We start from the raw sequence: 57,671 nt of genomic DNA, 5'->3' as shown, positions 1-57,671 counted from the left end.
TCTACCGCAGAGCATCGACTCCACAATCACCCGCCCGAAAGGTTCAGCTGCGATCGAGGTATGCGCTACGACATCACACAGTTTCATCAGTGGAATCACATCCTCGCGAAACCCCAAAAACTTCACGCGATCGCGCAGTCCTAGCTGCTGAACCTGCTGCTGTAGCTGCTGAACATAGGCTTGCTCTCCGAACAGTGCATCTCCAACAAAGACTGCACTAACGGTTTCGTCACAATATTGCAATGCTTCGATGAGAACGTGCTGTCCTTTCCAGGGCGATAGGCGGCTGAAGTGACCCACGATAAATCGTCCTGTCAAGCCGAGCGACGATCGCAACTCATTTGTCTCTACTTCAACTGCGTAGGCTTCCGGCTCAAATCCGTTGTAAACCACTTCGACTAACGCTGGATTGCCGCCTGCTTCAATAAATGCGGCTCGACTTGCCTTGGAATTTGCAATCACCAATCTGGCTTGATTTGCCATCCATACCGCGATGCGTCGATTGGCGCGGCTGAAGTGAGCGGGCGAAAGAATGTCATGTAAATGATAAATCAAGGGTCGGCGAGACAGCGTACTCGCAATCGCGCCCACGACTAACGCTTTCTGTGTATTGCCGTAGATTGCATCGTATTCACGACTCAAGCCTGCAACGCGGTGGATTAACGGAAGCAATTGACCCAGACTCAATAAGCCCGCGATCGCTCCGCTCGACTTGCGAACCGCGATCGCTTTTTCAGCTAAAACCTGGACTGGAATTTTTCGTTGTTCTAATCGCTGCCGAAAGTCCCCATCTTCAAATAGACCGACTAGGCAGGAGTTCTGGTAAGCAGTTGCAATATCAAGCAAGCAGAGTTCTGCACCACCAGATTTGCCCGTCTGGTCTAGAAATAGAAGTTTCACTCCACCAACCCTCAAGCGTTAACGATCAGACCATTAGGGGAAGTTCTTTGATCGTAGAAGAATTTAGCGATCGGAGGATTCTAACCAGCTATAGATTCTGTCAAGCTGTTCTATTGTAACTAATCCATACTGCCAGAGAATCATCGGCAAGGGGCCAGGGTTCTGTTCTCGATATCGTAATGCGAGGGCGATCGAAGACGTTGAAAGTGAAAGCTCTTCCTGGAGAAAGCGAATAAATTTAGAGTGAGTAGCAGACAACATTCGGATAGCACCTCTGGAGCAATAAGGATTAGATTTTGCCCAATAATGGGCAAGTTAGATGGGAGTGGGCTTCATAGCCTACGTTTACCTGCTATAAAGCTAAAACTTGTTGTAACGAAACGAGTAGAGAATGTAAGTCAAAGGATACAAGTCGTTTGAATCCACTCTGGTATCGGCCGAGGAGCGCAACAGCTAGACTAATTCACAATCCGTTCACTCTGTTCTCAAAGCTTGTAGCTTAATGATTGCAGCTAGTTGCGAGACCCCAAGTGTAAAGATTGCCTTTTTAAACCGTCTCTATCTACGGAGTGATTGTGTCGTGTCATAGAACTTCAGAACTATTGTTTTAATGCAACATTTTATGACAAATGTTGATAAACATAGAGTGTAAGCGACGATACAAGTATATGGGAATTTTTTCCGAAAAAGTTAAGAATTAGAAGCTGAGTCTATTTCCTGAAAAATTATTATTTGTATTATTTAATTGTCTGAATCGTGATGCGATCGCCCGCTTTTAGGTTAAGTTCTGCGGCTCTACCTGCTCTCAGTTCGATTACTTGATCAATTTCTTCGGTGGGAGAACCGTAAGTTGGGCAGGGATTTGCTTGGCAAGGTGGTACGTTTGCAGAGATCGATCGAATAATTCCGTTCCGTAAAAACAGCATATCTAGAGGAATCAGCGTGTTCTTCATCCAAAACTGGGTGGGACGGGGTGGATTGAACGGAAAGAGCATTCCTCGATCGTCTGCCAAGCTTGTACGATACATCAAGCCTGCTGCTTGCTCGTCTGGAGTTCTTGCCACTTCTAACTTGATTACTTGATCTGCAACTTTAAACGATGCTGAAAGCGGCAGAATTTGACCCATTGATGAGTTGGAAACTATGGGGGCTGTGGGAGAAGGTGCAGGTTTTTCCCCAGTTACGATTCCATCAGGTACCGACGGCATCGTAGAGCAACTGACTAATAGCAATCCCAAACTCGCGCAGATCATTTGATGCGTTGATTTCATGACTCTCTTAAAACGTAACCAACACCGCGTACCGTTTGAATCAGGCGCTTTTCGCCCTCGTCTTCAATCTTTAAGCGGAGGTATCGAATATAAACTTCAATCACATTCGACTCCCCAACAAAATCATATCCCCAGACATTCTCTAGAATTTGCTCTCGTGTCAGCACCTCGCGGGGATGCTCCATCAGGTATTTGAGCAATTCAAACTCCTTCATCGTGAGATCGATCGCTCGACCATTGCGAAACGCCTGACGAGTTGCCAAATCTAGCACCAAGTCCCCGAACCGCAATTGTTCAGAAACCGAAATGTCCGGCTTGAGATACAACCGGACAAGCTTGAGAAATTCCTCACTGCGGTAAGGCTTGAGGAAATAATCATCCGCTCCCGCTTCGATACAGGCAACTCGATCGTCCACCGTATCCCGCGCCATCAGGAGTAACACGGGGGTTCGAGTTCCGGTTGTGCGAAGATCGTGGCAGAACGTCAGACCGGAATCTCCATCTAATAAACGATCAACCACGATGAGAGCCGGATGTTTCTCGATCGCCTGTCGCAATCCAGCACGGGCATCATGGACAACGATCGTGTCATACCCCGATTCTTGCAAATCAATGCTAACGTGATGGGCTAATGCTGGATCAGTTTCGATAATCAGGACACAGGGGGGAGCATCTGCAAGACTCATACTCGACTCGCTTACAATTCACGCCGCCATTTTAACCATAGACGCAGTAATCTGCGAAAGTGCCTCAATTACACCTCAATTACACAAAGTTGTCAGCATTGTCCAGACGAAGGTTTAGCCACATGCGGTAAGCCCCAGCCTAACTTCTCTCTGAGAACATGAAAAAATTCGGGTGGGCGTAATCGCACAAATCGAGCCGGATACGGCGCTTTTTGCACACAGACTCGATCGTTTGGCAAGACATAGCAGCCCGCATTGCCATCAGCCGTCAACACTAGCCGATTCGGATTAGCGGGGTAAATCGTGACCGGTTCGCTATTGGTAAACACCAGCGCTCGTGAGGCTAATGAGTGCGGACAAATAGGCACTAAAATCATCACCGGAACCCCCGGAACGATCACAGGGCCACCTGCGGATAAAGAATAGGCAGTTGAACCTGTCGGAGTCGAGACGATAATTCCATCCGCAGCAATATCGACGCGGGTATGCCGTCCGACCTCAATCTCAAAATGACACATGCTGGTGAGTGGTTCTCGATAGAGCACCATTTCGTTGAGGCAGAGCGCCTCCCACAGCATGACATCCTCGCGAACAATCTGCACCCGCAGCATTGTGCGTTCTTCGATCTCGTACTCATCTGCCAAGATGGCTTCGATCGCATTTGGCAATTGGTCGAGGAGGATTTCAGTCAAGAAGCCCAAATGACCCGTATTTACGGCGAGCAAAGGAATATGACAAGGGGCAACCTGGCGGAATGCAGAAAGAACGGTGCCATCGCCGCCAAGCACGATCGCAAATTTCATCTCTGCATCAAACCCTGGTGGAACTAATCGATCGATCGGCGTATGGCAGATCGGACTTTCCGGCGAGGCATAGCCCAAAATTCCACCCGCACCGGGTGCAAGTGCCACTTCCCAGCCCAGCGAAATCAGCTTGTCTTTGAGTTGCGTAGCAACCTGACAAGCAATTTCTTTGCCATCGTTGTAGATAATGCCAGCTTTCGGCACAAGCAAAAACCTATCCTAAACAATCAGGAAACATCTAATTCTAAAATCGAGGATACGCTTTCTTGGTGCGTTCTTTCTTTTTCTTGGCTTGCTCTTGGGCATATTCGACTTCCTTGAGCTTCTTCAGGATGCGGCTGAAATACTCCTGCATATAGGATTCCAGCGTTGTCATCTCTTGCGGATTGAGATTCAAGATTTGATAAGTTTCATCCATCGGAGCCACGAGCGGTCTTCCGGTTGCGACCACTTCAGTAAATGCCAGCCGATCGGCAATATTCCAAGTCCACTGGAAGAATTGAGCAATGCGACGGGTGGCTCTAACGACTCCAATCGGCGTTTTTGTCACTCGCGCTTCTTTACCGGAGAGACGTTCACAAAGCTTAATAATTTCGTCGGCGCTCCAAGCTTTTGAACCAACGACGGGAAGAGTTTTGCTGATCGACTCCGGCACTTTGAGGCATTGCACAGCGAATTTGGCAATATCGATCGTGTCCATGTAAGCAGTTGGGGCGGTACTGCCCATGACCCAAACGCCTTGCCCTTCTAGAATTGGGATGGCGTATTGTCCGATTAATCCCTGTAAGAATCCACAAGGGCGCAAAATTGTATAGTCTAATCCTGACTCTGCTAAAAACTTTTCAGTGCAGGTCTTAATTTCCATTAAGGGAACGTTGGGAAATTTTTCAGCATCCAAAATAGAAAGAAAAATATAGCGATCGACCCCTGCTGCTTTCGTCGCTTGAATTAAGTTAACTTTGCCTATCCAGTCGATTTGCCTGATGCTAAGCGAATCGGTTGCGCGAGCCGTTGCAGCATCAATCACTGCTGTCACTCCTTCTAGCGCCGCAGGTAAGGTTTCTGGATAGCACAAGTTCCCGGTGACAAGCTCGGCTCCCCATTCCTTGAGAAAGGCCGCTCTTCTGGAACTACGGACGAGACAGCGTACCTTATATCCCTCATCCAAGGCGCGGCGAGTAATCTGTCTTCCCAAGGTACCCGTGGCACCTACAATCAATACGCTCATGAGGAGTTTGTGACAAAATGTTAACTTTTCGATAAATTCTATCAGAAATCTCGCATTGAAAGCACGATAAGGGCGATCGAGTTTTGAGATCCAGAATCGAGCATTCCTTATCGTAGCGTAGGTAAAGGAATGTATCGGTTTTCTTTGAGCGGGTTAAAACTCTCATTTATTCTAGAGAGCTAAGTACGCTACTCTGAAAGTATCTACGATCGTAGCAGGCTACGTTCTCGAATTTCTATGGCAAATCCTAATCTTGTGACACCGGATGCTGACCAATGCAGTGATCAGCATCCGGTGAACTTAGACCATATTCGCTCTCTGCACCGCGACCTTCTGAGTGTGGAAAAGTCTCAGCGAATGGCAGAATTCTTTAGCTTACTGGGGGATGCCAATCGATTGAGGATTCTCTCAGCGCTATCCATTCAAGAAATTTGCGTCTGTGATCTTGCTGCTGCGGTGAAGATGTCAGAATCTGCGGTTTCGCATCAATTAAGGGCGTTACGATCGATGCGGTTAGTGGGATATCGGAAACAGGGTCGTAATGTCTATTACTCGCTCAAAGATCATCATGTGTTTAATCTTTACCGCGAGGTTGCCGAGCATTTAGATGAAGAAGAGTGAGGGAAACGGCTCCATCACTCTCGCTTCGTGTGATTACTCTTCGCCGCCCTGAAGTCTGAGAAGCAAAAAGCCCAGCGACAACCCAACCAAAATCAGGGTAAACGCCAGGATTGCGGTGTTAAAAATCTCTCCAGCCATTGTGTCAATTCTCCTGTTAAACAGCGATCGAGTTCGGTTGTCGAAGTTCGTTTTTGAAATTTGAAACCGTTCATAAGTATTGTAAAGCAGTTCAGTCACGGGTTTTTCATCACGTTTTCTATGACTCGTTTAATTATTCCAATCGGCGACCCTGCGGGAATCGGTGCAGAAGTTATTCTTAAGGCACTGGCTGATCCGACGATCGCTGAAAGTGCCGATCTTACCATCGTTGGAAATCGCAATTATCTCCATGAAATCCACGATTGCCTCAGTACCTTATGTTCTGACTTAACGAACCCAAAAGACCTCAAAATTCTGCACCTTGATAGTCTAGGAACGATCACACTCGGCACAGGGGATGCCTATAGTGGCGAAGCCAGTTTTCGGTGTTTAGAAACCGCAATTGATCGAACCTTGGCGGGTGAGTTTGACGGCATCGTTACGGCTCCGATCGCCAAATCTGCCTGGAAAGCCGCAGGTCACGTTTACCCCGGACAGACCGAACTTTTAGCCGAAAAAGCAGGAGTCGATCGCTACGGCATGATGTTTGTGGCTCGATCTCCTTACACCGATTGGACATTACGTACTCTTTTGGCAACCACGCACATTCCACTGCGGCAGGTTGCGGATGCCCTTACACCGAATGGATTAACGCGCAAATTGGAACTTTTGATCGAATGTCTTGAACACGCATTTGGAATTGCCCAGCCGCGAATTGCGATCGCTGGACTAAATCCCCACAGTGGCGAACAAGGACAACTTGGACGCGAAGAAATCGATTGGATCTTGACTTGGCTGGACGAGATGCGCGATCGATTTCCTCACGTTCAACTGGATGGATTGCTGCCGCCGGATACGATGTGGGTCAAACCGGGTCAGGCTTGGTTTGGGAGCGCTCCGGTGACAGCTCATGATGCGTATCTGGCGCTGTATCACGATCAAGGCTTAATTCCCGTGAAGTTAATGGCGTTCGATCGTGCCGTCAACACGTCGATTGGATTGCCGTTTGTACGAACTTCACCCGATCATGGGACTGCGTTTGATATTGCGGGTAAAGGAATTGCTGATGCAACTAGCATGAAAGCCGCAATCAAACTTGCGGTTGAACTGGTGCAGCGTCGAGCATATTTCACTTCAGCCGAAATAATATAATCTATGAATGATTTTCAATCTATGAATGATTTTCATAGGTTGTAAGCACTCAGGTCTGGCTGAAAAGCCGGGTTTTCGTTTCAAAGAGCAGATTTAGTGCAGAAGCAAATGTCATAAATTGCTGACATTAGTAACAGTTCTTACATTTTTGACTCAGAAATGAGGTAGAAAATAATTCAGTATATCTCACTACAAAGTACGCTGTTTGAAGGAGACAGATAGCGCTAAACTTTGGATATCTTTTTAGTTAGTCCCTATACGCTAGTTAGGTTGATATCTTCGACACCCAGATTTCTCAGGAAGGTAGACCCATGCTTCAGACCGTACAGTATTCGCTTGAAATGATTCAAGACGAAGTACGCCAATTGATCGATCGCGGCGTTATTAGCAAACAACAGCCGATTTACACCCTTTGTAAGCATATTCCAGCTCGTGAGTGGATGCGCTTTGAAGCCGAGTTAGAGCGTTATGATTTTCTGCTGCGCGATCGCATTAGCGATCTAATCTGTCAGGAATGCTGGGATAACGATTAGGAAGAGCGGGGAGAAAATTCGTTCAGCCTTCTCCCCACTCTCCGCTCCCTACTGCCGGATTCCAGTAAAGACCTTCTCAGCGCTGCCCGTCATATACAGCCTGTTATCGACTGCCCACTCAATTTGCAAACAACCACCGGGCAACTCAATCGTGACGCGACGATCGCATTTTTGATTCAGTACAGCCGCAACCAGCGAGGCACAAGCTCCGGTTCCGCAAGCTAAGGTAATTCCGGCTCCGCGCTCCCAGACTCGCATTTTAAGGTAGTCCGATCGCACCACTTCAATAAACTCGGTATTGGTACGCTGCGGGAAAACAGGATGGTTTTCAAACAGGGTGCCAATTTTTTCAAGCTCGAGCGCGGCAACATCGTCCACGAATGTAATGCAGTGGGGGTTTCCCATACTGACACAAGTGACATTCCAAACTTGCCCTGCCACTTCGAGCGGCTGATTAATTACTTTTTGATCTGGAGCCGCGATCGTCGTCGGAATTTCTCCTGCCAATAAACGCGGTTCTCCCATATCCACCGTAACTTGACCATCGGCTTCAAACTTCGGGGTCATTACCCCTGCTAAAGTGTGAATGCGGTATTTGGGTTGAGATTTTCCGGTTTCTGCAACTTCCAAATCTGCCAGGAACCGCCCCAAACAGCGGATGCCATTTCCACACATCTCTGGCTCTGAACCATCGGAATTAAAGATTCGCATTGTGTAATCGGTGCCATCTTGACCCGGAAGCGCGAAAATCACGCCGTCTGCTCCGATGCCAAAATGTCGATCGCACCACCTTACCGCATCTTCAGGAGTCAGTTTCGGCTGATCGGACGTGCGATTGTCGATCAAAATAAAATCGTTGCCCAGCCCGTGATATTTCGTAAATTCAATCGTCATGATGATCGGTTACAAGAATGTGTAGGATTTGGTGAATTAAGGCACTCTAGTAGGTTAGAACGGTTTCGATCGAGGACTTCCCCCAATGAGTATTGAACTAGATACCGGATTGCCAAGCACTCGTCAGATTCAGACGATTATCCGCGAAGAAAAAGAGATCGAAATGAAACTTTCGACTGGAGATTTGCTTACCGGAAAGGTACGTTGGCAAGACCCCCATTGTATCTGCATCATCGATCACTATGATCAGCCGACAATCGTCTGGAGACAGTCGATCGTGTTTATCAAGCCTAAACTCTAAAAATCACGCCGAGCCAGGGGCAATCCGGCTCCTGGTTTTTGCTTAGAATCTGCGTTTTCGCGATCGATATTTCTCAAGAAACGACAGAATTCCTGCTGCTAACTGCTCCGGATATTCTTCATGCAGCCCAAGCGATCCGGGCATTCGATACACTTGCACCCCAGAGAAATGCGCCAATATCTCAACCTCTTGCCGGGATTTTGGGGGCATCTCTTCACCGACCACCATCATCGCGGGCACCGGAAGCGGCTGAAACCAATTCAACCAATCTTGGCGCGATCGTACTCGATCCAGTCCCCCCGTCACGAATGCAGCAGAGGCAAACCGCGCTCCTTTTTGCTGGGTCGTCTTCCACTTGCGATCGATCAAGTCAGGGGTGATATTTTCCTTCTTTGCGAAAACGTGCCGCCCATACATCCAGCTTAAAAGGCCGCGAGTCGTATTTAAAGAATAAAGAAATTGCCCAATCAGCGGCAATCCGATCAGCCGTTGCAGCAGGCGATACGCCCAACGGTGCTCTCCCATCGCAGTCGGTAAAGGGCCGCGCCAAGTCGGACAGACCAACACAACCCATTCCCAAGGCGGCTGCCGCTGGGCTAACTCCATCACATATCCCGCTGCATGTCCCGCTGCGATCACAACCACAGGCTCGGAAAACATCGTCTGCACAAAACTCCGCAAACAGGTTTCATACAAAGCAGGGGTGTATTGCATTGCAGGACGCGACGAATCGCCAAATCCGATCCAATCGATCGCATACACCTGATATTCGTCTGCCAACTGCTTTGCTAAACCCCGCATTTCCGATCGACTAGACACTGAACTCAGCGCCGGAAGTAATAAGATCGGCTTACCTTCCCCCAGCACTTCGTACACCAGCGTCAGCGGCTTGCCTTTCCAACTCCATTTATGTTCTCGAATCGTACCGCCAATTCCGTCTAGCGGCTCGATCGTAGAAATAGGAGAATCTTGGCTCATGTGAACTTCCTCGGCCTGGGCATCAGTTTTATCCAGTCCCTCATTGTGCAACAAAACCTTATCCTGCAACAAAAAAGGTAGTCTATGGTATCCGCGAACTACGGATTTTACGGTCAGGAATACGGAGCATGACGGCAAATGAAATATGAACACGAATCTAAAGTTGCGATCGCTGCTGCAAAACAAGCTGCTGTTCTTTGTGAGTCAGTCCGCCGATCAGTGAATTTTGTAAGTCTAGATAAGCCGGATCGCTCTCCGGTAACGATCGCGGATTTTGCGGCTCAAGCAATTATTTGCCACCAACTTCATCAAGCCTTTCCACAAGACCCGATCGTTGCAGAAGAGAGCGCTGCGCTTCTCTACCAATCAGCCTCACAGTTAACAAAGGTGACTGAAGCTGTGCAAGCGTTAATTCCAGATGCAATGCCTGAGCAGGTTGCAGCCTGGATTGACTTAGGTCAAGGAAAAGTCGGAGAACGATTTTGGACGCTTGACCCGATCGATGGCACGAAAGGGTTTCTCAGAGGAGCTCAGTATGCGATTGCGATCGCGCTAATTGAATCTGGAGAAGTGAAACTGGGCGCGATCGCTTGTCCTGCTTTTGAAGAAGGCTGCATCTTTACAGCAATCCGGGGGCAAGGAGCACAAAGACTTTCACTCCAGACTAGACAGTCACAAGCGCTCAAGGTTTTGAACGATCAAACCTCTTTCCAATTTCGTTTAGCCGAAAGTGTAGAAACGAGTCACGGCGATCCAGAACGGCAGCGATCGATTGCTCAAGCTGTCGGGCTAACTGCATCTTCTTTGCAAATGGACAGTCAAGCCAAATATGGTGCGATCGCTTCGGGTCATGCCGCACTTTATTTACGATTGCCTTGGTCACAAAATCCAGACTATCGCGAAAACATTTGGGATCATGCAGCAGGCGCAATCATTGTAGAAGAAGCAGGGGGGCGCGTCAGTAATATGCACGGTAAACCGTTGAATTTTTCAACCAATGCTCAGTTGATTGAGAATCGTGGCATCGTGGCGAGTCAAGGAGAAATTCATGATGCGGTGTTGGCAGCGATCGCAGCAAATGCCGCAGCAGATATATAGCTCACATTATGATTATGAATTGCTAAGACCAAGAAATAATATGTTGATGAAAGGTGGTTAATCAGTAATATTCAATTTCTATAAGTATAGAGATCCGATCAATATTTCCGTAAAATTTTCAACCGCCAAACAGCAATTTTTGCATCTCTATTTTGTTTAAGTAAAGATGCTGAGGTTTCGATAAAGATTAGGTGGAAACACTGGAAAATTATGCAGAGATGGTAGAGACTTGTCTCAGCTAACTTTCAGAAGAGACTTGATATGAGCTAGGAGTGATGTCAGTCTCCGATCGTAGCTGTTCTCTAACTAGAAACCTGATTTAAAGCTTGCCGTGCTGTTGTTGTAGCGCCCTAATGCTGTGAGGTGCATGATTTTATGAGTAGTTCAAATTGTCGGTTTTGTGGCTCTGCGCTGCATCACACGTTCGTCGATTTGGGAATGTCACCGCTCTGTCAAACCCATATCACTCCAGAGCAATTAAACGAGATGGAACCCTTCTATCCACTGCATACTTATGTTTGTGACAATTGCTTTCTGGTTCAACTACAAGAGTTTGTCAGCCCCCAAGACATCTTTACTGAGTACGCTTATTTCTCATCCTATGTTGATGCGCTGTTAAAAAACGCCAGCAATTACAGCGATTTAATGGTAGAGCGGTTTGGCTTAAATTCCCAAAGTAAAGTGGTTGAAATCGCCAGCAACGATGGTTATCTCCTGCAATACTTTGTGAAAAAGGGCATCCCAGTGTTGGGAGTTGAGCCTGCGGTGAATGTCTCCCAAGTTGCAAAAGACAAGGGAATTCCGGTTGTTAACAAGTTCTTTGGAGTACAAACTGCAACCGAGCTTGCAGCCGATGGTAAAGCAGATTTGCTGTTGGGTAACAATGTTTTAGCGCACGTTCCCGACATCAATGATTTTGTGGGCGGGATGAAGCTCATGCTGAAGCCCGACGGTGTGATCACGATGGAGTTTCCCCATCTGATGCGCCTGATGGAAGAGAACCAGTTTGATACAATCTATCACGAACATTTCTCGTATCTATCGTTCATGGCAGTGCAGCGCATTTTTGCCCATCACGGTCTGACATTGTTCGATGTGCAGGAGATTCCGATTCACGGTGGATCTCTCCGGATTTACGCTCGTCATACAGAGGACACCTCGAAGCCTGTGGGCGATCGCGTCATCGAACTGCTAGAGCGGGAGAAAGCAGCAGGATTTGACAAGCTTGAGACCTATGCTCACTTCACAGAGCAAGTCAAAGAAACCAAGCGGAGGCTGCTAGAGTTCCTGATTACGGCAAAGCAAAAAGGGAAAACGATCGCAGGCTACGGTGCGCCCGGAAAAGGCAACACCTTGCTCAACTACTGTGGCATTCGCACCGATTTTCTCGATTACACAGTCGATCGCAATCCTTACAAGCAGAACAAGTTCACTCCTGGAACTCACATTCCTATCTACTCTCCAGAGAAGATTCGAGAAACCAAGCCAGACTATCTGTTGATTCTGCCTTGGAACGTCAAAGACGAGATTATGGAGCAAGTCTCCTACATTCGTGAATGGGGCGGTCAGTTCGTGGTTCCTATCCCTGAAGTTAAAATCTACGCCTAGTCATGGCGCTGCCAGTCTTGTGTTCTCGATGATGTAACTTGCTGCTAATGTTGCGGAGACTGATGTATGAGTGGAATAAGTAGTGTAGGCGCGAGCCTTAATCAAGAGCGATTAATGAGTAATCAAACTAAGATCCAGCCCAAAACTCAACTTCGAGCAAAAGACATCATTGCTGAAGACCTAGACTATATCTGTGGCAACCTTACTGAAGAGTTTGGCACGATGGCAGGCAAAAACTTGCTGATCACAGGCGGTGCGGGTTTTCTAGGCTATTACTTTGTGCAATCGGTTCTGCACTGGAATCAAAAGCACGAGCCAGACCAACAGATTCCTTTGACCGTTTATGACAACTATTCGCGAGGCGTACCTGCTTGGCTAACGGATCTCAAAGATGATCCAACTCTAACGCTGCTCAAGCACGATATGACGCAGCCATTACCCTCGGATATGGGTGATTTTCAATACATTATTCATGCGGCTTCGATCGCATCTCCTACGTTCTACCGTAGAGACCCGATCGGCACAATGGATGCCAATGTGAATGGACTCCGCAACCTGCTGGAATACTTTAAAAATCAACGAGATCAAGGCAAAGAAGTCGGTGGCTTTTTGTTCTTCTCTAGTAGCGAGATCTACGGCGATCCCACACCAGAGAACATTCCCACACCCGAAGACTATCGCGGCAATGTGTCCTGTACTGGGCCTCGCGCCTGCTATGACGAGGCGAAGCGCTACGGTGAAACGCTGTGTGTGAACTTCGCTCAGCAATATAATCTACCGATTAAATCAGCCCGCCCATTTAACAACTACGGCCCTGGATTAAAGATTACCGATCGTCGCTTGCTCCCCGACTTTGCGCGTGACATCTTCAGCGGTCGGGACATTACAATGCTGTCTGATGGTTCACCAAAGCGCACATTCTGCTATTCTGCAGACTCGATCACAGGCTACTACAAGGTCTTAGTCAAAGGTCATGCGGGTGAAGCGTATAACATCGGAATCGAAACGCCTGAGATTTCTGTTGCAGAACTTGCAGAAAAAGTGGTTGCAATCTCCAAAGAATTGTTTGGGTACGAAGGTAAAGTCGTTCGTAAGATTAGTGAAGACAAAGACTATTTGGTAGACAATCCGAATCGTCGCTGTCCGGTGGTTGAAAAAGCTCGAACTCATCTGGGTTACAATCCGACCATTTCGATCGATGAAGGACTTCGACGATCGCTGATCTGGTATCAAGACAACCAAGAAGCGGAGGACGCATAATGCAAGTTTCGATCATTGGAACGGGTTATGTTGGCTTGGTTTCGGGCGTTTGCTTTGCTGAGAAAGGGCATCAAGTGTACTGTGTTGATGTGGATCAATCCAAGGTTGATTTGATTAATCAGGGCATTTCTCCTTTCTATGAGCCTGGACTGAACGAACTGTTAGAGCGCAACATTAACACTCGCCTCAAAGCAACCACTGATTTTCGGCAAGCGATTCTTGAAACGGAGCTTTCTTTGATCGCAGTTGGAACTCCTTTCGACGGCAAAGAAGTTGATCTCACTTACGTAAAGCAAGTCGCACAGCAGATTGGTGAAGCGCTGAAAGAGAAGTCTTCCTATCATTTAGTTGTGGTTAAAAGCACGGTTGTTCCAGGAACGACTGATCAAGTGGTGCTACCAATTCTCGAAGCGGCTTCGGGTAAGAAAGCAGGTGTGGATTTTGGAGTGGGGATGAATCCAGAATTTCTCACCGAAGGAGAAGCGATCGATGACTTTATGTATCCCGATCGCATTGTTCTGGGTGGGATTGATGAGCGCAGCATCGATCAATTAGATGCTCTCTACACCGGATTTGAAGGAGTCGATCGCTTACGCACGAACAATTCAACCGCTGAGATGATCAAGTACACCTCCAACTCATTGTTGGCACTGCTAATTTCATTCTCAAACGAGGTTGGCAATCTCTGTTCTGCGATCGGCAACACTGATATTGTAGAGGTGATGAAGGGTGTACATAACAGTCGCTACTTGACCACGGTACTCCCGAACGGAGAGCGAATTGTTCCACCGATTACCAGCTTTCTCGCCGCAGGTTGCGGATTTGGTGGAAGCTGCCTACCCAAAGATGTTAAGGCTTTGATTGCTCATGGCGAGAAATATCAAAGTCCAATGCCCTTGTTAGACGCTGTTATTCAGATCAATCAGGCGCAACCTCAGCAAGTGATCGCGAGACTCAACAAACATTTCCCGTCACTTGATGGCGTGAAAATTGCAATCTTGGGACTCTCCTTCAGACCCAATACGAATGACATGCGCGAAACGCCAGCAATCCCATTGATCAAGGCACTCAAAGCGCAAAATGCAGCACTCAAAGCCTACGACCCGGTTGCAATTCCCGAAGCTGCAAAACTACTCAAACCAGAGGATGTAGAACTCTGTGATAGCTTACCGTCGGTGCTTGAAGGCGTTGACGCGATCGTGCTAGTCACACGCTGGGATGAATTCCGCGCTGTTCCTGAACTGATTGCTGAATTCGACCCGCAGCCTGTCTTTGTGGATGGTCGTCGGATGTTAGACAAGCACTCGATTCAGCGCTACGAAGGCATTGGGCTTTAAGCAATGAACATTACTGATCTCAAAACAGTTCTCGACTCTCAGGCGATCGGTGAAGATCTCCATCGCTTTGCTGCTGAATTGTACCCCATTTGTCGCAGCATCACAGGCGACGGCTTTCGGGAAACCCTGCGTCAAATCGAACGCTTTATCCCCCTAAAGCGATTTGAAATCCCAACCGGGACACAGGTCTTTGATTGGACAGTTCCACGGGAATGGAATATTCGCGATGCTTATGTGAAAAACTCACGCGGCGATCGCGTCATCGATTTCCAACAGTGCAATCTACATGTGGTTAACTACAGCATTCCAGTGCATCAAACAATGTCATTGGAAGAACTAAAGCCGCATCTGTTCAGCCTGCCCGATCGCCCGGATTGGATTCCCTATCGCACGTCTTACTACAAAGATACCTGGGGGTTCTGCCTCACTCACAAGCAGTTACTTGAACTACCAGAGGATCAGTATGAAGTTTTCATTGATTCGACCCTAGAAGCGGGAAATTTGACTTATGGTGAGTATTATCTACCTGGGGAAATTGAAGATGAAGTTCTGATTTCCTGTCATGTTTGCCATCCGTCCTTGGCAAATGACAATCTATCGGGAATTGCAATCGCCGTCCATCTTGCAAAGTCCCTAAGTGAGATTAGGCATCGCTATTCCTACCGCTTCATCTTCATTCCAGCGACGATCGGATCAATCACCTGGCTCAGTCAAAACGAAGACCAGGTGCAGCGGATCAAACATGGTTTAGTTTTAAGCTGTTTGGGCGATCCGGGTAAGTCAACCTACAAGAAAAGTCGGCGGGGAGATGCAGAAATCGATCGCATTGTCAGTCATGTTTTGAAGCATTCTGAGCAAGACTACAACATGATTGACTTCTTCCCCTACGGCTATGATGAGCGGCAGTTTTGCTCACCCGGGTTTAACTTACCTGTTGGATGCTTGATGCGATCGCCAAATAGTAAGTTCCCTGAATATCACACCTCGGCTGACAACCTCGACTTCATTCGACCTGAATCTCTCACTGATTCTTTTTTGAAATGTTTGAGTGTGTTGAGTGTGTTGGAGCATAACAAGGTCTATCTCAACCAGAATCCGAAGTGTGAACCACAGCTAGGGCGACGAGGATTGTATCGATCGATCGGCGGCGCTTCTGGAACAGGACTGAATGAGCTTGCCCTGTTATGGACATTGAATCTATCTGATGGACAGCATTCATTGTTAGACATTGCAGAGCGATCGGGCTATGAGTTTGACACCATTAGGCAGGTTGCAGAGGCATTGATTGAAACCGAGCTGTTGAAAGAAGTGGCTATCTGACGGGATTGATTTGTAAAAGCAAAAATAGAGAGGGAAATCTGCATGAAAGTTGTTTTGTTTTGTGGCGGTCTAGGCACTCGACTGAGAGACTACTCGGAAAAGATTCCGAAACCCATGGTCAACATTGGGTATCGTCCGATTCTGTGGCACTTGATGAAGTATTACGCTCACTATGGTCACAAAGATTTCATCCTCTGTCTTGGCTACAAAGCAGACTACATCAAAGAGTATTTCCTGAACTATAACGAATGCCTCTCGAATGACTTTGTTCTGTCGGCGGGGGGTAAGCAAGTTCAGATGATCGGCAGCGACATTCACGATTGGAGAATCACCTTCGTTGACACCGGACTCAATTCCAACATCGGACAGCGTCTCAAAGCAGTTGAGAAGTACCTAGAAGGCGAAGAAATGTTTCTGGCGAACTACAGCGACGGTTTAAGTAACCTGCCGCTCGATGACTTTGTTAACCATTTCATGCGCCATGACAAAGTTGCAAGCTTTCTATCAGTAAAGCCGACTCAGACCTTCCATGTGGTTTCAACAGAAGAAGATGGATTGGTAAAAAGCATTGAGCATGTGAACAACGCAGATTTACGAATCAATGGTGGCTTCTTTGCGCTTAAAACTGAGATTTTCAGATATATGCAACCCGGTGAAGAATTGGTGATTGAACCCTTCCAACGCCTGATTGAAAAAGAACAATTGGTCGCCTACAAGTACGATGGCTTCTGGACTTGCATGGACACCTTCCGCGACAAGCAGAATCTTGATGACTTATACACTCAGGGCAATCCACCTTGGGAAGTTTGGAAGACTCGTAAAGTGATGTAGTCATTAATCTGGGAAGATGAAAATGCTGAAACTGATGTTCGATCGCGGCAAAGATGCTGAATACCGTATTCTTTGTCTTGGCGCTCATTGTGATGATATTGAGATCGGCTGTGGAGGAACTATTCTGAAGCTGATCGAAGAGTATCCAAATGCTGTGTTCTACTGGGTTGTGTTTAGCTCTAGTGAGATTCGATCGAAAGAAGCATTTGCGAGTGCCGATCGATTTCTAGCAGGTGCGAAAGTTGAGAACATTGTGGTGAAAAACTTCCGCAACAGCTTCTTTCCCTATGTGGGAACCGAAATCAAAGACTACTTCAACGAACTCAGCCAAGCATTTTCACCGGATCTAATTCTGACGCACTACAAGCATGATGCTCACCAGGATCATCGGGTCATTTCGGATTTAACCTGGAATAGCTATCGGAATCACCTAGTCCTGGAGTACGAAATTCCGAAATACGATGGCGACATTGGTAATCCAAATTTCTATGTTCCCTTGAGCGAAGCAGTTTGCCAGCGTAAAATTCAAACGCTGATGGAGGTGTTTGAAACTCAAAAACAGCGACAGTGGTTTACTGAAGATACGTTCCAAGCAATCTTACGGTTGCGAGGTATTGAAGCCAATTCCTCCAGTAAGTTTGCGGAAGCGTTTTATAGCCGAAAGTTAGTGTTTTAAACATTCTTGTTTTGAGAGATAGAGGCGATCGTGAGTAAACTCGATCGCCTCTATATAATTTATGCACTCACCTGCAACACAGGCGTAAGCTTCACACCATATTCCGTCTCAAAGCTTCCCTTCTTGCCTGCTAAGCTCCAAAGTTCCAACTCACAAGGATCATCGAAATTCGATGGTTTAACTAACAATCGCATTTCTCTTTGGTCTAAATTGAACTGGCATTGAATGGATTGAATTGCTCCAATTTGACGACGATCGAGCGCCACCGCCAATCGTAACAGTGGATATAACTGCTCGACAACGCGCCGATGTCGCTTACTGGTGAGATTGCGATAAGTTTCGTGACGTTTTTTCGGGCTATTTTTGCGGTGGTAGCGAGCGAGATTCGCGATCGTTTCGATCTCCATCTCTGTAAATCCTAGCAACTCCGCATGGCGAATTAGATAATAAGAATGCTTGTGATGCGAAGAATGCGAGATGTGATGCCCACAGTTATGTAAGATCGCCGCCGCCCAAAGCAGCATTCGCTCCTCATCCCCCCAAAAATGCAGTTTCTCCTGCGTTTGATCAAACAGACTCAGCGCAAATTCTGCGACTCGCTGACTATGCTCTAGGTTGACTTGATATTTCTGAGTTGCTTTGAAGATACTGCGCTCGCGGACAGATCCCTGATAGCGCAAACGATCTTCAATCAGCCCATGCGCGACCATCCAATCGACGATGACTCCTTCTCGTAGCGATCGCTCACAAATGACGATCGATTCTGCTTTCAACTGAGTCATTACTTCCTGCAAAATCATCGCTCCAGGCAGGATAATTTCAGAGCGTCGCTCTGATAATCCTGGAATTGCCAAGCGCTCTGCCAAGGTCATTTTTCGCAAGCGGTTGATCCAATCTTTCAAATCTTTCAGCGATAATTCACAACCATTGAGCGGCACTGGAACCGCGCCAAACTTCTCGCGAGCATTTAACGCCACCAGTGTCTCGATCGTTCCCGATGTCCCCACAAGGCGCGGACGTTCTCCAGGATTGAGATGCGCTTGTAGATCTTCAATCGATCGTTCCAGCATTCCGCGAATATAAGCTTGCAGCCCAGCAAACTCAGTCACACTGATCGGGTCAGTTTTAACCTGCTCAGCCGTAAGCCGAACCGCGCCAACCTTGGTACTACTAAGCGTTCTTGGCTCATGGCCATCGCCCAAAATTAACTCAGTCGAACCGCCGCCGATGTCCACAATCACGTGCGGCTGATTGTTGAAACTCATCGCTGACAGCACACCGAGATAGATTCGCCGCGCTTCCTCGGCTCCGGAGATTAAATTAATCCACAGCCCTAGCTCGTTCTCGATGCGCTGTAAAAATTCTTGTCCATTTGGCGCTTCTCGTACCGCACTGGTCGCCACTGCAATCACCTGCTCAGCGTTCAAGCTCTTCGCAACTTCCTGACAGCGCTTCAGCGCAACAAACGCCCGATCCATCGCTTCGGCTGACAGTTCGCCCGTTTTCTTACAAAAATCGCCCAGACGCACCGTCGCCTTTTCCCGACCTACGATCGTAAAGGTCGGAATGTCTGACTGAATCCGGGCAATTACCATGTGAATTGAATTCGTTCCGACATCAATTGCTGCCAGAACGCGATCGCGATCCGATGGAACTGTAGGCAGTGTCACCGGATTCTCTTGAGGAGGGTTCGAGATGGAATTAACCATGAGCATTAAAGCGTACTGCGACCTAATGTTTCTACGAGCGAGAGCACCGAATATTCAAACCGCGATCAGACAAGTCAAACCATTTCTCAGATTAAGGTTTTATCGCAACTCCTAAGTCAGTCAACCGATTTTTTAGGCAAAAACCACGCTAAGGTCTTTTTATAGACTTGCGATCGAACTTTATGTGGACTCAGCCAAAACCCTCTTCAGAACCAACCTGGCTCACCATTGCACGACTCCTGCGCTGGCACAAACCCGAAGGGCGTTTGATCTTAATGATTCCGGCACTGTGGGCGGTGTTTCTCGCAGGACGAGGAACGCCACCCTGGTTATTAGTAGTCATCATTATTTTAGGCACTTTGGCAACCAGTGCGGCAGGTTGTGTGGCAAATGATCTCTGGGATCGCAATATTGATCCACACGTTGAACGCACCCGCGATCGTCCCTTGGCTTCACGAGCGCTCTCCGTAAAAGTCGGGATCGTCGTCGGCTTGATTTCGCTGCTGTGTGCCGCAGGATTAGCGCTATTTCTCAACCCGCTCACATTCTGGCTTTGTGTCGCTGCCGTTCCCGTGATTCTCCTTTACCCTGCTGCTAAGCGAGTGTTTCCTGTGCCGCAACTGGTGTTATCGATCGCGTGGGGCTTTGCCGTTTTGATTAGCTGGAGTGCGGTGAGTTGTAGCGCGACTTCAAACACGGCTTGCCTCACCCAATCGATGTGGTTACTCTGGGGCGCAACGGTGCTTTGGACGTTGGGATTTGATACGGTGTACGCCATGTCCGACCGCGAGGACGATCGCCGCATCGGAGTCAAGTCCAGCGCTTTATTTTTTGGACGGTATGCTCCTTATGCGATCGCCGCTTTCTACACGGGAACAGTGGTCATTTTGGCAAAACTGGGAGCCGTGATGCAGTTGAATCCCTGGTATTGGAGCGCATTAGGACTCAGCACGATCGCGTGGGCATGGCAATCGCACAAACTGATCCAACTCTCAATTCCCCATTCATTCTATGCGTTTAGCTTCAAGCAAAATGTTTGGATTGGTTTTCTCTTATTAGCTGGAATGATTGCTGGAAGTTAATCGATCCACTCTGTCCGAACAAAATGAGCGGGGCGACCCCAACCATCTTGAACGACAGAGACTTCGCGCACTCTCAGGTTAAACGGAATTGCAGTGGTAACATACTGCTGCACAAACCGCCCTAATTCCGGTGCAATCTGCGAAGCGGTTGTTGCTGCGACTCCTAAGCCCAATAGCTGCTCGATCGGGTTGCGCGGTAAGAGCAAGTGAATTCCGAGCGCGATCGAGGCGGTGAGCAGCATTCCCACTGAAAGATTTGTCCCACAACGCGGGTGAACCGCCAAGTTCCATTCCCCATGGGTAATACGCTCTAGGGCTTGATTCACCGATCGTTTAACCTCAACCGTATCCGCCTGACCATATAAATAAAATCCTTCCTCAGTCGATAATCCGCCTAGCCCACTATTATCTGTCCAGTCAGGTGGCGCAATTCGCCGATCGGGCAAACCACTTAAAATCCAGACCGTTGCGTGTTCAAGCGCATGAACCTGCCGCACCATCAGCGTTTCTCGCAGTCCAGGAATAAATCCAATCTGCTGAAGCAACTCCGTATCTTGAGACGCTTGGGGAGTTGGGAGCAACGAACTCAAAAATTGATCCAATTCAGAAACATGTGCAGTCATAACCCAACAACTTCGGAAGCCCGCGCTAGAGAATCAGTGCTTCAACTCTAGCGCTTGTCTCCCGAAGTTGACTGCAAGCTGTTGCAAATTGTAGCGAGTCACTGCTAAATAATTAACCAAACAATCGAACAGTCAGCAAGGCCGCAGTGGGTTGAGTCCCAGAACCCCCAACAGAGCGCGCCACCTCGACACCATTTTGCTCCAGAATCACAATGGGTTCAGATCCGCTATTCATTTCGACCCGCTTGATCAAGACCTGCCCATTTGCAATGCGCTGTCCCACTTGAACATAGCGACTGGTTGCTTCATTCGGAGCCTGCACGATCACCTGCGGTACACCACCAACGACCACGACACCCGTAATTTGCACTCCCTTTGCTAAGCTCGAATCAGGCAGCGGCGGAAGCGGACGAATCGGCGATTGCGGCTCTGGTTTCGGTAAAGTCACAGTTGGTCGATTCCTTGGCTCGGATTTCACTGGCGGCTGTGGAGTGGGAGTAGATCCCGTTGGCTGTGCTGTAGATGGCGGTGCCACCGGAACCTTGAACGAAACAAGGGGCGGGACACTCGAAAACGGATCTTTCCCGCTACTGATGCCGCGCTGAACTTGTTTCGCTCGCTCTAATGGATCAGTCGATTGCAGTAGACCCGCAATTTTGTTTCCTGATTGTGCACCTTCCAATTTTGCTGCGTCTTTAGCAGGGACGGTTGGCTTGGCAAACGCCTGAGCAGGCGTGGATGGGTTAGCTGCGGGCGAAGGATTAACCGTCGCAGTTTCCTCGCCCGTCGTGCAGCCGCTCAGCCAAAGCGTAAACGCACCCACACAAAGAATCAGCATTCTGCTTGGAAGATTCCCCGTAACTTGCTTTGTGAACCGCTTGCTCATGATCACTCCCAAAATTCGACTTAGAATTAGCCTCGATCACGGTTCACAGCCCAAACTTAAATGACCCGCAATGGAGAACGATTCGTGTGATGACAGTGTGCCCCGATTTCGCTCAAGAGCCGACTCGCTAAAAAAAATTGCGTGAATTTTCGTAGCTTTCTTGCTTAAGCCTCAGTACAAACCATGATGGCTTGTAACTTTTGTAGCCCTTTTTTCACTTGGCGAGAGACGGTGACGGCGCTAATTCCCAGGCGTTCTGCGGTTTCTTTCTGAGTTAAATCGTAGAGAAAAACGAACTCCAAAACTTCACGGGTTCGCTGTTCTAACTGCACCAAGGCTTGCTGAAGCCGAAGGCGGTCTTCCTGAACGAGTTGAAAACTGCGATAACGGGTATCGGGAACCAGATCTCCTAGGGATGCAGTCCCCTCTTCGTCACCGATGGGGGTATCTAGGCTAAGCAGGGCGCGATTTTGACCCGCTAATCGAATTTCCTGCCACTCTTCGATCGCAATATCCAACGCCGCCGCGATTTCAGTATCAGTCGGGGGTCTGCGATGTTGTGCCTGAAATTCTCGAATGATCCAGACCGCTTGGCGTTGCAGCGCTTGCCAACGGCGCGGAATTCGCACCGAGGGGCTTTTGTCGCGCAAATAATGTTGAATCTCGCCCCGGATGTAGGGAATTGCAAACGAGCTAAAAGCGTGTCCTTTCGACATATCAAATCGCTCGATCGCCCGAATTAATCCAATCGATCCAACCTGAAGCAGATCGTCGTAGCTTTCCGTACACTGATTCACCCAATGGTGCGCTTCTTTCCTCACCAGCCCAATATTCAGTTCAACTAGTTGATTGCGGATAGAAGCCGATGCCGACTTCTGATACTCACGGAGCAGTTGTAACGTTTCGTTTCTTAAATCGGTAGAGACAAGATTAGGCATGACGAATTTCAGTGATGAGCTTACGCTTAAGAAGGTGTCAAACCCGATTTTTTGCTGCTTCTGCTGAGAGCTGTGATGGTAGAAATCACACCCAGAATGCGATCGGAGAGATGAGAACAAAAGCTTTAAGCAAGTCGTTGAAACTGCTAGATTTTTGCTCTTCTCTTGGTGACAAATCAAACTTATTTCTTTGATCGAATTGCGTACAACTGCATTTCCACGGAACGTTAGCCCACGGTGATTTGAATCACTTTATGAATAGATTCTGAACAAACGTGAGAATTGGATTTTACAAAATTAAAATACGCAAAAAAATGGGGCAGCTTGCCCCAAGACGTGAATGGCTCTGAAAAAGAGCGCGTTAAATTGGCAATTCCTAGACTAGCGGGAATCTAAGCAGCAGGCGCAACTCGTGCGTAGAACAAGCCGCGAATCTTCACTTCGCTGGCTTCACGGGATCCCATGTCGGTCTCAGATGGCTGTTCACTCTCGAACGTTCCGGCAATCTCGCCAGTTGCGCTGTCGATTTTTGCCACTTGTAGCGAAATTGCACCCTTGTCAAGCTGGAAGCGTTTGACGTTCTCTTTTCTCAACTCTTCTGAGTCTGCTGAAGCTGGAAGCGCAACTGCATTATCGTAACCGGTGGTCAAACCGCGACCTTTCGGGTCGAGGAAGTTAGAAGTCCGGTAAGACGGAACGCGGAAGTTTCCAGTAAAGTCGGTTGAAGTGTTGATCGTGGACGAACCCGGCGCAGTCGTTGCCACCAATCCTTTAATGGTGAACAAGAAGGGAACCCGTTCGCCACCTGGTAGCTGAACAGTAATCGCCTGAAAGTCTAGACCATCTTCTTCTACAAAAGTCAAGCTACCATCTGTGTTTGCCGTCAATGTTCCTGACACCGCATCGATCGACGAGGTGTAGCGGGTCATCACTTTCGCGGGAACAAACTCAGCTTCACGGCGCTTGTTGCCCAACTCTTCTTTGACAAAGTAAGTGGTGGGCTGGAGGCACAATCCGGTGATGCTGTAGGATTTGCCGTTTTCGATCGCGATCGAGCCGCGGGATGTTTCCTCAATTTGGGGGCAGCTATTGGCTAAGCCTGTGCCGCGAATTTGCTCGTAGGTCAATCCTTCCGTACTGGTAGCAGTAGCGTCACTACAAGCCGTTAGAACACTCAGGCAGAATGCCAGCAGTGTCACAATCAATGCGCGATACCTCATGGTCAACCTCAAAGTAATGTAAAAATTCTGTCAGGGTGTTTTGGCACTGCTGTCAGATCTCATCGAGTTTCTATAAATTCTGGTGTGGTTCAATCGAACCTCTCATAGCATTTTACAGATATTCGTAAACATTTTAAGAATCGAAGACGATCGCAGATTGCACGGAAGGAATTACAGTGCTGGGGGCAGCAGTCTCGATCGCCAAAAAGCGGTACGGTATTAATGCCTTTTTCCGGTTATCAGGTTATCAGTAGACGCGCCTGAGGAGCGACCCGTATGGATCACGATGCGATGATGAGAGATTACGCCAAGAGTAAAGCTGATGAGATTACTGCGAGGTCGTTAGAACTTGACGAGCTAGCGCGGACGGTTCGCTCGATCTCGGAGCGTTCAGCCGGAGACGGACTCGCGCTTCTCGCTTTGCTGAGGGTGCTTGAAATCCTCCATCGCGAAATCCGAGAAGGCTTGTTTCAGGAGGCACTGCCTAGTAATCGTCAGGCACTCTATAGTTTATTGAAAGATATTGAAGCGACGGGGGGATGGCCCTATATCAATCGCATGCCGCTTCAAGAGTTTCTGCGAAATCTGATTGTCGAAATTGTCGAAGAGGACACCTGCTCTGAAACCGAAAGATAGGCAAAAAGCGCCAAAGATGCTTAATCTTCAGCGCTTTTTCTGAGTGAAACTGTAAAGTTTTATTGCTCGTCTTTGGGCTGGCGGCTGGCGGTTTGGATATAGAGAATCAGCAGAAACACGCTCGGCACAAGCACAAACAGAATCGACGCAATAAATCCCAAATCATTAACTTGCATAAAGCACGACCCCTTTTAAACTTGGCATCAACACTTTCTAGAATACCACTAAGGCTTGGTCTTAACGCTGACTGCCCCGTTGACTAGGGCTTGACAAGCCAGGCGATAAGAAGCGGGTTTTTTCTTTAATTTGCGCTCCTCGAATGCGGTGCGCGGCGAGAGATTTTCCATACCTTCAATCACTTCGACAATGCAAGTGCCACATTGACCGCTGCCGCCACAGTTCATTAACTTGCCGCCAAAGGTGTAGAGATCGACTTGATTTTCGATCGCTTTAATCCGCAGATTCGCGCCTTGAGCCGCGACCACTTCTTTACCTTCTTTGACAAAATTGATGCTGGCAGACTGGAATGCGGGTTTCGGTGACTCCTGAACGACAGCTTCTTCAACGGGTTGGAGATCGGTGTCTGCTGGTTGCATAGTCTTCCTCTTGAAGAGAATTTGTAGATTGATTGGCACTCAAAATGCTTTCTTTAGTTGTACCTCATTTCATTCAAAAATTAAGAAATATTAATAAGTGAAAAGCAAGAATTGGAAGGAATTTCAGACGATCGCGATTCGCTTGCAATCGCTTCTAACACTGGTTACACTTCTTTATACACTTTCATTTTTTATCAATCCCTTGTCATGGTCGCGATTCAACGTTCTTGTGAACGGCTGGAGCGCAGAAACGGCGGGGTTACGGGATGCCTTGTCTGGTAAAGTTACCAATATTAGGCACTTTAACAAAAGGCTGAAAGAAGCGTTGCAGTAGACGTAATTTAGAGGAGGAGAGTAGTCAATGGGACTACCCTGGTACCGCGTACACACAGTTCTGGTGAATGATCCGGGACGGTTGATTGCGACTCACCTGATGCACACCGCACTGGTAGCAGGTTGGGCAGGATCAATGGCGCTCTATGAGCTTGCCATTTTTGATCCGAGCGATCCAGTTCTGAACCCCATGTGGAGACAAGGTATGTTCGTGCTGCCGTTTATGGCAAGACTCGGCGTAACCTCTTCCTGGGGCGGTTGGAGCATTACGGGTGAAACCGTCACCGATCCAGGCTTCTGGTCGTTTGAGGGCGTTGCGGCTGCCCACATCGTTTTATCGGGCTTGCTGTTCTTGGCAGCTTGCTGGCATTGGGTTTATTGGGATTTGGAGCTTTTCCGCGATCCGCGCACAGGTGAACCTGCGCTCGACTTGCCGAAAATGTTCGGAATTCATTTGTTCTTGTCGGGATTACTTTGTTTTGGTTTCGGTGCGTTCCACTTGACGGGCTTATTTGGTCCCGGAATGTGGGTGTCTGATGCCTATGGTGTAACGGGTCACGTTCAGGCTGTCGCGCCTGAATGGGGGCCGGCTGGATTTAACCCGTTTAATCCGGGTGGAGTTGTGGCGCACCATATTGCAGCGGGCATTGTCGGCATTATTGCAGGCTTATTCCACCTCAGCGTTCGTCCGCCTGAGCGTCTCTATCGCGCTCTAAGAATGGGGAACATCGAAACGGTGTTGTCGAGCAGTATTGCAGCCGTGTTCTTTGCGGCATTTGTGGTTGCAGGAACCATGTGGTACGGCAACGCAACCACTCCGATCGAGCTTTTTGGCCCAACGCGCTATCAGTGGGATAGCAGCTACTTCCGCCAAGAAATCGATCGTCGCGTTCAAAATGCGGTTGCAGATGGCGCAAGTCTGTCTGAAGCTTACAACCAAATTCCTGAAAAACTGGCGTTCTACGATTACGTCGGTAACAGCCCCGCGAAAGGTGGCTTGTTCCGTACCGGTCAGATGAACAAAGGGGATGGAATCGCTCAGACTTGGGTCGGACACCCGGTATTCAAGGATGGCGAAGGTCGTGAATTGTTTGTCCGTCGCTTGCCGAACTTCTTCGAGAACTTCCCTGTGATTCTCCAAGATAGCGATGGCGTGATTCGTGCGGACATTCCGTTCCGTAAGGCTGAGTCGAAGTACAGCTTTGAGCAAGCTGGCGTAACTGTTAGCTTCTATGGCGGTAAGCTGGATGGGCAGACCATCAGCGACCCGGCACAGGTTAAGCGTTATGCGCGTGCTGCTCAGTTAGGCGAACCGTTTGAATTCGATCGTGAAACACTGAACTCGGATGGTGTATTCCGCACCAGCCCGCGTGGATGGTTTACGTTTGGTCATGCTGTGTTTGCGCTGTTGTTCTTCTTCGGTCACATTTGGCACGGATCTCGGACGATCTTCCGGGATGTGTTTGCTGGAGTTGACCCCGATCTGTCGGAAGAACAAGTTGAATGGGGACGTTTTGCGAAAGTGGGTGACAAAACCACTCTTCAGAGAACAGAAGCTTAATTGGCTTCACGGGTCTAGGCGATTCGCTTAGACCCGACACAGCTCTTTATCTTGGGACACCATCATGGAAAGTGTTGCATATATTTTGATTTTGGCTTTGGCGATCGGCGTTCTGTTCTTTGCGATCGCCTTTCGGGAACCACCGAGAATTGGCAAGTAATTTCACGATGACGAGAAGAACCCGCTTCAGACCGAGGCGGGTTCTTTTTTGCGACGGTTTCGGACAAGCTGATTTAGGATGTGAATGTTGGGTTTACTCGGTGCTTGTGAGCGTTTCTTCGCGACAAACAGATTTTTCCAGTCCGACTCGCTATTGCGTTCGGGCGGTACAGCCTTCGGATTTGTATGAGATTGCGGGAGTTTTGGTGGATAGTTTTCCGCTGTATCCGTCGTTTTTACCGTGGCTGGCTCCAGTGATTCGAGTCGGGATTCATGAGGATCTAAGGAGCCGAACGCGATTTCCGGCACCGAATTATGTTTGCTTGGTGGCGATCGATACGAGCGATCGAGCAGAGCGATTGGTTGGAACGGTCGAGATTGGATTACGTGGAACGAATCCTTGGCAGCCGCGTACTAATCAGTACATGTATTTGTCGAATCTGGCGGTACGGGAAGACGCGCGACGGCAAGGAGTGGCGCAGCAGTTGTTATTGGCGTGTGAGCCGTATGTCCAAGAGTGGGGCTATCGCGATATTTATTTGCATGTGCTGGAAACGAATGAGGCGGCAAAGCGGCTTTATTTTAAGTTGGGGTATCAGCTAGAAGAGATTCAGCCGAGTTGGGATTGGTTCTTGGGAAAACCGAGACGGATGTTTTTGCGGAAGGAATTGCGATCGCCTGAAGTCAGAGAGCTTTAATTCAGAGATCGGATGCAGGGCCACAATACGCTAGTCGAAATTACCCCACTTCAACTTGAATCTCCAACGAAGGCGTACCAGCGGGAAAGGCGAAAGAAACGAAGCCGAGCGAAAGATTGGATAAGTATTCCGTTTTCGCCTCCGAATTCACTTGGATATACGCAAAAAAATCTGGAGATTCACTAAACTTAGAAAGATCTGTATGAAACAGAGTTAGGAGGGCTTGTGCGCCTGTTTACGACCGTCGCAGGATTGCGGTGCTACTTGAACTTGGCTCAGGGAAAACAACCGATCGCGACGGGTTCCACCGAATCGACGATCGCACGATCAACGATCGGGTTTGTTCCCACGATGGGCGCACTCCACGCTGGACATTTGAGCCTGATTCAACGAGCGCGACAAGAAAATCAAATCGTTGTCGTCAGCATTTTTGTCAATCCGCTGCAGTTTGGAGCAAACGAAGATTTGAGCCGCTACCCCCGCACTTTGGAGCGCGATCGATCGCTGTGTGAAGCGGTTGGGGTTGATGTGATCTTTACGCCTGATGCCGCAGAAATGGGAGTCAGTCCGCCTACTCCGACGAGAGTGCAGCCGTCGATCGAGCTAACTTCTGGGCTGTGTGGGGCGTTTCGTCCTGGGCATTTTGAAGGCGTGGCAACCATTGTGACGAAACTCTTAAATTTGGTGCAGCCCGATCGAGCTTATTTTGGGCAGAAAGATGCTCAGCAACTCGCGGTGATTCAGCAAATGGTGAAAGATTTGAATTTGCCTGTTGAGGTTGTGCCGTGCGCGATCGTGCGGGAATCCAGCGGTTTAGCGCTTTCGTCCCGAAATCAATACTTAACAGATGAAGAAAAAATAAAGGCAACTGCACTTTATCGAGGATTGTCACAAGCTGAAAAACTGTTTCGATCCGGAGAGCGTGTAAGTGCTACCTTAGTTCAGGCAGTGAAACAGGAACTCGAAAAAGTTTCCGAACTGCGACCAGAATATATCGAACTTGTTGATCCGATGACGCTGAAATCTTTAGACTCTGTGACCGATGAGGGTTTGTTAGCGCTGGCTGCGCGTTTGGGTTCGACCCGCCTGATTGACAACTGCGTGCTGCGCGATCGTCGCCCGATGATTGCGATCGATGGTCCTGCGGGAGCGGGAAAATCGACGGTGGCACGGGCAGTAGCGGCTAAGCTGGGCTTGTTTTATCTGGATACGGGCGCGATGTATCGGGCGCTGACTTGGTTTGTGCTGCAATCAGGCGTAGATTTGAACGATGAACCGGCAGTTGCAGAATTGGCGCATCAGTGCGAGATCGATTTTCAAACTGACACGGCAACCCCGATCGTGTTTGTCAACGGTCAAGATGTGACGCAGGCGATTCGGACTCCAGAAGTAACGGCGCATGTTTCGACGATCGCGGCACAGGCGGCGGTGCGGGAAGCGTTAGTGAAGCAGCAGCAGAATTACGGTCGGCGCGGGGGCATCGTGGTTGATGGCCGCGACATCGGAACGCACGTTTTTCCGGATGCAGAAGTAAAAATCTATTTAACTGCTTCGATTCAAGAAAGAGCGCGGCGCAGACAGCACGATCTGAAGACTCTGGGACAGCCAGAGGTGAGTTTGGCAGAGTTAGAAGCCGCAATTTTTGAGCGCGATCGTAAGGACAGCACTCGTGTCATCTCACCGTTGCGGAAGGCGGAGGATGCGATCGAAATTCAATCCGACAATCTGACGGTGGCGGAAGTGCTGCAACGGATTGTCAGTCTATATCAGGAAAAAACGGCACCGGTTTCGATTTGACAATATTATGGGTCGCTGCGGGATTTGGGGTCGTCATAGAGACACGATTAATCGCGTCTCTATGACGACGGATACAACGAGTGGGCGATTTGCCGCATTTGTTTTTTGAATTGGAATTCACACCGACCATTCTTTAAAGATTTCGTTGGGTACTCTAGAAGCGCTGTCGTTCAGGGAACCCTATGTCTTCTTTTTCGGAGTCTGCTTCTTGTCAGAATCAGCTAGAAGCAGGGCTAATGGCGCTTCAAAGCGGGCAGACCGAAAGCGCGATCGTACAACTTAACCGGTGTCTCACCTCTCCCGATCTCAATTCCTCAGATGCTGTCAAAGCCAAAATGGGATTAGTGCAGGCATACGCGCAAAGTGGAGAAATTCAGTCAGCGATCGCACTTTGCCAAGAGCTTCACCAGAGCCACCACGAAAAGGTGCGGGCGTGGGCGACGCAAATGATGACAAAGCTTGCGCCTATTGATCCGGGATTCGTGCCGCTTGATGCCACAGTTCAACCCGTTCGACGCAAACGAGCAACGCCATCTCAGCAAAATGCCGCCACAATTCAAACAGAACCCCTATCAGAGCCAGCTCGACCTGAAACCATCTCAGCTATAACGCCGCACGCCTGGAAAAACGCCGATCGTGCTCAGCGCTGGCATCCCCTTCCTCCGCTCAATCCGATGCGGTTGCGGTGTGCAGAAGTTGGAAGCGCGATCGCGCTCTTTATGACACTGTGCTTGCTCTGGCAAGTAGTAGGTTTCACTTTCTCGCTGCCCCATACAGCAGTAGCACGGCTCTTGCGCTGGAGTATTGCTGCTCCTGATCAAACCATTCCGATCCTGCAATTCGGATTGAGCTTGATGCTCCTATTTTTTGCATCTCCGTGGATTTTGGATGCAGTACTGAAAGGACTGTATGGGCTCAAGCCGCTCTCCACGGCTGCGATCGCTCGTCATAGCGTAGAGGCGCATCGCCTGATTCAAAGATTTGCCCAGCAGGAGAAAATTCCCATTCCCAAGCTCGGAATTTTGCCGACTTCGGTTCCGATCGCGGTTACTTACGGTTGTCTACCTAAATTTGCTCGAATTGTGGTGAGTCAAGGGCTTTTAGATCAGTTAACCGATGAAGAAATTGCAGCAATTTATGCCGGAGAAGTGAGCCATATTGCTCATTGGGATTTTGCTTGGATGTCACTTGTTGCTGTCGTGTTGCAGATTCCTTACTCCATTTATCAATTGAGCGCGATCTCCAGCGATCGGCTCCGAGCCTTGAAGTTAAATCAGGCTTTTGTTTCCAAACTCATTCAAATTGCTGCTGATGTAACAGGGCTAATTTCTGCGATCGCCTATGGATTTTTCTGGGTATTTCGCTGGTCAGGATTATGGCTTTCAAGAGAGCGTATTATCTATAGCGATCGTCAGGCTTGCAGTCTCACAGGCAATCCAAACGGACTAGCACGAACCTTGATTAAATTAACGATCGCGACGACTAAAACCATCAAACACGAAAAGCGAACTTCTTATCTATTAGAGGGTTTTGAGCTGCTTAATCCTGTGAGTTATCGCAGCGCAATTTTATTTGAAGGGCTCTTCGATCGAGTCTCTTTATCGACTTTATTTCAGTGGGATTTTGCTAACTGCGATCGTAGTTTATCCCTGTTGGATAGCCCTCATGCTCTCATGGGAACCCGACTGCAAAAACTGATGAATTGCTGTCAGCAATGGCACCTCAAACCTGAACTCGATCTCGAAACCCTCACCCCCACTAACCGTAAGCAACCCTTACTGCAATTCGCACCCCTGTTTGGTGGTTTAGGCGGCATTGCGATCTCAGCATTACTCTGGCTAATTGCTCACGCTCTCTTTGCCATTGGTAACTTCCGCCTCAATTGGTTAGCCAGCGATTACAGCTTGTTTCCAAGTTTTGGGTGCATTGGATTTGGCATTGGGATGATCATTCGATTTAATCGCTTCTTTCCTGACTCTCAGGACGCACACACCGATCTCGTTCAGCTCCTGACGCAACCCCAGCTCACCCCCCTCGATAGTCCCAGAATTCGACTCGAAGGAACGCTTATCGGGCGCACTGGAGCCAGCAACCGACTTGCTCAAGACCTCCTCCTGCAAACCGAGACCGGATTAATTAAGCTGCACTACTGCTCTCAGCTAGGCGCGATCGGAAATCTACTCTGTTCGCTCCCGCTTGGGCAGCCCGCGATCGTCACTGGATGGCTCCGACGTAGCGCAACTCCCTGGATTGATGTAGACACGATTAAAACGAGATCGTTAATCCGGGCTGGACATCCCGTCTGGTCGTTACTGGTTGCGATCGCGGCAATTCTATTTGGCATCGCTCAGATTCTGTAAAGAATAGTTGCGTTCTCTCTAGACATAGTGTTACATTTCGTTACAAGGAGTCCAGTCCTGAAGTGGCTCAGTCGGTCGTGCATCGACTTACAGAACTTTCAGTATTCGGTATTTCTCCTCCCAACACAGCAAGCTGAACCAGTCGATCGCAGGATCGGCTGGTTTTTGTCTCACAACGGAAGCAAAATTTTGCAGACTCTAACAATTTTCCAGGCTCTAACAATCGAAATAGCACTCAGGAGGGAAATTGTTCAGGTGGCTCGAATCTGAGAGACGAGCATGATACCTTTAAGAGTGGTGCATATCCTTGGGACACAGTGACCAAGTTGCTTAACCTCAAATCCCGCGATCATCGCCCAGCGACAAGAATCGAACCCTATGGAGATTTTCCGGGTTTGGTTTGAAATCTCCGGAGGAAGGGTCAGCAGTGCGATCGTGCTGCTTCATGTAGTCCTGACGAAAGGTGGCAGAAATGTCTGTATCGTCTAACCTGAGCCAAGAAAACGAAAGGTGTAGCTGAGGGATGTGTGGTAAGCGTCCGTACCATGTATTAGGATCAAAGTCTGGAGGTGTCTCGATATGTCAATTCGTCTATATGTGGGCAATTTGCCCGAAGATTTAAGTCGGCAAGACCTCGAAGCTGCATTTGCGGATGCAGGAGAAGGAGTCTCCGCCAAGCTGATCACCGATCGCAAAACCGGTAAATGCCGCGGTTTTGGCTTCGTCACCGTCAAATCTGATGAATTGGCGGATCAATTCATTGAGAAATACAACGGAGTCAGCATCAAGGACAACGCGATCAAAATTGAAAAAGCGTTGCCTCGATCGAAAGACAAAGCTGATGAACCCGCAGCAGCACCCGTCGCGTCGGCCGGTGGAAAGCGCAAAGGCGGCAACACGAACAACAACAACAAATCGCGCCGCACCACCACTTCTACTGCTGATCCTGACTCGGTTCAACCCGATCCGCGCTGGGCACAAGAACTGGAAAAACTCAAACAAATGCTGGCAACTCAAACGACTAATTCATAGAATTTGCGATTCTCCGCCGCATTTCGGTTTGAGTGACGGGAACCCTAATAACATTGCGTTGTGATAGGGTTTCGTTTGAATGAAGCGTTTGAACAATCAAGCATTTTACATCCTCCAGACTGAGGTTCGACGATGTCTTGGTTCGTGTAAGATTGGGCAAGTTCAGTTTGAGCTTGCCCTTCGTCGTTTGGAGAGATTACGCCTCCGGTCGGGAACACCTGCAACCGAGGCAGAATTACGAGACGCGATCGGCGATTTGATTCCAGATTTTGATTCAAAAATTCTCCGCAAGGCGGCAACAGTAAATCGCCCCTCGTCGCCGCTGTGGATCAGTTTAAAGCTTGGAACGGTTGCGAGCGTTCTTTCAGCGGGTGGAATTTGGCTCGTCAATCGCCCGATTCCGTGGATTCGTTATCCGGTCATGGAGGCTGCTCCATTTCTGCTTACACCGAGCTACATGGCGATGAGTCGGACAGGTTGAAGGTCATACCCATCGAACTTGCGCTTTTTAGCTCCCTGGCGGCTCTAGTCGAATTAAACGCCCGTCTCCTGATCCGTCCGTAAGAACATACAGCAATCCATCGGGACTCTGCCGCACATCGCGTACTCGCTGCCCGATCGCAATCCTCTGCTGCCCTCGCACATTTCCCGTTTCATCAAGATCAATGCGCCGTACATCTTGAGACACCAATCCGCCCGCAAACAAATCACCTTTCCAAGCCGGAATGCGATCGCTCGTATAAAACGCCAATCCCGAAGGAGCCGTTGCCGGAGTCCAAACGACTTTCGGACTCACCATACCGGAGCGCGATCGCGCTGTCGAAATCTCCCCGCCAAAATATTCTCGGCTATAAGTCACAACGGGCCAGCCGTAATTCTTACCTGCTTGCGCTAGATTCAGCTCATCACCGCCCCGCGCCCCATGTTCAGTTGCCCAAACTCGCTGCTTGAGCGGGTCAAACGCCAACCCTTGAATATTGCGATGTCCATAGCTCCAGATCGCTGGATCTGCGGTTTGATTCGTTGCAAAGGGGTTATCACGTGGCGCTGAGCCATCGTCATTTAGCCGCACAATCTTACCGAGGCGACTGCGTAAATTTTGCGCCTGCTTGCGAATCAACTCACCCTCTAGCTGAACGGGCGGATTACCACCATCGCCGATCGCGACCAGCATTGTGCCATCCGGTAGCCAAAGAATCCGCGACCCGAAATGCTGTCCGCCGGATTTCGCTTGCTTCACTTCAAAAATCACGCGCAAATCCCGCAGCGCTTTGCCATCAAACGTGGCTCTCGCTACACGAGTCCGATTTGCGCTCTGAGTTCCATGCGAATAAGTTAAATACACCCAGCGGTTTTGGGCAAATCGGGGATGAATCGAGACATCCAGCAGACCGCCCTGACCTGCTGACATCACTTCTGGAACTCCCGCGATCGGAGTCGAATCTAACACGCCATTTCGCACCAGCCGTAGCCGTCCGGCTTTCTCGGTAATCAGCATCGCGCCATCGGGAAGCCATGCCATACTCCACGGGCGTTCTAATCCTGACACGATCGTTGTTTGCTGAAATCCTTGAGGCGTTTGGGCAGAAGATATCTGAGCAGCATCTGAGGGGCTTTGAGCGGGCGCAACCGTATTCGCGGCAGTTAGGGAGCAAGCGGTCATCGCAAATCCTAGCAAACTGATTCCTGCGCTGCGCCTTAGTTGCTCGGTCGAAAACTTCATAGCCGTATTCCTTATGCGTCGGTAGTCGTTGCTGCCATTCTAGTCTGGGAGCTTTAACTCTGGGAATCGCGAGCAGCGCTTTGCTGAACTAGCTCCAGCACGGCTGCAACGAGCGCTTCTGGCTGGATTGGCTTTGCAAGATGCTGCTGAAATCCAGATTCAAGGGCTTGTTGGCGATCGAACTCCTTCGCATAAGCGGTCAGCGCGATCGCAGGAATTGCAATCTTCGCGGCGCGAACGGCTCGAATGAACTCATAACCCGTCATTTCTGGCATTCCAATATCACTCAGGAGAATGTCAGGTGGAGCTTGCTTAACCAAAATCAACGCTTCAAGGGCTGAGTCAACCGTGATTACGGTCGCGCCGTTTGTTTCTAATAAGAAGGTGAGAAATTCTCGTGTGTCAGCGTTATCATCGACGATCACTGCTCGAATCCCGCCCAAGGGTACATCCACCGTAGGAGGCGTGACAGGTGTAGAAGCAACCGCTTCCTCTGGAACTTGCGGAAGTAATGGCAATTGCACCGTAAACGTTGCGCCTTGATTTTCTCCCTGGCTTTCGGCGGAAATCGTGCCGCTGTGTAATTCCATGATTTGACGAGCGATTGCTAACCCCAATCCTAAGCCGCCAAACTTGCGAGTAATTGAGCCGTCCTCTTGCCGAAAGTGTTCAAACAGATGAGGCAAAAAGTCTGGGCGAATTCCAATTCCTGTATCCGTAATTTGCACCTGAGCCTGATGCTCGATTTGCGTCAGATGAATCGTCACTCTTCCCGCTTCTGGGGTGAATTTCACAGCGTTGGAGAGCAAATTCCAAAACACTTGCTGCAATCGTCCCGCATCCCCAAACACAAAGTAATCTTGGCGATCAGATTGCAAGTCAAAGGTGATTTGTTTGGCTTCGGCGGTGAGTCGAATCGTCTCTGCAGCGGCTTGAATCACTGAGGCAACATTGACAGGGTAGCGGTTGAGGCTGAGCTTACCGCGCATAATGCGAGAAATATCGAGCAGATCATCGATCAGTTGGGTTTGAAGTTTGGCGTTGCGCTCGATCGTATTCAGTGCCTCTGCGGTTCTTGCAGGATCTAAGCGCCCGTTTTGTAACAGTCTAATCCAGCCCAAAATGGGATTCAGGGGCGTTCTTAGTTCGTGAGAGAGAACTGCGAGAAATTCGTCTTTGAGGCGGTTGGCTTGCTCTGCGGCTTCGCGGGCAGCTTGCTCTTGCTGAAATAGGCGTTCTCGTTCGCGCTCGAATTGTACTCGTTCGGTGATGTCATTCGAGATGCCAATTAAGCCAATCACTTCTCCTGTTTCATTGCGATAAGGCGTTTTCGTTCCCAAAAAAGTGCGAATGCCATCGGGAGACTCTTCGACGACTTCGGTTTGTCCGGTGGTCATGATGCGCTGGTCGTTTTCTGAGACGATCTCACCGAGTTCGGGTGGAGAGTAGATTTCAGAGTCGCGATATCCGATCACCTGATCTGCCGTCTTACCTAACGTTTCTAGCGTGGCAGGATTGGCATAGATAATTCGTCCGGCTCGGTCTTTGACAAAAATCGGCGTTGGAGCGGCGGCGTTAATCACATTCAAAATGGCGTTCTTCTGGCGCAGTTCCTTCTCGGTGCGCTTGCGATCGGTGACATCTCTAAACAAAATCGCGACTTTGCGCTTTTCGGGTTCCTCGACGCGAAACGCATAGACATCAAACCAGCGGTTCATCGATTCAGAACCATTTTCAAACCGAACGGGTTCTCCAGTTAGCGCCACTCTGCCATAAATCTCAAACCAATGACTCTCAAGATCAGGAACGAACTCACGTATTGTTTTTCCGACTGCATTCTTGAGTCCGGCTTGTTGCTCAAAGATTGGATTGACTTCGACAAAGCGATAATCGATCGCTTTGTCAGCGTCGTCGAACAGGAGTTCAATGACGGCAAAACCTTCATCGATCGAGTTAAACAGCGATCGATAGCGTTCTTCGGATTGTCGTAGGGCTTCCTCTGCTTGTTTGCGTTCGGTTTCTCGCTGCTTGAGTGCGGTGATTTCCTGCACCACGACATTTACGCCCAAAACGTGATCGTCCTCGCTTTTAAGAGGGTAAAAGCTCGATAGCCAAGTTCGCAGCACTCCAGGCTGAGCCGGATTCATGCCGCTCACTTCCAGATTAAGAATAGGTTTCTCAGTCTCGATCACTTGTCGGTAGATTGGTTCTAGCTGATCTGCAAGTTCTGGAAGCACCTCGCGCACCGTTCGTCCGAGGTGCTGCTGGATTGGAACGCCATTAATTTCTGCTAATTGTTGATTGATCCGCACATAGCGCAAGTCGGTATCGTTAAAGCACAGTCCTACAGGCGCAGTGGCGTAAATTGCCTCAATTTCGGCGCGTCGGTGCTGAGCCGTTTGCCGCTGCTGAAGCTGAACGGCTTCTGCTGATTTTTGTGCGGTCACATCTTGAAAGTACACCGCAAGCCCGGAGACGATCGGATAGGCGCGGACTGTAAACCAAGCATTCAAGGGTGGATAAAAAGCCTCCAGGCTCACCGTGATTCGTTCAGCCAAAGCCCGCCGGTATTCTTGTCCAAATACACTGTCTTCCGCTTCAGGGAATACTTCCCAAATGCTTTTCCCAATGAGGTCTGCTTTTGAGCGATTCAGAACCTGTGTGGCTTGAGAATTGACATAGGTAAAGCGCCATTGTTGGTCAAGCGAGAAGAACGCATCGGAAATGCTTTCGAGAATGTCGAGAATTTGCTGTTGGGGGGGCTGAGACTGACGATCGAGCGAAATTAATCCGAGGCGCTGCCGAATTCGACGAATGATAGCGGAAAAGACAGAGGACGGGCGAATCGTCATAACACAGGCACAAGAGTCGCTCAGTGTAGATATACACCAAAGATAAAGCGGTCTCGTCGCCTTAAAGAAAGATTTTATGAAGCAGGATACAAGCAGGTAGTGATGGCAGTAATCAGTAAAGCTGGATCAAGCGGTTTCGAGAGATGCTGCTGAAATCCTGCCTGATGCGATTTCGCTTGATTGAGTTCTCCTGCGTAAGCAGAAAGCGCGATCGCAGGAAATTGATGCCCACGAGAGCGAATGGCTTTGAGTAGTTGATAGCCATTACAGTCGGGCATTCCAATATCACTTATCAGTAGATCAACAGTCGCTCCTTGCAGAATTTGTAGCGCCACAGTTGCCGATGCTGTACTCAAGACGATCGCGCCCGCTTGCTGCAAAATAAACTGTGCGAGCTCTCGTGCATCCGTTTCATCATCGACCAGTAAGACTCGGACTCCTGCGAGAGAGCCTGAAGTTGGTGAGTTTGGAGCGGTGAACCCTCCGGGGCACGACGCGATCGCAAACGCTGAAGCCAGCGGCAGGCAAACGGTGAAGGTTGCGCCTTGTTCTTCTCCGGGACTTGCGGCTGCGATCGTGCCGCCATGCAGTTCGACCAATTGACGAGCGATCGCCAGCCCCAAGCCTAGCCCTCCAAATCGGCGCGTGGTGGAAGAATCCGCTTGTCGAAATTGCTCAAAAACCTGTGGTAAAAATCCAGGAGCAATGCCCTTCCCGGTATCGATGACCTGGATTTGAGCCTGAGTTACGGTTGCTGTCAGTTCGACTTTGACTCGTCCGTGCGGCGGGGTAAATTTCACCGCATTGGTTAGCAGGTTCCAGACGACTTGCTGTAATCGCCCCGAATCGCCGAGAACTATACCAATCCCATCGAATGCAGTTTCGATCTGAATTGATTTGGCTTCGGCGGCGAGGCGAACGGTTTCGATCGCCGCTTCGAGCACGGTTTTTAGGTTCACGGGCTGAGCATTTAAAGTCAGCTTGCCGCGCAAAATCCGCGAGACATCGAGCAAATCATCGATCAGTTGGGTTTGCAGTTGGGCATTGCGCTCGATCGTGACGAGAGCTTGCCGGGTTCGATCTGCATCGAGTTTTCCGGTTTGCAACAGTTTGCTCCAGCCGAGAATCGGATTCAGCGGGGTTCTGAGTTCGTGAGAGAGGACAGCGAGAAATTCGTCTTTGATGCGGTTTGCGCGTTCGGCTTCTTCTCTGGCAGCTTGTTCTCTCAGTAGAAGCTGTTCGCGTTCGGCTTCGGCAGCTTTGCGATCGTCGATATCCGTATGCGTTCCCAGCATTCGCAGGGGTCGTCCATCGGCATCCCAAGCGACAATTTTGCCGAGCGATAGAATCCACTTCCAATTGCCCGATCGTGTCCGTTGGCGAAATTCAACGCGATAGTCGCTGCGTTTACCAGAGATATAGTCTTTGTAATTTCGGCTCACGGCTTCCCAATCGTCCGGGTGCAGCCGTTCTTGCCACGCCGCATTCGTTTCGCAGAACGTTTCTAGATCGTAACCAAGCATCTGAGCATATTCGGGAGAGACGATCGTTTCTCCGGTCTGCACGTTCAGATCATACAGACCTTGATTAGCAGCCACCAGCGCCATACGTAGGCGTTCTTCACTTTCACTCAGCTTTGCTTCGGACTGCTTACGGCTGGTGATTTCCTGCACGACTGCATTGATGCCAATACTCTCACCGTTTGAATCACGCAGCAGAAACCAGCTTCCCAGCCAGACGCGCTGCTGTCCGGGTTGCGAGGGAGTTTCGCCGCTAATTTCGAGATTTAACACCGTCTCTCCGGTCGCTAAGAGCTGCTGAAAGATGGGTTCTAATTGGTCGGCAAGGGCGGGCACAATTTCGCGTATCGATCGACCTAAATGATCTTCCACAGACCGTCCGTCAATTTCCGCCAACTTCGGGTTGAGGCGCACAAAGCGATAGTTAAGATCTAGAACCGCCAAGCCGATCGGAGCCGTGTTGTAAATCGCTTCAATTTCGGCATATTGTTGGCTTAAAAGCAGTTCCGCTCGTTTGCGTTCCACTTCGCGGTGCTTTGCATCGCTGATGTTGCGAAAGAATAGATTGAGACCGTCGATCGAGGGATAAGCATGAATCTCTAACCACATCTCCAGGGGTTCATACAGCACCTCAAAGTGCGCCGGAGTTTGAGTTGCAACCGCTTGACGATAATTGTGTTCGACAATAGTTCCAGCCGACCAAGACCACATTTCCCAGTGCGTCTTCCCGATCATCTCAGCCGGGGAGAGCGCATTGAGTTTTGCGGTGGCTTGATTCACATAGGTAATGCGCCAATCGTGATCGAGGGACACAAAGCAATCCGTTGTGCTTTCGAGAATGTCGATCGCTCGATTTGCAGCTTTGTTAAAGGCTTGTTCGCGCTGAAGGAGTTCCTCAGCAGTTTGTCTAACTCTTAGGTTCGCTAACGCTGCACTGATAAAGCCAGAGAGATTGGTCAAAATGCGCAGGTCTTCGAGGTCGAAATGACGATCAAGATCATGGGTAACCGTCCAAATAGTGCCAAGGACTTGCTGATCGGCAAACAAAGGAATCAACAGCACTTCAGCCAGTGGACGATCGAGATGACATAGGTCGGAGAAATAGATTTCCGGGCAGGTATACAACTGCGGTTGCCGAGTTCGGACGGTTGTGCCACAGGGACTCAAATCGACGGCGACAGTTTGAGCCTCCCAATGGCTGAGGGTTCCTGAAATCGACACCCATCGAAACATAGTGTCTTCGAGCAGGCTGATTCCAACGGCATCGGCTTGACAGAGTTCGATCGCCAGATGGGTCAGGGTTTTGAGCAGCGATCGAGCATCTCCTGCAAGTTGTTGCGCCAGGATTTGCAGTGCCCGATTTTCTGCTTGAAAATTTGGTGTTCTTGAGGAGCGCTGTGCTAGGCTCTCGGTAATGCGAACGAAGGCTTTACTGATGTCAGGCGAATGCAGCACTTAATTTATCCTGGTCTTCTCGCATTAATAATCGACGAGCGATCGCCTTTAAGGTTAGCAAATTTGATCGCTAAGGAACGGGGACTCAATAAGAGAGCGCTCATGACAAGACTAATTCGTCCTTACCCTCAAGTGAGAGAAGGAGTTAGGGGATGAGGGCGAAAATTCTAGCATGAATAAATCTGCGTTCCTAAGACGCAAGATCACATGTATTTCCTATAGCGCGATTCTCCGTATTTGACTATTTATCGAAAAGGGTATTACTGTCTTGTACCTGTGGATAGATTTAACTCAAATTAGCGCACGGTTCCATAAGTGACACCGCTCTGTTTTAACCACTTGCGGTACGCCAAAGAAGCACGATCGCTCGGCAGATGAAATTCCATCTGCGGCTCAAGCGGAAGTCGCTTCGGGTTGTGGGATTCCAGGTTCGCGACATCTTGCAAGATCACGGTGTCTTGAAATGCCACAAGGTCTGCTTCTGGAATGTGATGAGCATAGTTCAAAGCGCCCCACATCCAGCCGACGCATTCTTCTTCGGAAATCGGAGCGACACAGTAAAGCAGCACCATGGTTTGCCCACTCGCTCTTTCTTTCTTCAGAGCAACCATTAACGGTCGAAGCGTCCAATAGTCGTAGGTCGCAAGCCCGTCTTTGCCTGTGCCATCGGGATCAGGTTGCCAGACTTGAATGTTTCTCATGTAAATGCCGGTGTCGATCGTCTGAACTTCGTAGTCTTCGATCACAGGCTGTTCGGGCACACCTAAGATCCCCGCATGAACAAACGGCAAATGTGCTACATCCAGAAAGTTTTCGATCGCTCTTAATCCACTACAGCGAAATCGATGTCCGCCGCTTAGATAAGTGCGATAGTCTGGATCATCCCATTCTGCAAAAGGGACAACATCGACAGGCGGATCGCCCAATGAAACAAAAATTACGCCATATCGCTCCAGTACCGGGAAGGTTGTGGTGCAGGCTTGCTTGGGCGGGGGATAGTTCGGATGCGCTGGAACTTTGACACATTGCCCTTGAGCATCAAAGGCGAGTCCATGATAAGGACATACTAAAGTATCTGCTTCGACCGTTCCGGGAGAGAGCTTAACGCTGCGATGGGGACAACGATCGAGCCATGCCACGACCCCAGTATTTTCACCGCGCCATAGTACCAAATCCGTCTCAAACAGTTGCACCGATCGCGCTGTTCCGGGCTGAATTTCACTCGATCGCGCGACGGGATACCATTCATCTAGCAACACCGACTCAATCGAGCGATTGTTCTTTTGAGGTGCAGCGATCAATCCAACCATTTGAGCTTCTCCAGCTTACCGTTTACCTTTAAAGTACGGGACACCTAACGCAGCAGGCGTATCGCTGCGAACAGTTCCGCGTAACAAGACGAGCAGCGTCAACACATACGGTAGCATCAATAGAAATTCATAGGGAAGATCCTTTAACCCGAATGCCTGAATTCGATATTGCAGCGCATCGGCAACCCCGAACAACACCGCCCCGACTAATCCCCAAATCGGTTGCCAGCGCGAGAAAAAGACGAGCGCGATCGCAATCCAGCCCCGCCCCGCAATGATGCCTTCGGTAAAGATATTGAGCTGCGCCACCGTCAGCACAGCTCCCCCGAACCCGGCAAAGGCTGACCCAACCATCACCGCAAGAGTACGAATGCGATCGACGTTCAATCCAGAGGTTTCTGCGGCTGCGGGATTTTCTCCCACTGCACGTAACGCCAGTCCCCAATTGGTGCGAAAGAGAAAAACCGAGCAGAGAATCACTAAGATCACCGTGAGATAGACGATCGCGTTGTGATTAAACAGAATATCTCCGATCACTGGAATCTTTGAGAGTCCCGGAATTGCCCAAGCTTCTAAGCCTTTCACCCGCGTCCCAGATAGAGCGCTAAATTTGCGAAATACAAATGAAGTTAAGCCTTGTCCAAGCAATACGAGTGTTACCCCTGTCACCACTTGATCCGTCTTAAATCGAACCGCTAAAACCGCCATCAGCAACCCCATGATTGCTCCTCCAGATAGCCCTGCGAACAATCCAAACCAGTCCGCGCCGCTAATCCCGGCTTGCTCTAATTGATAGGCAACAATGAATCCCGATAATCCTCCGACCAGCATCACACCTTCGAGTCCGAGATTCATCACGCCCGATCGCTCTGAGATAATTTCTCCAAGCACCGCTAACAATACAGGCACTGCTAATCGAATGCCTGCGGTCAGCAAACCGACGACAAAACTCCAGGTTAAAATCTGTTCCCACGGCATTGCTCTTACTCCGATTCAGATTGTCGCGAAATAGCATGACCCGCCAGCACAAACAGCACCACTAATGCTTGAATCACTTCTGCCACCGAAGCGGGAATTTGCAATACAACATTGAGCGACTGTGCCCCAACCATTAATGCTGAAAATAACACCGCAGCAATCAAAACGCCGATCGGGTGCAGTTGACCCAACAATGCAACGAGAATGCCACTAAATCCATAGCTATCTGAAATATCTCCTTTTAGCCGCGTGTAGGTGTAGCTCACTTCGAGGATGCCTGCCAGTCCTGAGAGCGCGCCACTCAGTAACAATGCTGTGAGAATGCTACGATCGACCTTCATTCCCGCGCAACGTGCCACACTTAGGTGTGATCCGACTGCCCGAAGCTGAAACCCAAGCGGAGTCCGCCACAGCAGCAGGTAAACCCCACCCACCAGCAACACTGCCAGAACCATTCCCAAATGCAATCGGGTTCCAAACAAGGTTGGAATCTGAGCTGCAACACTAAACTGAGCCGATTCGGGCAAAAATCCATCCGGTTGCTGTAAAGGAACCCGCGCTGCATATTGCACCAGCAGAATTCCGACATAGTTCAGCATTAAGGTGCAAATAATCAAATTCATGCCGCGCTTTAGGTGTAGGAGTCCGGCGATCGCGCTCCAAATCACACCACCCAGCATTCCAGCCATTAGCATCAATGGAATTAGAATAACAGCATTCAAGCCCGGCAATTTCAGGGCAACAATGCTTCCCAACAATGCCCCAATGTAATACTGTCCTTCTGCACCAATGTTCCACACGCGACAGCGAAACGCGATCGTCATTCCCAACCCAATGATTAACAGTGGCGTTGCTTTTAACAATGTTTCAGTGAGCTGCCGAAAGCCACCAAATGCACCCGCAAGCATAACCCCGTAGGCTTGGAGCGGATTCGCACCGCTTAATTGAATCAACACAGCGCCCAGTAACAGTGCAATCAATCCACCCATCCAAGGAGCAAAGGCTCTCAGTTGAACTGATCGGGAAAGCGTGAGATTCAAGCGTGGTTCCTCCCTGCCATTAATAGTCCAAGTCGATCGAGATTTGCTTGTGCAACATCCAGAACTTCGACAATTTTGCCTTCGTACAGCACGGCAATCCGATCGCTTAATCGCATAACTTCATCAAGCTCAGTCGAGATCAATAAAACAGCCGTTCCTGCATCACGCCGGGCGATCAATTGACTATGTACAAATTCCGTTGCACCAATGTCCAATCCGCGTGTGGGTTGTGCTGCTAATAGCACTTGATGATCGCGAGATAGTTCTCTTGCAAACACTACTTTTTGGGCATTGCCGCCGGACAATTTTCCAGCAGGAACATTCGGAGAAGGGGTACGAATGAGAAACCGTTGAATGAGGTCGATCGCATTCTTAAAGATCAACTGTGGGCGGAGTAAACCTTTCCAGCTAAACGGCGGATGCTGGATATCTTTAAGAACGAAGTTTTCTGCGATCGAAAACTCGGTTAACAATCCCATCGAATAGCGATCCGAGGGAATGTGAGCTAACTTGCCGTCTAACTTAATTTCACCTTGTACCGTTCGTAAGCCGACGATCGCTTCTTCTAGTTCTCGTTGTCCGTTCCCATCCACACCAGCAATCCCCAAGATCTCACCTGCATGAACTGTTAGATTGATGCCTCGCAATGCTGGAAGACTTCGATCGCCCATCACCCAAACATCTTTTAGCGTTAATGCTGGTGTGGTTGCTTTGGACGACCTTTGTGACTTACGTGATAAATCAACCTCGCGTCCGACCATCATTTGCGCTAACGCTTTTTCTGTACAGTCCTTGATCACAACAGTTCCAACAGTCTGCCCATCGCGCAGAACCGTGACTCGATCGCACAGGGACATCACTTCCTTGAGCTTGTGTGAGATAAAAATAATCGTAGTTCCTTGAGCAGAGAGCGATCGTAATGTTGCACTCAAATCTTCGGCTTCTTGTGGAGTCAACACTGCGGTTGGCTCATCCAAGATCAGAATTCGAGCATTGTGATAAAGCGCTTTGAGAATTTCGATGCGCTGTTGTTCCCCCACGGACAACTGCCACACTTTCGCCGCCGGATCAAGCTTCAAACCATACTGATCCGCTAAACCTTGAATTCTGGTGTGAAGGCGTTGAGGTGGTTCTCGCATTAGCGATCGAGTCGTTCCCAAGACAATGTTCTCAGCCACAGTAAACGACTCAACCAGCATAAAGTGTTGATGCACCATGCCAATTCCAGCACGAATCGCAGCCTTGGGAGAGCGAAACTGCACCGACTGACCAAACAATCGAATTTCTCCCAGATCTGGCGCGTAGAGTCCACAGAGAATGTTCATCAATGTAGTTTTACCCGCACCGTTTTCACCCAAGAGCGCGTGAATCTCACCTGCTCTTACCGTAAAGTCGATCGCTTGGTTCGCGATCGTTCCCGGAAATCGCTTAGTGATGCCGCGCATCTCGATTGCGATCGCGTCTGATTTGGAAGTCATAGTCTGCACCTTAGAACAACAGTTACCGTCTATTTCTTCGGCACAAATGGAACTTTCAGCTCATTAGACGCAATCTTGGCGCGAGCCGCTTCTAACGCCTTGAGTTGATCAGCCGGCACTTTATCTTTCACGGCTGGATTCACTTCAACGCTGACCACATTGTCAGCAACGCCCATTTTGTAATACTGGTTGGCAAACTTCTTCGCTTTGGTGTCTTCGAGCATCCGGCTGAACAGTGGCTCTAAGTTCCAAATCAAATTCGTTGCAACGACTTTTTCGCCCATTGAAGACATATCGCCGACGTAGCTTGTGACATAGCCCCCCTTTTGTTTTGCGGCTTCGATTTGCCCGATCGTCGGCCCTTGTCCACAGCCGATCCAATAATCTACCCCAGTTTCTGCCTGTGATAATGCGGCTTCTTTGGCTTTTGCCACATCGTACCAATCTCCCACTGCAGCACTGGTCAATGTCACATCCGGACGAACGGTTTTTGCCCCCGCTAACATCGCTTCACCCATGGCATGACACACGGGAATATCAAACCCAGAAAGCGCTCCCAGCTTTCCGGTCTTGCTGAGTTTTGCTGCCACGATGCCCACTAAGTAAGCGCCTTGATAAAATGGCTGATCATAGTCTGCAACATTAGTCGCGGTTTTGTTAATCCCACCTGCCCAAGCAAAGTTCACATTCGGAAACTCTTTTGCCACCTTGAAGACAGCATCGCCATAGTTAAAAGAATGCGCGACGATCGTCGTAAATCCCGCTTCTGCATATTGCCTTAGCACTCGTTCGACATCCGAGTTAGAGACTGACTCCGACACTGCCACTTCGACTCCTTTGGCTTTGAGTGCTTGGGCAGCTTCAAAGGCTTTTTGGTTCCAGGATTTGTCTGTTGGCGGAGCGCTCAAAATTAAGGCAAACTTTGCAGGTTTGTTCTCGTTTGTTGCGGCGACTGGGGAAGCAGGGCTAGAAGTCGTGGTCGAAGTTTGAGGCGCGGTCGAGCAAGCCGTTAACCAAACAGGCACAGAAAGTAAGAAGCAAAGCGCCGAGTGTTTCAGCGATCGTTGAGCAGATAAAGTCATAATCCGGGCTAGAGAAAGAATGCCCCATTATTCCCTGTAATCCTGAATTCGTAAAGCGTGTAAATCTGTTGAACTCGCTTCAATGTGAAAGTAGCGCAGGTCTAACTGAGAACAATTTTGCTCAATCACGATCGCGCCTGCAAATTGATCGCTGATTGTAATGGGATGCAGTTGCCATTGTTGCGATCGAGCTTCAGGTGGAATGTTTTTTATCTGAAAATGATTAATTTCTATCTCTTTCAGCCCTGAAAGCCCGATGCCTGTTGCTTTGAGAAACGCTTCTTTGCACGTCCAATACTGAAAAAATAAATCAGGCTGTGTCTGAACTGCTTCGGCTTCTGAGGGTAGAAAAAACCGTTGCACTAATCTCTCAACCTGATCGATCACTCGAATCTGTTCAATATCAATGCCAACTGCACGATCGTAAGTGACAGCATAAAGCGCTAAATGCTGTGAATGTGCCAGATTAAACTGAAGGGTTGAATGCTTGAGAAATGGCTTTCCGTGTGCGCCATAGTCAAATTCTAAAGTCGTAGGATCAGTATTGAGGTAGCGACTGAGGAGCGATCGCAGAAATCCCCGCCCCGCAATAAATCGCTGTCGATGCTGCTCGAACTTAAAGCGATCGGCTCTCGATCGTTCATCGATCGAGAGCATCTCAAATGAGGGTGCGATCGCGTCTAAGTTCGTCAGCCAGATGTGAACCTCTGAATCGCCCAGCCTCAATTTGTCCGGTGGAGTTTGCCAGTTCATGCCGGGACTTTTTCAGGGGACACAGAAGTGGATGGTTCGATCGTCGATGGACGCAGTACCAAATACATCAACGCTCCAAAGAAGGGCAGAAATGACAGAATCCTAAACGCTTGAGAATTCTCTAAACCCCGTCGTTTGATGTCATCTTGCAATAACACGGGAAATAGTCCACACAACAAACAAAAATCTAAACTCATCACATGAATGAATCGATCGGTTTTCCACTGCTGCACGAAATTACTCCAATCGCCATTTGTCACACCGTAGAGAAATAATCCAATCGCACCCAGCGCGATCACGCCGCCTGTAATTCGCGAATCCATCAACTTCAGAAACCAGTTCTTCTGTCCGGTAAACGTCGGATTGGATTTGCGAAAGATCAGATATGGCAATAGCGAAAACGCACCCACTCCAAAGGATGCTGCTGTAAACAGCCACGCTGGAATCTTTTGCGATCGACCGTCTAAAAACGTAATGCAAGCATACGCCAATGGCAAAAAGCCCATGATATTAAACAGCGCGACGATCAAGGGATTAATTCCCGCGACATTCGCCGTTGAAAGATTTTTGATCAACTCAAACGTATCCGGCTGATTGGGAGGCGCAAGCGTAAACGCATATCCAACAAACCCCACCCAAATTAGCGTTAACAGAATTTTCCCACTCATCCCGACTCACCTAAACTGAAAACAAGCATATTTATTGTAGAGAACTCATGGCAGAAGCAACGTATGGAGTCGTATTCGTCACGGCTGCATCGAAATCCGAAGCAGAAACCCTTGCCCGATCGCTCGTTTCGGCAAAGTTAGCAGCCTGTGTCACACTTTTCCCGGTGCAATCGATTTACACTTGGCAAGACGAACTCGAACACGCAGAAGAATGGCAATTGATGATCAAAACGGATCTCGATCGCTTCGCTGCGCTCGAAGCCAAAATTCGTGAACTTCACTCCTACGAAATACCCGAAATTATTGCCCTTCCGATTGTGGCAGGTTCGCATCCTTATCTTCAGTGGATTTCTCAGCAGGTTACGTCCCGATGATCCGAAATGCCGTTGAGTCTGATTTAAGCGCGATCGTGACAATCTACAATCACGCGATCGCCGCTCATACGATCACCGCCGACATTGAACCTGTAACCGTGGAAAGTCGCTTGGATTGGTTTCATAGCTATTCGAGCCGATATCCACTCTGGGTACTAGAGCGAGACAATGCGATCGCGGGATGGCTTGGACTCAAAATGTACTATGGTAGAGCCGCTTATCAATCGACCGCTGAGTTTAGCTTGTATGTTGCACCCGAATTTCAGCGTCAGAGAGTCGGACAAACGTTACTCAGTTATGCGATCGGACAGGCTCCAAAGCTAGAGATCAACACCTTGATTGCAGTGGTGTTTGCTGAGAATCAACCGAGTGTAACTTTGCTGAAAAAATTCGGTTTTGAGCAATGGGGATATTTGCCGCAGGTGGCGCGATCGTGGGGTATGGATCACGATGTCATTCTCTTAGGGCTGAAAGTTTAACTCGTTGTTTAGAAACGTAGGATTACTGTGAGCGATCGCAGGAGATTTTGACACAAACTAGGGCGTTATTGTTTCCTCGAACTGTCCTGACCACAGTATCAGTTCCAATCCTACGGCTTCGAGCCAAACGAATTGTTCAACTTCGCGGATTCCAGCCGATGGAGCCGATTCTTGAGAACGTTCGACCGAGTTCGACCATACCCGAAGTTGCGTTCATTTCGGATTGAATTTGACGCTGCCTTTGCTGGAGAAGACTTAAAACTTCAAAGCCCCCGAACTAGAGCGGCGAATCGCTTCAAATTTGGGGGCTAGATTATTTAATGCTTACTCCTGAGTCAACAGTTTGCAGCTCAGAGAAAGCATTCTCAAATCTACTTAATCAAGTGCAAAACGTTTCGCAGAACACTAAAGCCCGCTAAGTCCCACAATAAGTAAGCAGCAAATCCAATCATTGCTAGCCGACCGTTCCAGAGTTCTGCTTGAGGATTAAAGCCGAAAAGAAAAGCGTTGCGATCGACACCATTGTATTCGGTGGCAACAGGAGGTAAGTTAGTCGCTTTGTTCGATTGCATTGTTACACTTCTTAATAAACTTCTACCCCTCATCATATAAGCGGAGTTCAGATCGGCTCTATACCTTTAGAAGTGTCTCTAGCGGTTTCGATTAAAGGCGCGATCAGCAACAATTGACTGACAATCCCCAATTTGTCGTTTCTCTATTGCTCTATACGATCGTCGCACTCTTTGAAGCTGTGTTAGGCTGGAGACTAAAGCGATATTTTCGGCTATGTAATGCCTTATTATGTAAATATAAGTGTTGCTCCGAACCTAAATCTCTCTACATTGTGATTCTGGAGCCATTTTTATGTCTATCTATGTTGGTAATCTTTCTTACGAAGTGATGCAAGACAGTCTCAGCGAAGTCTTTGCAGAATATGGAACAGTCAAGCGGGTTCAGTTACCGACCGATCGGGAGACGGGACGAGTTCGGGGCTTTGCATTTGTCGAAATGGCAACTGAAGCAGAAGAAGAGGCTGCGATCGGTGCGCTCGATGGAGCCGAGTGGATGGGGCGCGATTTGACCGTCAATAAGGCGAAGCCACGTGAGGAGAAAGGTTCTTCAGGGGGAAGTTGGGATCGCAGAGGTGGCTCTTCTCGACGTTAGTTCTCAACGGGTTTTAAGCACAACTCTATCTTACAGGCAACCCTTGTAAATGTAGAGTCTGCCTTGTTTGCGATCGCTGATCCTGCTTTTCGATTCAGCGATCTATTGTTCTTTACTTAGGCTAAAACACAAATGAATACCAAAGAAATTCTGAGCCGATATGCTGCGGGACAACGGGACTTCCGAAATCTGAATTTAATGGCAGTCAACTTCAGAAATGTAAACCTTATGGGTATCAATCTAAGTGGTGCGAACTTAACAAAGGCAAATCTAACTCGAACTAACCTAAGTTGCGCCAATCTTACAGGTGCAATTCTGACTGGGGCAACATTAACTGAAGCGAACCTCACTAGAGCAAATCTTACTGAGGCGAATTTAAGCGATACCAGCTTAAGTGAAGCTACTCTGAACCAGACCTATCTCAAAGGTGCAATTCTACCTACCGGAGTTAGTGTCAGTACGCTCTCGAAGCATCTGAGAGTGCCACGGGTGTGACATATCCTACTAGCTTGCCTACCCGGACGCTGAATTGGAGATTACAGCGTCCGGGTAGGCAAGCGTTCGGCTACTCGTTTCATCGGCTGGGCAGCCCCTATCGCCTCCACGAGCGTTATTTAGACTCCGCGTGATGCCCCACCGCAGGGTGATAATTGCTTGATGCAGCATCGCCTTTCAGCTATCCGTCTCGCGCTACTCCGCCCAATTGGATAGGTCTCGTACTCTTGGGGAATGCACTTGTCAGCGACGCATATGAAACACGCTCAATTGCTTTGCAAATCGTCGAGTACGAGGGCAAGCGAGCATAGGGCAGTTCCAGCAATTTCAGCAATGCTTTTTGACGCCGTGTCACAAATTCTTCTAACGCTCGATAGCTCGTACAGCCACTCAGCACGCCCATCACGACCCGCAATCGGATCACCCATAGCTCATACTGAGAATGAGTGCGGAAGTCGCGCACTTGATTGAGATGCTCAATCAGGCTCACGGGCTATTCACGGCAGGAACAACGCTTTCATTCTGCTTTTTCTTTCTCCAATAAACTAGCCCTGCCCATTCGGGCTACTTTCTACCCAACTCACGGCTCGCTTCAGTGCAGCTAGCGCTCGATTATATCCCAGAGTCGCCTGAACTAAATTGCCTTCTGCCTGGGTCAATCGACTTTCTGCATCTAGCACATCGTTTTGAAGTCCAACTCCCGCTCCAAACCGGACTCTAGCTGCACGTAACGCTTCTTTGGCTCGATTCAGGGAAGCAGTCGCAGTCTGAACATTCTTCAGGTTCGACTGTAAGTTAAAGTAGCTTTGCTCCACATCCAACCGGATTTGCTGCCCAGTTTCCGCGAATCGGGTTTCTGCGATCGCAATGTTTTCCGTTTCTTGCGCTGCTCTAGCTCTGGCTGCACCTCCATCGTATAACTTCCATTGGACGCGCATTCCGACGCTATAGCCATCTCCCCAGCCTCGGCTAACTGCCTCCCCTGGCGCATCATTGCCTAATGCCAATACGTTATAGTTTGCGAACACCCCCACTAGCGGACGGAGTGCTGCCTCTGCTGCCTTGCGTTGATTGATACTAATATTGCGTTGTGCGAGTTGCTGCTGCAATTCGACCCGCTTTTTCAGAGCTTGAACAATACTTTCCTCTAATGATAGTGTCCAAGGTTCAGCCAGTTTGACCGGCTCTGCGGCGGTTACAGTAATCGTTGCCGAACTATTGAGCAACCGAGAAAGCCGTCTACGGCTCACCTGCTGCTGTGTCTGCGCCACGACGAGTTGCTGTGAGGCATTATCTAATTGAACTTGTGTGTTTAAAACATCCAAGCGGGTTGCTAATCCATTTTTCGACAGCGCTTCTGTGTTGTCCAAACTGCGTGTTGCTTCGGTAACGGCTGCGGTCTCAATCCGAACTTGCTCGTTGGCAGATTGCACATCATAGTAAGCATTGGTGATATCTAGTTGCAGTTGTTCCAGAATGCGTTCTACTTCCAATTGATTTTGTCGAACCTGTTCTGCAAACACTTGAATTAATGCGGGTCTTTGTCCGCCCGTGTAGAGTGCGTACTCAAGTAGAAAAGAACCGTTGAAGCTGGTGGTGCCATAGTTCTTGAGCGCGTCGAGCGAAGCTTGTCCTTGGGCAAGTTGGGCTTGCGTCTGCAAGAGGCTATTCCGTTGTAAGAAAGCACTTAATGGATCAGTTGGTGACGGAGATGCAAGTAGACCACGGAGCGCTGCTTCTCCTTGAGTAATCTGTTGACGGGTTTGACGCTCCGTTGCTTGGACTGCAATATCACCGCTTGCAGACAGATCACGACTGAGACTGGCTTGAAAGCTGAAGGTTGGATAGAGCGCGGCTTCTGCTTCGCGCAATGCTGCCTGCGATCGCCGCAGTTGTGCCTGAGCAACCTGCAAAGTAAGACTGTTGCGCTGAGCGGTTTCGATCGCTTGCTTCAGGGTAATCGCAACTGTTTTTTGTACTTCAACTTGATTGGTCTCAGTAGGAAGCTGAAGCCGATTTGGATTGGGCGTTAGATCGGCGGCAGACGGAGTTGCGGGAGCTTCAACCACCGAAGTTTTAGGTTGAACACTGGGTTGTAATGTGGGAAGCGGTGCTGATGGAACTGGAGGCGGGGATTGAGCCTGAACTGGGTAGATGCCAAATTGCAGCGCGATCGCAGCATTCAGTCCTGCAATAATACCGAAATTTAAACATTTCATCTGTTTCTTATTTCCAGCACAAGTAAATACTCTGTACTCCTAGAATTAGGACTCAGAAGCAAATCAGTTCGCTTGCTAACAGCGTTTGCAAAGTTGCAGAGTTCAGTTTACTCTGATTTCTGAATTTAGATACTCAATTTAATCAGTAAAGTTTTAGCAAAATCTACGTAACACCTAAGTAGTTTCACTAATTATCTCAATAAAAATCCGTGAATTCTCTGTTTATCCCTAAAGAGGATTGCCATCTAATCTTAGGTGTCATTCGCAGTTTATTAGAGAACATCGGCTTATCGATACGATCAGAACTTGTTGAATTGATCCGCAAGAGGAAGTTAAGTCATTAGTGAATTGAAGCTCTTTGTATGTTTAATCCCAATCGAAATGTTTTTCGTAAGGAATCACTAGAGCGGCTGTCTTCGCCGGAACGATTGGATCAATTGATGCAAGTCGTTCGCCCGAAAACCTGGATACCGCTTGCAGCATTAGGCGGATTGTTAACCATTGGGCTAGGCTGGAGCATTTTTGGGCGAATTCCGATGACCGTTGCAGGACAAGGAGTGCTAATCTATCCTCGTCGAGTGACCTCGCTACAATCTCCGAGCGCTGGGCAACTGCAAAATCTTAGGATCAAAGTTGGAGATGTGGTGAAAAAAGGAGATGTGATTGCCACGATCGACCAACCCGAACTAAAAAAACAGCTTCAGCAACAACAAGCCAAACTCACCGAACTCTTAGCTCAGGGTGAAGACGCAAATCAGTTGCAACAGCAGCGAATTGCGAGTGAAACCACTTCGATCGAGCAGCAACGGCGCAACCTAACTCAGCGCATTGCGAATGCAGAAGAACTAACTCCAGTGCTGAAAGATAAAGGACTGACTTCGCTGGAGGTACAACGACAGAATTTGCAGCAGCGTCTTAGGGATGCTCAAGCGCTTAAACCTGTACTCAAAGAACGATTAGACAATCGACGACAACTATACAAAGATCAATATGTCACCGAAGATCTGGTTCTGCAAGCCGAGCAACAGTATCTCGATCAAAATGCTCAGATTGCGAACATTCAAGCACAGCTTAAAGAACTCGATACTCGTGAAGCTGAGGCACAGCGCTCTTATCTAGAAAATCTCAGCTTGATTGCGGAGTTGCGATCGCAGCTTCGTGAGCTTGACTCAAGACAAACCTCAGTCGCACAACAGACCTTTGAAGCGAACTTAAGTCGTAAAAATCAGATCAACGAACTGCAACGAGCGATCGCGCAACTCACTCTGCAACTGAAGAACCAAAGTCAGATTGTTAGTCCTTACAGTGGTCGAGTGCTGGAAGTGTCAGCAGTCGATGGTCAGCTTGTCTCAATGGGACTGCGGGTGGGAGTGATTGCTGCCGAGAATGAGTCTGGCTCACTCGAAGGCATTACTTACTTCAGCATTGGAGACGGTAAAAAAGTCAAACCCGGAATGCAAATTCAAATCACACCGCAAACGGTAAAGCGTGAGCGGTTTGGCGGCATTATTGCCAAGGTTAAAAGTGTATCGCCGTTTCCAGTGACCCAAGCTGGGGCAGTGGCGCTACTGGGAAATGAAGAACTGGTAAAAGGATTGTCTGCTCAAGGACCGATGCTTGAAATCACAGCAGAACTACAGCCCGGTGCTGGAAATTTTAGCGGCTATGAATGGTCTTCATCGAAAGGACCAGACCTAAAAATCACGCCAGGAACAACAACGATCGCCCGTGTGGTGGTGGAAGAACGTGCGCCGATTACATTTTTGCTCCCGATTTTGAGGTCGTACACTGGTGTTTATTAAGCTCAAGCTCCCCCAATCTTCCCAATCCTCAAGCCGTGTGAAAACGCCCACAGTGCTACAAATGGAAGCAGTAGAATGTGGAGCCGCCGCTTTAGGAATTATTTTGGCGTACTACGGACGGATTGTGCCGCTTGCTGAACTGCGTCGAGAATGCAGCGTTTCCCGCGATGGCAGTAAGGCTTCAAATGTGCTGAAGGCAGCGCGAAACTATGGAATGAGCGCGAAAGGGTTCAAGAAAAGTATTGAAGCCGTTCGTGAATTAACGCCTCCATACATTGTGTTCTGGAATTTCAACCACTTTCTCGTCGTTGAGGGCATTCAGGAACAGCGAGTTTATCTCAACGATCCGGCAACAGGACCTAGAACCGTTTCGCTGCAAGAGTTTGATGAGTCATTCACGGGAGTTGCGCTCGTGATTCGACCGACTGATGAATTTAAGCGCGGCGGACGAAAGCCAAGTTTAATGCTAGCACTGGTCGATCGCTTGTCGAGTTCGACGGGTGCACTTTTGTATTGTGTGATCGCTGGTTTCTTTTTGGTGTTACCACGACTAGCAATTCCTGTATTCAGCCAGGTTTTTGTCGATAATGTGCTGATTGAAGGTCGGTATGAATGGTTACGACCATTAATCTTAGGAATGCTGATTACGGGCTTACTCCAAGCTTTACTCACGTTACTGCAACTGCGCCATCTGAGAAAGCTGAGAGTTAAGCTATCAGTGAAACTGTCGAGTGAATTTCTCTGGCACATTCTGAGATTACCAGTTAGTTTCTATGCACAACGATTTGCAGGCGAAATTAGTAACCGAGTGAGATTAAACGACAATGTTTCAGATGTTTTGTCTGGAAGGTTAGCGAGTACCGTAATTGAAGTCGTGATGCTAATTTTTTACCTGGGGGTCATGATTCAGTATGACTTGGTTTTAACTAGCATTGGTGTGTTTTTTGCGATCGTCAATGTATCTGCGTTGCAGTGGATTTCGCGGCGGCGGATTGATACAAATATGCGGCTGGTACAAGAACATGGCAAAGTTGCAGGAGCATCGATCGCGGGACTGCAAAGCATGGAGACTTTGAAAGCATCGGGGTTAGAATCAGAGTTTTTCTCGCGCTGGGCGGGTTACTATGCCAAAGCCATCAACGCTCAACAAGAATTAGATACGGTCGGACAAGTTTTGGAAGCTTTACCTTCATTGCTTTCATCATTGACTACGATGTTGCTGTTAGTCGTCGGTGGCTTTCGAGTGATGGATGGCAATTTGAGTATTGGAATGCTGATTGCGTTCCAATCATTGATGGGAAGCTTTCAAGGACCTGTCAATAGTTTAGTGAGCTTTGGAAGCAGCTTGCAGGAATTGGAAGGAAGCCTGAATCGGCTTGATGATGTGCTTCAGAATGAAACTGATCCCCAGGTTGAACCCAGACAACAGCCTGTAGTCTTTCAAACACCAAAGCTACAAGGGCATGTAGAGCTAAAAAACATCACTTATGGCTATAGTCGAGCGTCGGATGCTTTGATTGAAAATTTCAATCTCTCGGTCAAACCAGGGCAACGAGTTGCCTTAGTTGGCGGTAGCGGTTCTGGCAAATCTACGATCGCGAAATTGATCACGGGACTGTACGAACCTTGGTCGGGTGAAGTGTTGTTTGATGGAAAGCCACGATCGCAGATCCCTCGGAGTGTGTTAACTCACTCGGTTGCCATGGTCGAGCAGGAGATTTTCTTGTTTGCGGGAACTGTGCGAGATAATTTGACGCTTTGGGATGCGACTGTACCGGATAGCTATCTGATTCATGCTTGCCAGGATGCTGCGATTCATGACACGGTGCTATCGATTCCAGGGGGATATGATGCTTTGTTGTTAGAAGGAGCCGTGAATTTAAGCGGGGGACAGCGACAGCGATTGGAACTTGCTCGATCGCTCGTTTACAATCCCAGTGTTTTGGTGATGGATGAAGCGACGAGTGCATTAGATACTGAAACCGAGAAAATCATTGATCAAAATTTGCGTCGTCGGGGTTGTACCTGCGTGATTGTGGCGCATCGATTGAGTACGATTCGCGATTGTGATGAAATCATTGTTCTAGAGCGAGGGCGAGTGGTACAGCGTGGAACTCATGAGCAATTGCGCGATCGAGATGGGGTTTATGCTCGGTTGATTAAGACTGAGGGCGAAGCATTACAGGGAGAGTAGTCACCTGTGTTTGATTAAAGTTCTATCTGCGATTTGATTCATGCTGAACTCATTTTTTGCCAAAGCGACTGGAAGCATTAAAAACATCACTGCGAATCAGCCTTTATTTCTCGCTGATTCAGATAAAACGTTCTGGTGGATTCGGTCTGGCTCTGTGGCAGTGTTTGCAGTGTCGGTCGGACAGGGAACTCCTGCGGCGGCTCGACGCTATTTGTTTAGCTTAGAAGCGGGCGCGGCATTGTTTAATTCTGAATTGGAGGAGAGCGATCGACAGCTTTTAGTGGTACCGATCGAACCAACAGAATTGCTACAGTATACGATTTCAACTGAGAAGGGCGATTTTCAGATTAACCCGACTGCACTTCTTGAAGCTTGGATTGATCATCTCAGTGCTGCCCTTCAGTCTGAAAATACAATCGCTTACACAAAAAACACAGCGACTGGTCAATCTCTTTCATCATTGGAATTAGAAGCAGGTCAGACTTACCAATCCTCTGAGATTGATTGGTTGCAAGTGCAGACCGGATGCTTCTCCTGGATGGGGCTAAAGTCGCTAGATGTAGAAACAGGTAGGTTTCCCCTTAGTCATCACGCTTGGATTAAAGCAGAACAGCGATCGACCCTGACGATCAGCGCGACTCAAGATTTGAACTGGAATCAAATTTTATCCAGCCTAGCCGTGTTCCACGCGGTTGTCTTCGATGCAATTGCTTGCCTAGAACAACAAGAAGCCCAATCAGAACTTCAGCGTTTTGCGGAAAAAGAACGGCTGAATCAGCAAGTGACCGAATCTGCCTTTGGTGAGTTAGCTTCGATTTTG

General features: G+C 48.8%; 56 protein-coding genes (2 of these 56 cut by a window edge). 27 read left to right on the top strand and 29 right to left on the bottom strand.

Features of this window, described 5'->3' with window-relative positions:
• The 6 genes from NC981_RS20255 to NC981_RS20230 form a co-directional block, all read right to left on the bottom strand.
• A protein-coding gene (locus tag NC981_RS20255) for a glycosyltransferase (protein ID WP_348244588.1) crosses the window boundary here: on the bottom strand, nt 1–900 show its 5' portion. It extends 264 nt beyond the left edge of the window; only the first 900 of its 1,164 coding nucleotides appear in the window; it begins with the start codon at nt 898–900; its stop codon lies off the left edge, out of view.
• A 63-nt stretch (nt 901–963) separates the two neighbouring features.
• Nucleotides 964–1,161, bottom strand: a complete 198-nt coding sequence (locus tag NC981_RS20250; RefSeq protein ID WP_190375233.1) for a DUF2949 domain-containing protein — start codon at nt 1,159–1,161, stop codon at nt 964–966.
• Between the two features lie 476 nt (nt 1,162–1,637).
• Nucleotides 1,638–2,171 (bottom strand): DUF192 domain-containing protein, encoded by a 534-nt coding sequence (locus NC981_RS20245; protein ID WP_348244587.1) that lies wholly within the window; start codon nt 2,169–2,171, stop codon nt 1,638–1,640.
• Entirely contained in the window at nt 2,168–2,857 is a 690-nt protein-coding gene (nblR, locus tag NC981_RS20240) for a response regulator transcription factor NblR (protein ID WP_348244586.1), read from the bottom strand. Before nblR ends, NC981_RS20245 begins: the two co-directional genes overlap by 4 nt.
• 92 nt (nt 2,858–2,949) lie before the next feature.
• On the bottom strand, nt 2,950–3,864 hold the full coding sequence (locus tag NC981_RS20235; protein WP_190375236.1) for an NAD(+) kinase: 915 nt from the start codon (nt 3,862–3,864) through the stop codon (nt 2,950–2,952).
• Between the two features lie 40 nt (nt 3,865–3,904).
• Nucleotides 3,905–4,888: an SDR family oxidoreductase gene (locus NC981_RS20230; RefSeq protein WP_348244585.1), complete on the bottom strand. Its 984-nt coding sequence runs from the start codon at nt 4,886–4,888 to the stop codon at nt 3,905–3,907.
• 237 nt (nt 4,889–5,125) lie between these two features.
• Between NC981_RS20230 and NC981_RS20225 the strand changes: the two genes are divergently transcribed.
• Nucleotides 5,126–5,509 (top strand): metalloregulator ArsR/SmtB family transcription factor, encoded by a 384-nt coding sequence (locus tag NC981_RS20225; protein WP_348244584.1) that lies wholly within the window; start codon nt 5,126–5,128, stop codon nt 5,507–5,509.
• A gap of 33 nt (nt 5,510–5,542) precedes the next feature.
• Here the strand turns inward: NC981_RS20225 and petM are convergent, their stop codons facing one another.
• Nucleotides 5,543–5,647: a cytochrome b6-f complex subunit PetM gene (gene petM / locus NC981_RS20220; RefSeq protein WP_063270207.1), complete on the bottom strand. Its 105-nt coding sequence runs from the start codon at nt 5,645–5,647 to the stop codon at nt 5,543–5,545.
• 120 nt (nt 5,648–5,767) lie between these two features.
• On the opposite strand from petM, the gene pdxA reads away from it, so the two are divergent.
• Both pdxA and NC981_RS20210 read left to right on the top strand, forming a co-directional pair.
• Nucleotides 5,768–6,799, top strand: a complete 1,032-nt coding sequence (gene pdxA, locus NC981_RS20215) for a 4-hydroxythreonine-4-phosphate dehydrogenase PdxA (RefSeq protein ID WP_348244583.1) — start codon at nt 5,768–5,770, stop codon at nt 6,797–6,799.
• 311 nt (nt 6,800–7,110) lie between these two features.
• Entirely contained in the window at nt 7,111–7,332 is a 222-nt protein-coding gene (locus NC981_RS20210; protein WP_348244582.1) for a DUF4327 family protein, read from the top strand.
• 48 nt (nt 7,333–7,380) lie between these two features.
• Here the strand turns inward: NC981_RS20210 and dapF are convergent, their stop codons facing one another.
• Nucleotides 7,381–8,226 (bottom strand): diaminopimelate epimerase, encoded by an 846-nt coding sequence (dapF, locus tag NC981_RS20205; protein ID WP_348244581.1) that lies wholly within the window; start codon nt 8,224–8,226, stop codon nt 7,381–7,383.
• A gap of 85 nt (nt 8,227–8,311) precedes the next feature.
• Here dapF and NC981_RS20200 point away from each other — a divergent pair, with 85 nt between their 5' ends.
• A complete protein-coding gene (locus NC981_RS20200; RefSeq protein ID WP_190375242.1) occupies nt 8,312–8,527 on the top strand; it encodes an RNA-binding protein hfq in 216 nt (71 codons plus the stop codon).
• 42 nt (nt 8,528–8,569) lie between these two features.
• Here the strand turns inward: NC981_RS20200 and NC981_RS20195 are convergent, their stop codons facing one another.
• Nucleotides 8,570–9,505, bottom strand: coding sequence for an alpha/beta hydrolase (locus NC981_RS20195; protein WP_348244580.1), 936 nt, complete (start codon nt 9,503–9,505; stop codon nt 8,570–8,572).
• A gap of 138 nt (nt 9,506–9,643) precedes the next feature.
• Between NC981_RS20195 and NC981_RS20190 the strand changes: the two genes are divergently transcribed.
• The 7 genes from NC981_RS20190 to NC981_RS20160 all read left to right on the top strand — a co-directional run bounded on the left by NC981_RS20190 (nt 9,644) and on the right by NC981_RS20160 (nt 17,635).
• Nucleotides 9,644–10,603: an inositol monophosphatase family protein gene (locus NC981_RS20190; protein ID WP_348244579.1), complete on the top strand. Its 960-nt coding sequence runs from the start codon at nt 9,644–9,646 to the stop codon at nt 10,601–10,603.
• Nucleotides 10,604–10,978: 375 nt separating this feature from the next.
• Nucleotides 10,979–12,211 (top strand): class I SAM-dependent methyltransferase, encoded by a 1,233-nt coding sequence (locus NC981_RS20185; RefSeq protein ID WP_348244578.1) that lies wholly within the window; start codon nt 10,979–10,981, stop codon nt 12,209–12,211.
• Between the two features lie 114 nt (nt 12,212–12,325).
• Nucleotides 12,326–13,471 (top strand): NAD-dependent epimerase/dehydratase family protein, encoded by a 1,146-nt coding sequence (locus NC981_RS20180; RefSeq protein ID WP_348244577.1) that lies wholly within the window; start codon nt 12,326–12,328, stop codon nt 13,469–13,471.
• On the top strand, nt 13,471–14,808 hold the full coding sequence (locus NC981_RS20175; RefSeq protein ID WP_348244576.1) for a UDP-glucose/GDP-mannose dehydrogenase family protein: 1,338 nt from the start codon (nt 13,471–13,473) through the stop codon (nt 14,806–14,808). Before NC981_RS20180 ends, NC981_RS20175 begins: the two co-directional genes overlap by 1 nt.
• A 3-nt stretch (nt 14,809–14,811) precedes the next feature.
• Entirely contained in the window at nt 14,812–16,128 is a 1,317-nt protein-coding gene (locus tag NC981_RS20170; protein WP_348244575.1) for a DUF4910 domain-containing protein, read from the top strand.
• Nucleotides 16,129–16,170: 42 nt separating this feature from the next.
• The gene (locus tag NC981_RS20165; protein WP_348244574.1) at nt 16,171–16,959 is read left to right on the top strand and encodes a glucose-1-phosphate cytidylyltransferase; all 789 of its coding nucleotides are present in this window, start codon (nt 16,171–16,173) and stop codon (nt 16,957–16,959) included.
• A gap of 22 nt (nt 16,960–16,981) precedes the next feature.
• The gene (locus NC981_RS20160) at nt 16,982–17,635 is read left to right on the top strand and encodes a PIG-L deacetylase family protein (protein ID WP_348244573.1); all 654 of its coding nucleotides are present in this window, start codon (nt 16,982–16,984) and stop codon (nt 17,633–17,635) included.
• Between the two features lie 59 nt (nt 17,636–17,694).
• Here the strand turns inward: NC981_RS20160 and NC981_RS20155 are convergent, their stop codons facing one another.
• Nucleotides 17,695–19,344, bottom strand: a complete 1,650-nt coding sequence (locus NC981_RS20155; RefSeq protein WP_348244572.1) for a Ppx/GppA phosphatase family protein — start codon at nt 19,342–19,344, stop codon at nt 17,695–17,697.
• A gap of 182 nt (nt 19,345–19,526) precedes the next feature.
• Between NC981_RS20155 and NC981_RS20150 the strand changes: the two genes are divergently transcribed.
• Entirely contained in the window at nt 19,527–20,426 is a 900-nt protein-coding gene (locus NC981_RS20150) for a 4-hydroxybenzoate solanesyltransferase (protein WP_348244571.1), read from the top strand.
• Here NC981_RS20150 and NC981_RS20145 read toward each other — a convergent pair.
• The 4 genes from NC981_RS20145 to NC981_RS20130 all read right to left on the bottom strand — a co-directional run bounded on the left by NC981_RS20145 (nt 20,423) and on the right by NC981_RS20130 (nt 24,093).
• Complete coding sequence (locus NC981_RS20145) at nt 20,423–21,049, bottom strand: DUF6391 domain-containing protein (protein WP_348244570.1); 627 nt, start codon at nt 21,047–21,049, stop codon at nt 20,423–20,425. The two genes, NC981_RS20150 and NC981_RS20145, sit on opposite strands and share 4 nt — an antisense overlap.
• Nucleotides 21,050–21,161: 112 nt before the next feature.
• A complete protein-coding gene (locus NC981_RS20140; protein ID WP_348244569.1) occupies nt 21,162–21,935 on the bottom strand; it encodes a hypothetical protein in 774 nt (257 codons plus the stop codon).
• Between the two features lie 164 nt (nt 21,936–22,099).
• Nucleotides 22,100–22,873, bottom strand: coding sequence for an RNA polymerase sigma factor SigF (locus tag NC981_RS20135; protein WP_348244568.1), 774 nt, complete (start codon nt 22,871–22,873; stop codon nt 22,100–22,102).
• Between the two features lie 392 nt (nt 22,874–23,265).
• Nucleotides 23,266–24,093 carry a photosystem II manganese-stabilizing polypeptide gene (locus NC981_RS20130; RefSeq protein WP_348244567.1) on the bottom strand — a complete coding sequence of 276 codons (828 nt, stop codon included), beginning with the start codon at nt 24,091–24,093 and terminating at the stop codon, nt 23,266–23,268.
• 276 nt (nt 24,094–24,369) lie between these two features.
• Between NC981_RS20130 and NC981_RS20125 the strand changes: the two genes are divergently transcribed.
• A complete protein-coding gene (locus NC981_RS20125) occupies nt 24,370–24,729 on the top strand; it encodes a hypothetical protein (RefSeq protein WP_348244566.1) in 360 nt (119 codons plus the stop codon).
• 59 nt (nt 24,730–24,788) lie between these two features.
• On the opposite strand, the gene psbM is transcribed toward NC981_RS20125, so the two are convergent.
• The gene (psbM, locus tag NC981_RS20120; protein WP_190375257.1) at nt 24,789–24,905 is read right to left on the bottom strand and encodes a photosystem II reaction center protein PsbM; all 117 of its coding nucleotides are present in this window, start codon (nt 24,903–24,905) and stop codon (nt 24,789–24,791) included.
• A gap of 48 nt (nt 24,906–24,953) precedes the next feature.
• Complete coding sequence (locus NC981_RS20115; RefSeq protein WP_348244657.1) at nt 24,954–25,241, bottom strand: 2Fe-2S iron-sulfur cluster-binding protein; 288 nt, start codon at nt 25,239–25,241, stop codon at nt 24,954–24,956.
• Between the two features lie 445 nt (nt 25,242–25,686).
• On the opposite strand from NC981_RS20115, the gene psbB reads away from it, so the two are divergent.
• The 7 genes from psbB to NC981_RS20080 all read left to right on the top strand — a co-directional run bounded on the left by psbB (nt 25,687) and on the right by NC981_RS20080 (nt 33,746).
• On the top strand, nt 25,687–27,219 hold the full coding sequence (gene psbB, locus NC981_RS20110) for a photosystem II chlorophyll-binding protein CP47 (RefSeq protein WP_348244565.1): 1,533 nt from the start codon (nt 25,687–25,689) through the stop codon (nt 27,217–27,219).
• A 64-nt stretch (nt 27,220–27,283) separates the two neighbouring features.
• Nucleotides 27,284–27,379 carry a photosystem II reaction center protein T gene (locus tag NC981_RS20105; protein WP_006635641.1) on the top strand — a complete coding sequence of 32 codons (96 nt, stop codon included), beginning with the start codon at nt 27,284–27,286 and terminating at the stop codon, nt 27,377–27,379.
• Nucleotides 27,380–27,485: 106 nt separating this feature from the next.
• Complete coding sequence (locus NC981_RS20100; RefSeq protein WP_348244564.1) at nt 27,486–28,076, top strand: GNAT family N-acetyltransferase; 591 nt, start codon at nt 27,486–27,488, stop codon at nt 28,074–28,076.
• Between the two features lie 225 nt (nt 28,077–28,301).
• Nucleotides 28,302–29,873, top strand: coding sequence for a bifunctional pantoate--beta-alanine ligase/(d)CMP kinase (locus NC981_RS20095; protein WP_348244563.1), 1,572 nt, complete (start codon nt 28,302–28,304; stop codon nt 29,871–29,873).
• 182 nt (nt 29,874–30,055) lie between these two features.
• Entirely contained in the window at nt 30,056–32,233 is a 2,178-nt protein-coding gene (locus NC981_RS20090; RefSeq protein WP_348244562.1) for a M48 family metalloprotease, read from the top strand.
• Nucleotides 32,234–32,812: 579 nt separating this feature from the next.
• Nucleotides 32,813–33,265, top strand: coding sequence for an RNA-binding protein (locus NC981_RS20085; RefSeq protein ID WP_190375263.1), 453 nt, complete (start codon nt 32,813–32,815; stop codon nt 33,263–33,265).
• Nucleotides 33,266–33,344: 79 nt separating this feature from the next.
• Nucleotides 33,345–33,746 carry a hypothetical protein gene (locus NC981_RS20080; RefSeq protein ID WP_348244561.1) on the top strand — a complete coding sequence of 134 codons (402 nt, stop codon included), beginning with the start codon at nt 33,345–33,347 and terminating at the stop codon, nt 33,744–33,746.
• 27 nt (nt 33,747–33,773) lie between these two features.
• On the opposite strand, the gene NC981_RS20075 is transcribed toward NC981_RS20080, so the two are convergent.
• From NC981_RS20075 to NC981_RS20030, 10 genes are all read right to left on the bottom strand, one after another.
• Nucleotides 33,774–34,988 (bottom strand): PQQ-dependent sugar dehydrogenase, encoded by a 1,215-nt coding sequence (locus NC981_RS20075; RefSeq protein WP_348244560.1) that lies wholly within the window; start codon nt 34,986–34,988, stop codon nt 33,774–33,776.
• A gap of 53 nt (nt 34,989–35,041) precedes the next feature.
• Complete coding sequence (locus tag NC981_RS20070; protein ID WP_348244559.1) at nt 35,042–37,840, bottom strand: PAS domain-containing protein; 2,799 nt, start codon at nt 37,838–37,840, stop codon at nt 35,042–35,044.
• A gap of 74 nt (nt 37,841–37,914) precedes the next feature.
• Complete coding sequence (locus tag NC981_RS20065) at nt 37,915–40,815, bottom strand: PAS domain-containing protein (protein WP_348244558.1); 2,901 nt, start codon at nt 40,813–40,815, stop codon at nt 37,915–37,917.
• Nucleotides 40,816–41,111: 296 nt separating this feature from the next.
• Nucleotides 41,112–42,125 carry an aromatic ring-hydroxylating dioxygenase subunit alpha gene (locus tag NC981_RS20060; protein WP_348244557.1) on the bottom strand — a complete coding sequence of 338 codons (1,014 nt, stop codon included), beginning with the start codon at nt 42,123–42,125 and terminating at the stop codon, nt 41,112–41,114.
• 15 nt (nt 42,126–42,140) lie between these two features.
• Entirely contained in the window at nt 42,141–43,103 is a 963-nt protein-coding gene (locus NC981_RS20055; RefSeq protein WP_348244556.1) for an ABC transporter permease, read from the bottom strand.
• 5 nt (nt 43,104–43,108) lie between these two features.
• Entirely contained in the window at nt 43,109–44,143 is a 1,035-nt protein-coding gene (locus NC981_RS20050; RefSeq protein WP_348244555.1) for an ABC transporter permease, read from the bottom strand.
• Entirely contained in the window at nt 44,140–45,621 is a 1,482-nt protein-coding gene (locus NC981_RS20045; RefSeq protein WP_348244554.1) for an ABC transporter ATP-binding protein, read from the bottom strand. Before NC981_RS20045 ends, NC981_RS20050 begins: the two co-directional genes overlap by 4 nt.
• 29 nt (nt 45,622–45,650) lie before the next feature.
• Nucleotides 45,651–46,703 (bottom strand): BMP family protein, encoded by a 1,053-nt coding sequence (locus NC981_RS20040; RefSeq protein WP_348244553.1) that lies wholly within the window; start codon nt 46,701–46,703, stop codon nt 45,651–45,653.
• 27 nt (nt 46,704–46,730) lie between these two features.
• The gene (locus tag NC981_RS20035; protein ID WP_348244552.1) at nt 46,731–47,456 is read right to left on the bottom strand and encodes a 4'-phosphopantetheinyl transferase superfamily protein; all 726 of its coding nucleotides are present in this window, start codon (nt 47,454–47,456) and stop codon (nt 46,731–46,733) included.
• Nucleotides 47,453–48,124 carry a DUF2834 domain-containing protein gene (locus NC981_RS20030; RefSeq protein WP_348244551.1) on the bottom strand — a complete coding sequence of 224 codons (672 nt, stop codon included), beginning with the start codon at nt 48,122–48,124 and terminating at the stop codon, nt 47,453–47,455. The genes NC981_RS20035 and NC981_RS20030 overlap by 4 nt, the downstream gene beginning before the upstream one ends.
• A gap of 47 nt (nt 48,125–48,171) precedes the next feature.
• Here NC981_RS20030 and cutA point away from each other — a divergent pair, with 47 nt between their 5' ends.
• Nucleotides 48,172–48,498 carry a divalent-cation tolerance protein CutA gene (gene cutA / locus NC981_RS20025; protein ID WP_348244550.1) on the top strand — a complete coding sequence of 109 codons (327 nt, stop codon included), beginning with the start codon at nt 48,172–48,174 and terminating at the stop codon, nt 48,496–48,498.
• Entirely contained in the window at nt 48,495–48,977 is a 483-nt protein-coding gene (locus NC981_RS20020; RefSeq protein WP_348244549.1) for an N-acetyltransferase family protein, read from the top strand. Before cutA ends, NC981_RS20020 begins: the two co-directional genes overlap by 4 nt.
• Before the next feature lie 371 nt (nt 48,978–49,348).
• Here the strand turns inward: NC981_RS20020 and NC981_RS20015 are convergent, their stop codons facing one another.
• Entirely contained in the window at nt 49,349–49,549 is a 201-nt protein-coding gene (locus tag NC981_RS20015; protein ID WP_058994885.1) for a chlorophyll a/b-binding protein, read from the bottom strand.
• Between the two features lie 292 nt (nt 49,550–49,841).
• Here NC981_RS20015 and NC981_RS20010 point away from each other — a divergent pair, with 292 nt between their 5' ends.
• Together NC981_RS20010 and NC981_RS20005 are read left to right on the top strand one after the other, a co-directional pair.
• A complete protein-coding gene (locus NC981_RS20010; protein ID WP_190375275.1) occupies nt 49,842–50,141 on the top strand; it encodes an RNA-binding protein in 300 nt (99 codons plus the stop codon).
• Nucleotides 50,142–50,273: 132 nt separating this feature from the next.
• Nucleotides 50,274–50,636, top strand: a complete 363-nt coding sequence (locus NC981_RS20005; protein ID WP_348244548.1) for a pentapeptide repeat-containing protein — start codon at nt 50,274–50,276, stop codon at nt 50,634–50,636.
• Between the two features lie 181 nt (nt 50,637–50,817).
• On the opposite strand, the gene NC981_RS20000 is transcribed toward NC981_RS20005, so the two are convergent.
• Both NC981_RS20000 and NC981_RS19995 read right to left on the bottom strand, forming a co-directional pair.
• A complete protein-coding gene (locus NC981_RS20000) occupies nt 50,818–51,126 on the bottom strand; it encodes a transposase family protein (RefSeq protein WP_348244547.1) in 309 nt (102 codons plus the stop codon).
• Between the two features lie 55 nt (nt 51,127–51,181).
• On the bottom strand, nt 51,182–52,855 hold the full coding sequence (locus NC981_RS19995) for a TolC family protein (RefSeq protein ID WP_348244546.1): 1,674 nt from the start codon (nt 52,853–52,855) through the stop codon (nt 51,182–51,184).
• 362 nt (nt 52,856–53,217) lie between these two features.
• Here NC981_RS19995 and NC981_RS19990 point away from each other — a divergent pair, with 362 nt between their 5' ends.
• The 3 genes in view from NC981_RS19990 to NC981_RS19980 are tightly spaced (at most 40 nt apart) and all read left to right on the top strand, a layout consistent with a single transcriptional unit that may run on beyond the window.
• Nucleotides 53,218–54,657: an NHLP bacteriocin system secretion protein gene (locus NC981_RS19990; RefSeq protein ID WP_348244545.1), complete on the top strand. Its 1,440-nt coding sequence runs from the start codon at nt 53,218–53,220 to the stop codon at nt 54,655–54,657.
• Nucleotides 54,647–56,851, top strand: coding sequence for an NHLP family bacteriocin export ABC transporter peptidase/permease/ATPase subunit (locus NC981_RS19985; RefSeq protein WP_348244544.1), 2,205 nt, complete (start codon nt 54,647–54,649; stop codon nt 56,849–56,851). The genes NC981_RS19990 and NC981_RS19985 overlap by 11 nt, the downstream gene beginning before the upstream one ends.
• A gap of 40 nt (nt 56,852–56,891) precedes the next feature.
• Nucleotides 56,892–57,671 carry the start of an NHLP bacteriocin export ABC transporter permease/ATPase subunit gene (locus NC981_RS19980; protein WP_348244543.1) on the top strand. It continues 2,115 nt past the right edge of the window, so only the first 780 of its 2,895 coding nucleotides appear in the window; the start codon lies at nt 56,892–56,894; its stop codon lies beyond the right edge, outside the window.

The organism is Leptolyngbya sp. DQ-M1 (assembly GCF_039962505.1).
Classification (GTDB): Bacteria; Cyanobacteriota; Cyanobacteriia; order Leptolyngbyales; family Leptolyngbyaceae; genus Leptolyngbya.
This window is presented reverse-complemented; position numbering and strand designations above follow the sequence as displayed.

Coding starts and splice junctions, on each gene's coding strand:
- psbB (WP_348244565.1), top strand. CDS start 25,687: ATGGGACTACCCTGGTACCGCGTACACACAGTTCTGGTGAATGATCCG.
- NC981_RS20105 (WP_006635641.1), top strand. CDS start 27,284: ATGGAAAGTGTTGCATATATTTTGATTTTGGCTTTGGCGATCGGCGTT.
- NC981_RS20245 (WP_348244587.1), bottom strand. CDS start 2,171: ATGAAATCAACGCATCAAATGATCTGCGCGAGTTTGGGATTGCTATTA.
- NC981_RS20165 (WP_348244574.1), top strand. CDS start 16,171: ATGAAAGTTGTTTTGTTTTGTGGCGGTCTAGGCACTCGACTGAGAGAC.
- NC981_RS20075 (WP_348244560.1), bottom strand. CDS start 34,988: ATGAAGTTTTCGACCGAGCAACTAAGGCGCAGCGCAGGAATCAGTTTG.
- NC981_RS19990 (WP_348244545.1), top strand. CDS start 53,218: ATGTTTAATCCCAATCGAAATGTTTTTCGTAAGGAATCACTAGAGCGG.
- dapF (WP_348244581.1), bottom strand. CDS start 8,226: ATGACGATTGAATTTACGAAATATCACGGGCTGGGCAACGATTTTATT.
- cutA (WP_348244550.1), top strand. CDS start 48,172: ATGGCAGAAGCAACGTATGGAGTCGTATTCGTCACGGCTGCATCGAAA.
- NC981_RS20060 (WP_348244557.1), bottom strand. CDS start 42,125: ATGGTTGGATTGATCGCTGCACCTCAAAAGAACAATCGCTCGATTGAG.
- NC981_RS20145 (WP_348244570.1), bottom strand. CDS start 21,049: ATGACTGCACATGTTTCTGAATTGGATCAATTTTTGAGTTCGTTGCTC.
- NC981_RS20185 (WP_348244578.1), top strand. CDS start 10,979: ATGAGTAGTTCAAATTGTCGGTTTTGTGGCTCTGCGCTGCATCACACG.
- NC981_RS20045 (WP_348244554.1), bottom strand. CDS start 45,621: ATGACTTCCAAATCAGACGCGATCGCAATCGAGATGCGCGGCATCACT.
- NC981_RS20070 (WP_348244559.1), bottom strand. CDS start 37,840: ATGACGATTCGCCCGTCCTCTGTCTTTTCCGCTATCATTCGTCGAATT.
- NC981_RS20180 (WP_348244577.1), top strand. CDS start 12,326: ATGAGTAATCAAACTAAGATCCAGCCCAAAACTCAACTTCGAGCAAAA.
- NC981_RS20080 (WP_348244561.1), top strand. CDS start 33,345: ATGAAGCGTTTGAACAATCAAGCATTTTACATCCTCCAGACTGAGGTT.
- NC981_RS20090 (WP_348244562.1), top strand. CDS start 30,056: ATGTCTTCTTTTTCGGAGTCTGCTTCTTGTCAGAATCAGCTAGAAGCA.
- NC981_RS20125 (WP_348244566.1), top strand. CDS start 24,370: ATGGATCACGATGCGATGATGAGAGATTACGCCAAGAGTAAAGCTGAT.
- NC981_RS20155 (WP_348244572.1), bottom strand. CDS start 19,344: ATGGTTAATTCCATCTCGAACCCTCCTCAAGAGAATCCGGTGACACTG.
- NC981_RS20225 (WP_348244584.1), top strand. CDS start 5,126: ATGGCAAATCCTAATCTTGTGACACCGGATGCTGACCAATGCAGTGAT.
- NC981_RS20195 (WP_348244580.1), bottom strand. CDS start 9,505: ATGAGCCAAGATTCTCCTATTTCTACGATCGAGCCGCTAGACGGAATT.
- pdxA (WP_348244583.1), top strand. CDS start 5,768: ATGACTCGTTTAATTATTCCAATCGGCGACCCTGCGGGAATCGGTGCA.
- NC981_RS20035 (WP_348244552.1), bottom strand. CDS start 47,456: ATGAACTGGCAAACTCCACCGGACAAATTGAGGCTGGGCGATTCAGAG.
- NC981_RS20055 (WP_348244556.1), bottom strand. CDS start 43,103: ATGCCGTGGGAACAGATTTTAACCTGGAGTTTTGTCGTCGGTTTGCTG.
- NC981_RS20010 (WP_190375275.1), top strand. CDS start 49,842: ATGTCTATCTATGTTGGTAATCTTTCTTACGAAGTGATGCAAGACAGT.
- NC981_RS20230 (WP_348244585.1), bottom strand. CDS start 4,888: ATGAGCGTATTGATTGTAGGTGCCACGGGTACCTTGGGAAGACAGATT.
- NC981_RS20160 (WP_348244573.1), top strand. CDS start 16,982: ATGCTGAAACTGATGTTCGATCGCGGCAAAGATGCTGAATACCGTATT.
- NC981_RS20130 (WP_348244567.1), bottom strand. CDS start 24,093: ATGAGGTATCGCGCATTGATTGTGACACTGCTGGCATTCTGCCTGAGT.
- NC981_RS20175 (WP_348244576.1), top strand. CDS start 13,471: ATGCAAGTTTCGATCATTGGAACGGGTTATGTTGGCTTGGTTTCGGGC.
- NC981_RS20040 (WP_348244553.1), bottom strand. CDS start 46,703: ATGACTTTATCTGCTCAACGATCGCTGAAACACTCGGCGCTTTGCTTC.
- NC981_RS20015 (WP_058994885.1), bottom strand. CDS start 49,549: ATGCAATCGAACAAAGCGACTAACTTACCTCCTGTTGCCACCGAATAC.
- NC981_RS20135 (WP_348244568.1), bottom strand. CDS start 22,873: ATGCCTAATCTTGTCTCTACCGATTTAAGAAACGAAACGTTACAACTG.
- petM (WP_063270207.1), bottom strand. CDS start 5,647: ATGGCTGGAGAGATTTTTAACACCGCAATCCTGGCGTTTACCCTGATT.
- NC981_RS20030 (WP_348244551.1), bottom strand. CDS start 48,124: ATGAGTGGGAAAATTCTGTTAACGCTAATTTGGGTGGGGTTTGTTGGA.
- NC981_RS20020 (WP_348244549.1), top strand. CDS start 48,495: ATGATCCGAAATGCCGTTGAGTCTGATTTAAGCGCGATCGTGACAATC.
- NC981_RS20200 (WP_190375242.1), top strand. CDS start 8,312: ATGAGTATTGAACTAGATACCGGATTGCCAAGCACTCGTCAGATTCAG.
- NC981_RS20170 (WP_348244575.1), top strand. CDS start 14,812: ATGAACATTACTGATCTCAAAACAGTTCTCGACTCTCAGGCGATCGGT.
- NC981_RS20250 (WP_190375233.1), bottom strand. CDS start 1,161: ATGTTGTCTGCTACTCACTCTAAATTTATTCGCTTTCTCCAGGAAGAG.
- NC981_RS20005 (WP_348244548.1), top strand. CDS start 50,274: ATGAATACCAAAGAAATTCTGAGCCGATATGCTGCGGGACAACGGGAC.
- NC981_RS20150 (WP_348244571.1), top strand. CDS start 19,527: ATGTGGACTCAGCCAAAACCCTCTTCAGAACCAACCTGGCTCACCATT.
- psbM (WP_190375257.1), bottom strand. CDS start 24,905: ATGCAAGTTAATGATTTGGGATTTATTGCGTCGATTCTGTTTGTGCTT.
- NC981_RS20140 (WP_348244569.1), bottom strand. CDS start 21,935: ATGAGCAAGCGGTTCACAAAGCAAGTTACGGGGAATCTTCCAAGCAGA.
- NC981_RS20210 (WP_348244582.1), top strand. CDS start 7,111: ATGCTTCAGACCGTACAGTATTCGCTTGAAATGATTCAAGACGAAGTA.
- NC981_RS20085 (WP_190375263.1), top strand. CDS start 32,813: ATGTCAATTCGTCTATATGTGGGCAATTTGCCCGAAGATTTAAGTCGG.
- NC981_RS20190 (WP_348244579.1), top strand. CDS start 9,644: ATGAAATATGAACACGAATCTAAAGTTGCGATCGCTGCTGCAAAACAA.
- NC981_RS19995 (WP_348244546.1), bottom strand. CDS start 52,855: ATGAAATGTTTAAATTTCGGTATTATTGCAGGACTGAATGCTGCGATC.
- nblR (WP_348244586.1), bottom strand. CDS start 2,857: ATGAGTCTTGCAGATGCTCCCCCCTGTGTCCTGATTATCGAAACTGAT.